Source organism: Dermacoccus sp. PE3 (assembly GCF_001021715.1).
Classification (GTDB): Bacteria; Actinomycetota; Actinomycetes; order Actinomycetales; family Dermatophilaceae; genus Dermacoccus; species Dermacoccus abyssi.
Window position 1 is genome coordinate 966,613 of the sequence record NZ_LDCM01000001.1, and the last position, 55,210, is coordinate 1,021,822.

General features: G+C 68.8%; 59 protein-coding genes and 1 pseudogene (2 of these 60 running past the window's edge). 34 read left to right on the top strand and 26 right to left on the bottom strand.

Annotated features, from left to right (window positions below):
* On the bottom strand, positions 1-372 hold the 5' portion of the coding sequence (locus tag AA983_RS04645; protein ID WP_082128684.1) for a magnesium and cobalt transport protein CorA. Its footprint begins 798 nt before the window's first position; the window shows 372 of its 1,170 coding nt (coding positions 1-372); it begins with the start codon at positions 370-372; its stop codon lies off the left edge, out of view.
* Between the two features lie 114 nt (positions 373-486).
* Here AA983_RS04645 and AA983_RS04650 point away from each other — a divergent pair, with 114 nt between their 5' ends.
* Both AA983_RS04650 and AA983_RS04655 read left to right on the top strand, forming a co-directional pair.
* Entirely contained in the window at positions 487-894 is a 408-nt protein-coding gene (locus tag AA983_RS04650; protein ID WP_047310905.1) for a hypothetical protein, read from the top strand.
* A gap of 178 nt (positions 895-1,072) precedes the next feature.
* Positions 1,073-1,363 (top strand): annotated as a pseudogene (locus AA983_RS04655) (3-hexulose-6-phosphate synthase); the annotation flags it as partial.
* Positions 1,364-1,897: 534 nt separating this feature from the next.
* Here the strand turns inward: AA983_RS04655 and AA983_RS04660 are convergent.
* Positions 1,898-3,091, bottom strand: coding sequence for an alcohol dehydrogenase catalytic domain-containing protein (locus tag AA983_RS04660; protein ID WP_047311246.1), 1,194 nt, complete (start codon positions 3,089-3,091; stop codon positions 1,898-1,900).
* A 226-nt stretch (positions 3,092-3,317) separates the two neighbouring features.
* Between AA983_RS04660 and AA983_RS04665 the strand changes: the two genes are divergently transcribed.
* The 4 genes from AA983_RS04665 to AA983_RS04680 all read left to right on the top strand — a co-directional run bounded on the left by AA983_RS04665 (position 3,318) and on the right by AA983_RS04680 (position 7,863).
* The gene (locus tag AA983_RS04665) at positions 3,318-5,996 is read left to right on the top strand and encodes an excinuclease ABC subunit UvrA (RefSeq protein ID WP_047310906.1); all 2,679 of its coding nucleotides are present in this window, start codon (positions 3,318-3,320) and stop codon (positions 5,994-5,996) included.
* A 475-nt stretch (positions 5,997-6,471) separates the two neighbouring features.
* On the top strand, positions 6,472-7,020 hold the full coding sequence (locus tag AA983_RS04670) for a type 1 glutamine amidotransferase domain-containing protein (RefSeq protein ID WP_047310907.1): 549 nt from the start codon (positions 6,472-6,474) through the stop codon (positions 7,018-7,020).
* 7 nt (positions 7,021-7,027) lie between these two features.
* Positions 7,028-7,339 carry a putative quinol monooxygenase gene (locus AA983_RS04675; protein ID WP_047310908.1) on the top strand — a complete coding sequence of 104 codons (312 nt, stop codon included), beginning with the start codon at positions 7,028-7,030 and terminating at the stop codon, positions 7,337-7,339.
* Positions 7,340-7,512: 173 nt separating this feature from the next.
* Positions 7,513-7,863: an asparagine synthase-related protein gene (locus tag AA983_RS04680; RefSeq protein WP_047310909.1), complete on the top strand. Its 351-nt coding sequence runs from the start codon at positions 7,513-7,515 to the stop codon at positions 7,861-7,863.
* 28 nt (positions 7,864-7,891) lie between these two features.
* Here the strand turns inward: AA983_RS04680 and AA983_RS04685 are convergent, their stop codons facing one another.
* On the bottom strand, positions 7,892-8,113 hold the full coding sequence (locus AA983_RS04685; RefSeq protein ID WP_047310910.1) for a hypothetical protein: 222 nt from the start codon (positions 8,111-8,113) through the stop codon (positions 7,892-7,894).
* Between the two features lie 233 nt (positions 8,114-8,346).
* Between AA983_RS04685 and AA983_RS04690 the strand changes: the two genes are divergently transcribed.
* Positions 8,347-9,618: an FAD-binding oxidoreductase gene (locus AA983_RS04690; RefSeq protein ID WP_231579519.1), complete on the top strand. Its 1,272-nt coding sequence runs from the start codon at positions 8,347-8,349 to the stop codon at positions 9,616-9,618.
* A gap of 68 nt (positions 9,619-9,686) precedes the next feature.
* Here the strand turns inward: AA983_RS04690 and AA983_RS04695 are convergent, their stop codons facing one another.
* The 3 genes from AA983_RS04695 to AA983_RS04705 all read right to left on the bottom strand — a co-directional run bounded on the left by AA983_RS04695 (position 9,687) and on the right by AA983_RS04705 (position 13,620).
* The gene (locus AA983_RS04695; protein WP_047310911.1) at positions 9,687-10,742 is read right to left on the bottom strand and encodes an acyl-CoA dehydrogenase family protein; all 1,056 of its coding nucleotides are present in this window, start codon (positions 10,740-10,742) and stop codon (positions 9,687-9,689) included.
* A 3-nt stretch (positions 10,743-10,745) separates the two neighbouring features.
* Positions 10,746-11,909, bottom strand: a complete 1,164-nt coding sequence (locus AA983_RS04700) for an acyl-CoA dehydrogenase family protein (protein WP_156170169.1) — start codon at positions 11,907-11,909, stop codon at positions 10,746-10,748.
* A 160-nt stretch (positions 11,910-12,069) separates the two neighbouring features.
* Complete coding sequence (locus tag AA983_RS04705; protein WP_082128685.1) at positions 12,070-13,620, bottom strand: MDR family MFS transporter; 1,551 nt, start codon at positions 13,618-13,620, stop codon at positions 12,070-12,072.
* Between the two features lie 231 nt (positions 13,621-13,851).
* On the opposite strand from AA983_RS04705, the gene AA983_RS04710 reads away from it, so the two are divergent.
* Entirely contained in the window at positions 13,852-15,285 is a 1,434-nt protein-coding gene (locus AA983_RS04710; RefSeq protein ID WP_369798748.1) for an LssY C-terminal domain-containing protein, read from the top strand.
* A 33-nt stretch (positions 15,286-15,318) separates the two neighbouring features.
* Here the strand turns inward: AA983_RS04710 and AA983_RS04715 are convergent, their stop codons facing one another.
* Positions 15,319-15,861: a DUF488 family protein gene (locus tag AA983_RS04715; RefSeq protein WP_047310913.1), complete on the bottom strand. Its 543-nt coding sequence runs from the start codon at positions 15,859-15,861 to the stop codon at positions 15,319-15,321.
* The gene (locus tag AA983_RS04720; RefSeq protein ID WP_047310914.1) at positions 15,854-16,072 is read right to left on the bottom strand and encodes a DUF2945 domain-containing protein; all 219 of its coding nucleotides are present in this window, start codon (positions 16,070-16,072) and stop codon (positions 15,854-15,856) included. Before AA983_RS04720 ends, AA983_RS04715 begins: the two co-directional genes overlap by 8 nt.
* Positions 16,073-16,160: 88 nt before the next feature.
* Here AA983_RS04720 and AA983_RS15450 point away from each other — a divergent pair, with 88 nt between their 5' ends.
* Complete coding sequence (locus AA983_RS15450; protein WP_156170170.1) at positions 16,161-16,331, top strand: hypothetical protein; 171 nt, start codon at positions 16,161-16,163, stop codon at positions 16,329-16,331.
* Positions 16,332-16,502: 171 nt separating this feature from the next.
* The gene (locus AA983_RS04725) at positions 16,503-16,934 is read left to right on the top strand and encodes a universal stress protein (protein ID WP_047310915.1); all 432 of its coding nucleotides are present in this window, start codon (positions 16,503-16,505) and stop codon (positions 16,932-16,934) included.
* A gap of 127 nt (positions 16,935-17,061) precedes the next feature.
* On the opposite strand, the gene AA983_RS04730 is transcribed toward AA983_RS04725, so the two are convergent.
* The 4 genes from AA983_RS04730 to AA983_RS04745 form a co-directional block, all read right to left on the bottom strand.
* A complete protein-coding gene (locus AA983_RS04730) occupies positions 17,062-18,492 on the bottom strand; it encodes an MFS transporter (RefSeq protein WP_231579520.1) in 1,431 nt (476 codons plus the stop codon).
* A 167-nt stretch (positions 18,493-18,659) separates the two neighbouring features.
* The gene (locus AA983_RS04735) at positions 18,660-19,514 is read right to left on the bottom strand and encodes an SDR family oxidoreductase (protein ID WP_047310916.1); all 855 of its coding nucleotides are present in this window, start codon (positions 19,512-19,514) and stop codon (positions 18,660-18,662) included.
* A gap of 94 nt (positions 19,515-19,608) precedes the next feature.
* Complete coding sequence (locus AA983_RS04740) at positions 19,609-20,259, bottom strand: bifunctional 2-polyprenyl-6-hydroxyphenol methylase/3-demethylubiquinol 3-O-methyltransferase UbiG (protein WP_047310917.1); 651 nt, start codon at positions 20,257-20,259, stop codon at positions 19,609-19,611.
* A 7-nt stretch (positions 20,260-20,266) separates the two neighbouring features.
* Positions 20,267-21,040 (bottom strand): GTPase domain-containing protein, encoded by a 774-nt coding sequence (locus tag AA983_RS04745; protein WP_047310918.1) that lies wholly within the window; start codon positions 21,038-21,040, stop codon positions 20,267-20,269.
* Positions 21,041-21,194: 154 nt separating this feature from the next.
* Here AA983_RS04745 and AA983_RS04750 point away from each other — a divergent pair, with 154 nt between their 5' ends.
* Both AA983_RS04750 and AA983_RS04755 read left to right on the top strand, forming a co-directional pair.
* Positions 21,195-21,395 (top strand): hypothetical protein, encoded by a 201-nt coding sequence (locus tag AA983_RS04750; RefSeq protein ID WP_047310919.1) that lies wholly within the window; start codon positions 21,195-21,197, stop codon positions 21,393-21,395.
* A 98-nt stretch (positions 21,396-21,493) separates the two neighbouring features.
* Positions 21,494-21,820 (top strand): DUF3072 domain-containing protein, encoded by a 327-nt coding sequence (locus AA983_RS04755; RefSeq protein ID WP_047310920.1) that lies wholly within the window; start codon positions 21,494-21,496, stop codon positions 21,818-21,820.
* Positions 21,821-21,827: 7 nt separating this feature from the next.
* Here the strand turns inward: AA983_RS04755 and AA983_RS04760 are convergent, their stop codons facing one another.
* Complete coding sequence (locus tag AA983_RS04760) at positions 21,828-22,484, bottom strand: FMN-binding negative transcriptional regulator (RefSeq protein WP_047310921.1); 657 nt, start codon at positions 22,482-22,484, stop codon at positions 21,828-21,830.
* Positions 22,485-22,818: 334 nt separating this feature from the next.
* Between AA983_RS04760 and AA983_RS15775 the strand changes: the two genes are divergently transcribed.
* Genes AA983_RS15775 through AA983_RS04775 form a run of 3 tightly spaced genes read left to right on the top strand, consistent with a single transcriptional unit; the run spans position 22,819 to position 24,640 of the window.
* The gene (locus tag AA983_RS15775) at positions 22,819-23,148 is read left to right on the top strand and encodes a hypothetical protein (RefSeq protein WP_231579521.1); all 330 of its coding nucleotides are present in this window, start codon (positions 22,819-22,821) and stop codon (positions 23,146-23,148) included.
* Complete coding sequence (locus AA983_RS04770) at positions 23,145-23,744, top strand: DUF1648 domain-containing protein (RefSeq protein WP_047310923.1); 600 nt, start codon at positions 23,145-23,147, stop codon at positions 23,742-23,744. The genes AA983_RS15775 and AA983_RS04770 overlap by 4 nt, the downstream gene beginning before the upstream one ends.
* A gap of 56 nt (positions 23,745-23,800) precedes the next feature.
* Positions 23,801-24,640: an alpha/beta fold hydrolase gene (locus tag AA983_RS04775; RefSeq protein ID WP_047310924.1), complete on the top strand. Its 840-nt coding sequence runs from the start codon at positions 23,801-23,803 to the stop codon at positions 24,638-24,640.
* Here the strand turns inward: AA983_RS04775 and AA983_RS04780 are convergent, their stop codons facing one another.
* Positions 24,641-25,057: a GNAT family N-acetyltransferase gene (locus AA983_RS04780; protein ID WP_047310925.1), complete on the bottom strand. Its 417-nt coding sequence runs from the start codon at positions 25,055-25,057 to the stop codon at positions 24,641-24,643.
* A 48-nt stretch (positions 25,058-25,105) separates the two neighbouring features.
* Positions 25,106-26,026 carry a DUF2797 domain-containing protein gene (locus AA983_RS04785; protein WP_047311251.1) on the bottom strand — a complete coding sequence of 307 codons (921 nt, stop codon included), beginning with the start codon at positions 26,024-26,026 and terminating at the stop codon, positions 25,106-25,108.
* A 205-nt stretch (positions 26,027-26,231) separates the two neighbouring features.
* On the opposite strand from AA983_RS04785, the gene AA983_RS04790 reads away from it, so the two are divergent.
* The 3 genes from AA983_RS04790 to AA983_RS04800 all read left to right on the top strand — a co-directional run bounded on the left by AA983_RS04790 (position 26,232) and on the right by AA983_RS04800 (position 29,591).
* Positions 26,232-26,915: a type 1 glutamine amidotransferase domain-containing protein gene (locus tag AA983_RS04790; protein ID WP_047311252.1), complete on the top strand. Its 684-nt coding sequence runs from the start codon at positions 26,232-26,234 to the stop codon at positions 26,913-26,915.
* Between the two features lie 158 nt (positions 26,916-27,073).
* Positions 27,074-27,541 (top strand): DUF6157 family protein, encoded by a 468-nt coding sequence (locus AA983_RS04795; RefSeq protein ID WP_197078940.1) that lies wholly within the window; start codon positions 27,074-27,076, stop codon positions 27,539-27,541.
* 142 nt (positions 27,542-27,683) lie between these two features.
* Positions 27,684-29,591 (top strand): BCCT family transporter, encoded by a 1,908-nt coding sequence (locus AA983_RS04800; RefSeq protein ID WP_082128686.1) that lies wholly within the window; start codon positions 27,684-27,686, stop codon positions 29,589-29,591.
* A gap of 79 nt (positions 29,592-29,670) precedes the next feature.
* Here AA983_RS04800 and AA983_RS04805 read toward each other — a convergent pair whose 3' ends face one another.
* Genes AA983_RS04805 through AA983_RS04815 form a run of 3 tightly spaced genes read right to left on the bottom strand, consistent with a single transcriptional unit; the run spans position 29,671 to position 32,400 of the window.
* Positions 29,671-31,074, bottom strand: a complete 1,404-nt coding sequence (locus AA983_RS04805) for an NAD(P)/FAD-dependent oxidoreductase (protein ID WP_047310926.1) — start codon at positions 31,072-31,074, stop codon at positions 29,671-29,673.
* 5 nt (positions 31,075-31,079) lie between these two features.
* On the bottom strand, positions 31,080-31,391 hold the full coding sequence (locus tag AA983_RS04810; protein ID WP_047310927.1) for a GNAT family N-acetyltransferase: 312 nt from the start codon (positions 31,389-31,391) through the stop codon (positions 31,080-31,082).
* A 55-nt stretch (positions 31,392-31,446) separates the two neighbouring features.
* Positions 31,447-32,400: a pirin family protein gene (locus AA983_RS04815; RefSeq protein ID WP_047310928.1), complete on the bottom strand. Its 954-nt coding sequence runs from the start codon at positions 32,398-32,400 to the stop codon at positions 31,447-31,449.
* 266 nt (positions 32,401-32,666) lie between these two features.
* Between AA983_RS04815 and AA983_RS04820 the strand changes: the two genes are divergently transcribed.
* Complete coding sequence (locus AA983_RS04820) at positions 32,667-33,134, top strand: carboxymuconolactone decarboxylase family protein (RefSeq protein WP_047311255.1); 468 nt, start codon at positions 32,667-32,669, stop codon at positions 33,132-33,134.
* Here AA983_RS04820 and AA983_RS04825 read toward each other — a convergent pair.
* The 3 genes from AA983_RS04825 to AA983_RS04835 form a co-directional block, all read right to left on the bottom strand.
* Complete coding sequence (locus AA983_RS04825; RefSeq protein ID WP_197078941.1) at positions 33,085-34,485, bottom strand: cytosine permease; 1,401 nt, start codon at positions 34,483-34,485, stop codon at positions 33,085-33,087. The genes AA983_RS04820 and AA983_RS04825 overlap by 50 nt on opposite strands.
* 232 nt (positions 34,486-34,717) lie before the next feature.
* The gene (locus tag AA983_RS04830; protein WP_047310929.1) at positions 34,718-35,734 is read right to left on the bottom strand and encodes a glutathione S-transferase family protein; all 1,017 of its coding nucleotides are present in this window, start codon (positions 35,732-35,734) and stop codon (positions 34,718-34,720) included.
* 77 nt (positions 35,735-35,811) lie between these two features.
* Entirely contained in the window at positions 35,812-36,075 is a 264-nt protein-coding gene (locus AA983_RS04835) for a metal-sensitive transcriptional regulator (RefSeq protein ID WP_047310930.1), read from the bottom strand.
* Between the two features lie 283 nt (positions 36,076-36,358).
* Between AA983_RS04835 and AA983_RS04840 the strand changes: the two genes are divergently transcribed.
* The 6 genes from AA983_RS04840 (at position 36,359) to AA983_RS04865 (ending at position 42,606) form a co-directional block, all read left to right on the top strand.
* Positions 36,359-37,714 (top strand): MBL fold metallo-hydrolase, encoded by a 1,356-nt coding sequence (locus AA983_RS04840; protein WP_047311257.1) that lies wholly within the window; start codon positions 36,359-36,361, stop codon positions 37,712-37,714.
* A 5-nt stretch (positions 37,715-37,719) separates the two neighbouring features.
* Entirely contained in the window at positions 37,720-38,517 is a 798-nt protein-coding gene (locus AA983_RS04845) for a sulfite exporter TauE/SafE family protein (RefSeq protein ID WP_047310931.1), read from the top strand.
* 24 nt (positions 38,518-38,541) lie between these two features.
* On the top strand, positions 38,542-39,102 hold the full coding sequence (locus AA983_RS04850; protein ID WP_047310932.1) for a rhodanese-like domain-containing protein: 561 nt from the start codon (positions 38,542-38,544) through the stop codon (positions 39,100-39,102).
* A 37-nt stretch (positions 39,103-39,139) separates the two neighbouring features.
* Positions 39,140-40,159 carry an FAD-dependent oxidoreductase gene (locus AA983_RS04855; RefSeq protein WP_047311258.1) on the top strand — a complete coding sequence of 340 codons (1,020 nt, stop codon included), beginning with the start codon at positions 39,140-39,142 and terminating at the stop codon, positions 40,157-40,159.
* Positions 40,160-40,304: 145 nt separating this feature from the next.
* On the top strand, positions 40,305-41,675 hold the full coding sequence (locus AA983_RS04860) for an NAD-dependent succinate-semialdehyde dehydrogenase (protein ID WP_047310933.1): 1,371 nt from the start codon (positions 40,305-40,307) through the stop codon (positions 41,673-41,675).
* A 46-nt stretch (positions 41,676-41,721) separates the two neighbouring features.
* A complete protein-coding gene (locus AA983_RS04865; RefSeq protein ID WP_047310934.1) occupies positions 41,722-42,606 on the top strand; it encodes a hypothetical protein in 885 nt (294 codons plus the stop codon).
* A 180-nt stretch (positions 42,607-42,786) separates the two neighbouring features.
* On the opposite strand, the gene AA983_RS04870 is transcribed toward AA983_RS04865, so the two are convergent.
* Entirely contained in the window at positions 42,787-43,095 is a 309-nt protein-coding gene (locus AA983_RS04870; protein ID WP_047310935.1) for a hypothetical protein, read from the bottom strand.
* A 125-nt stretch (positions 43,096-43,220) separates the two neighbouring features.
* A complete protein-coding gene (locus AA983_RS04875) occupies positions 43,221-43,829 on the bottom strand; it encodes a dihydrofolate reductase family protein (protein WP_231579522.1) in 609 nt (202 codons plus the stop codon).
* A gap of 87 nt (positions 43,830-43,916) precedes the next feature.
* Here AA983_RS04875 and AA983_RS04880 point away from each other — a divergent pair, with 87 nt between their 5' ends.
* From AA983_RS04880 to AA983_RS04920, 9 genes are all read left to right on the top strand, one after another.
* Positions 43,917-44,462, top strand: coding sequence for a hypothetical protein (locus AA983_RS04880; RefSeq protein ID WP_052946864.1), 546 nt, complete (start codon positions 43,917-43,919; stop codon positions 44,460-44,462).
* A 100-nt stretch (positions 44,463-44,562) separates the two neighbouring features.
* Positions 44,563-45,180: a copper chaperone PCu(A)C gene (locus AA983_RS04885; RefSeq protein ID WP_052946865.1), complete on the top strand. Its 618-nt coding sequence runs from the start codon at positions 44,563-44,565 to the stop codon at positions 45,178-45,180.
* A gap of 271 nt (positions 45,181-45,451) precedes the next feature.
* Entirely contained in the window at positions 45,452-46,513 is a 1,062-nt protein-coding gene (locus AA983_RS04890) for a Dyp-type peroxidase (RefSeq protein WP_052946866.1), read from the top strand.
* 212 nt (positions 46,514-46,725) lie between these two features.
* Positions 46,726-48,471 carry a pyruvate dehydrogenase gene (locus tag AA983_RS04895; RefSeq protein WP_047310936.1) on the top strand — a complete coding sequence of 582 codons (1,746 nt, stop codon included), beginning with the start codon at positions 46,726-46,728 and terminating at the stop codon, positions 48,469-48,471.
* Positions 48,472-48,560: 89 nt separating this feature from the next.
* Positions 48,561-49,847 (top strand): ABC transporter permease, encoded by a 1,287-nt coding sequence (locus AA983_RS04900; RefSeq protein ID WP_156170171.1) that lies wholly within the window; start codon positions 48,561-48,563, stop codon positions 49,845-49,847.
* A gap of 77 nt (positions 49,848-49,924) precedes the next feature.
* A complete protein-coding gene (locus AA983_RS04905) occupies positions 49,925-50,590 on the top strand; it encodes a DedA family protein (protein ID WP_047310937.1) in 666 nt (221 codons plus the stop codon).
* A gap of 164 nt (positions 50,591-50,754) precedes the next feature.
* Positions 50,755-50,958, top strand: a complete 204-nt coding sequence (locus AA983_RS04910; RefSeq protein WP_047310938.1) for a hypothetical protein — start codon at positions 50,755-50,757, stop codon at positions 50,956-50,958.
* A gap of 39 nt (positions 50,959-50,997) precedes the next feature.
* A complete protein-coding gene (locus tag AA983_RS04915; protein WP_223059602.1) occupies positions 50,998-52,002 on the top strand; it encodes a methylenetetrahydrofolate reductase in 1,005 nt (334 codons plus the stop codon).
* A 123-nt stretch (positions 52,003-52,125) separates the two neighbouring features.
* A complete protein-coding gene (locus AA983_RS04920; protein WP_047310939.1) occupies positions 52,126-53,418 on the top strand; it encodes a lipase family protein in 1,293 nt (430 codons plus the stop codon).
* Positions 53,419-53,487: 69 nt separating this feature from the next.
* Here the strand turns inward: AA983_RS04920 and AA983_RS04925 are convergent, their stop codons facing one another.
* From AA983_RS04925 to AA983_RS04930, 3 genes are all read right to left on the bottom strand, one after another.
* Positions 53,488-53,871, bottom strand: a complete 384-nt coding sequence (locus tag AA983_RS04925) for a hypothetical protein (RefSeq protein ID WP_047310940.1) — start codon at positions 53,869-53,871, stop codon at positions 53,488-53,490.
* A 118-nt stretch (positions 53,872-53,989) separates the two neighbouring features.
* The gene (locus AA983_RS15455; protein ID WP_156170173.1) at positions 53,990-54,151 is read right to left on the bottom strand and encodes a hypothetical protein; all 162 of its coding nucleotides are present in this window, start codon (positions 54,149-54,151) and stop codon (positions 53,990-53,992) included.
* Positions 54,148-55,210: the 3' portion of a threonine/serine exporter family protein gene (locus AA983_RS04930; RefSeq protein WP_047310941.1), read on the bottom strand. 221 nt of this gene lie beyond the right edge of the window; the window shows 1,063 of its 1,284 coding nt (coding positions 222-1,284); its start codon lies beyond the right edge, outside the window — the gene reads right to left on this strand; it ends in the stop codon at positions 54,148-54,150. Before AA983_RS04930 ends, AA983_RS15455 begins: the two co-directional genes overlap by 4 nt.

The following is a 55,210-nucleotide window of genomic DNA, read 5'->3' on the forward strand; positions in this document are numbered from 1 at the left end:
CGCCTTCGGCCGCTGGTGCGCGACGATCGCGTCCTCGACGGCGAGAGGGTGCAGGTCGAAGATCTCCGCGACGGTCTGGACCTGGCGTGCGGTGGGGTGCGTCATGCCGATCCAGGCGACGGGGTTGCCGCGCCGGTCGGGCTTGCGCAGATGCTCGAAGGTCTCGCGGATCGAGGCCGGCTCCGCGAGCGTGTAGCCGTCGTCGTAGATGGTGCTCTGCACGATCGTCGACTCAGGCGGACGCTCGTCCTCGTCACGTACGGGTTCGAAGGGCGTGTTGTCGCGTTCGGTGCGCAGGGGCGTGCCGGTCTGCTCCGTGCGCAGGACGGCGAGCGGCCCCGCGGTGATCGGCTTTCCTCGCCAAGTGGGCATGAGGTGAATCGTAGTGCGCGCCCAACGTTCGAGTTCTCGGCGCTGCGCGTCGTCGGTGGCGCGGAAGGCGGGGTGGGTACCCTCGGCGCAATCGGAACTACGCGAGGAGTGGGTGTGGGTCAGGTCGTCGATTTCGTCGAGGTGTCGACCGAGGGGCTCGAGTCGTCGCCCGTCGCCGAGGCACTCGCGGGGCTGCGCGCCAACGAGGCGCGCTACTTCAACACGAAGTACAAGACGACGTTCGTCGTCGAGAAGGCCTCTGACGCAACAGAACTGCTGGAATGGGTGACGCGCATCCTCAAGGAGGAGCGCGACATCGTCATCGCGTCGCCCGCGCTCGAGGTGAGTGAGAACGACGTCGACGGCATCACGTGGGTGCACGTGTTCTACGAGTCGGGTCTGTCGATCAACGTGCTCTACACGCGTGAGGACGGCGGAAAGCGCGCCGTCGGGTTCAAGCTCAGCCAGGGCATGGAGGTGCCCGAGGAGCTCTCGAGCTTCAAGTTCGCGCGCCAGAAGTAGAAGCTGGCCGGCGAGATCCGCGGGTCGTACTTCGTCATCAAGGGCGAGTACTGATCCCAGCTGTCTACGTTTGCTGCGGTTGGTGACGTTCCGCCGTCACCAACCGCAGCAAACGTAGACACTCACCGCACGTCAGTGCTTCGTCTTGCCTCCGCTCGAGAGGACGAACTGCTGCTGGGGCGTGTCCGACAAGGCCGCACGGGCCCGAGAGGTCGTCGCCCTCGGCGCCGTCTTCGTGGAGATGCACGCCGGCCACGATGAGCAGGCGGAGGACGGCTACAGCCTCGACGCCCTGCTCGCCGCCGGCGCGGCCGCCGGAGTTTCGTTCTCCGTCGCCGGCGGCGTCAGCGCGGACTCCGTCGAGGCCGTCCAGCGGGCGGGAGCAGACGTGGCCGTCGCGGGCAGCGCCATCTACGGCGCATCGGACGTCGCCGGCGCTGCCGCCGCCATCCGCTCCGCCATCAGGTGACCACCGCCCACCGCATCCCGTGGTGAGGGGCAGGTGACGGCACGCCCGGACCCTTTCCCCTCCCACCGGGTGCGGTGGACGCAGAAGCGCTCGATCCGCGTCATGGCGATCGTGACGTGCCGGGCGGCGCCGCGGCGCATCCCAACGGCCCCGCCGTGGGCGATGTCGCTGCGGTCCCCTCGGACCTTCTCCGCGCCGGACCCGTGGTGGAGCGGCGCTCGTCCGCGTGACACCCCCGCTGGAGCTGCCCGCCAGGACCGGCGCCGGTGACACCGGTCCCTCCGCGACGTGCGCGAGCCGACGGCCCTGGCACCAGTGATCGTCCACCCTCGCCCCGCGATGCGATCCGAATCGGGGGGTGAGGGGCGTCAGGAGCGTTGCAGCGACCTGCCCCCGTCTCCCCCGATCACACCCCCTACGCACTCGTCACCGCCGCTGAAGCTCCGGCATGCTGGCCCCACCGGCGCCAGGCCCGCCCCGGGCATCGTCCAGGACGGGATCGGCGAAGGATCCGTGCACAGAGCCGGCCCGGGATCAGGCGGGGATCATGCCGTGGGGATCGATGATGAACTTCTCCGAGACACCGGTATCGAACTTCGCGTAGGCGTCGGGGGCCTCGTCGAGGCTGATGACCTTGGTGTTGAGCATGTCGCTGAGGTAGGGCATGCGGTCCCACAGGATCGACATCATCAGCTCACGGTTGTAGTGCATGATCGGGGCCTGGCCGCCGGAGATCCGAGGCGACTTGATCCACGCCTTGCCGAAGTCGAGCGGGTAGGTGCCCTCCTGCTCGGCCTTGGACGAGGCCAGCGGGTCGGGGCCGTAGACGCCGACGATGCCGGTGGCACCGCCTGCGCGGGTGGCGTCCATGACCTGGTTGATGGCGTGTGCGGGGCTCATGTCCTTGGCCTCACTGCCGATCCCGTGGGCTTCGTTGCCGACGTAGTCGACGGCGCAGTCCACCATGGGTTCGCCGAGGATGGCCTCGATCTGATCGGTCAGCGGCACGTCCTGGTTGAGGTCGATGGTCTCGCAGCCGTTGTTCTTCATCAGGTCCAGCCGGTCCTGGTGGTAGTCACCGACGATGATGCAGGAAGCGCCCAGGAGGCGGGCTGCTGCGGCGCCACAGCGTCCCACAGGTCCGGCGCCGGCGATGTAGACGGTCGAGCCGGGCTTCGCCCCGGCCTCCATGAGGCCGTGGAACGCGGTGGGCAGGATGTCCGAGAGCAGGGCGAGGTCACGGATCTTCTCCATGGCCTGGTCCTTGTCCGGGAAGCGGAGCAGCTGGAAGTCGGCGTAGGGGACGAACAGGTACTCCGCCTGCCCACCCTGGAAGTCGCCCAGGTTGAACCCGTAGGCGCCGCAGGACACGTCGGGGTTCACGGTCTCGCACACCTCGGTGTGGCGGGCACGACAGTTGCGGCATCGGCCGCAGGCGACGTTGAAGGGAACCGAGACCAGGTCGCCCTCGGAGAGGAATTCGACGTCGGAGCCGATCTCAACGACCTCGCCGGTCATCTCGTGCCCCATCACCATGCCCTGGGGTACGGGGAAGGAACCGCGGTAGATGTGCAGGTCGGAGCCGCAGATGTTGGTGGCGACGATCTTGAGGATGACGCCGTGCGGGGCGCTCCTCCCGTTCGGCATCTCGAGCTTCGGGAAGTCGAGGGTCTCGACGCGCATGTCCTTGACGTTCTGGAACACGACGGCGCGGTTGCTGCTTGCCATGACGATCTCCTCCAGTTGGGGATGGCCCGGTCGCGGAAGTGCCACGGTCATATGGATGCCCGTCGTCCGCGACCTCGGCTCGTTTCGAGCATAGGACAAGGCGGAGCCCCGTGCTCCACCCTGGCGCCTGCCCCCGCTGCGGCGACAGGCGCCACGGGCAGGTGGGCCGTGGAGGACGGGGCCGTGCTCCGACCGATGGGTGGAACGCGTTGCTAGTGTCGCCGGCATGGTCGAAGCACGCAGGTCCTCGTCGTCGGACTCCTCACCCGTTCAGCCCGACGTGCTGGTGCTCGGCGCACGCGAGCACAACCTCCAGGACATCGACCTCACGGTGCCCCGCGACGCTCTGGTGGTGTTCACCGGGGTCTCCGGCTCGGGGAAGTCGTCTCTGGCGTTCGGAACCCTGTTCGCGGAGTCCCAGCGCCGTTATCTCGAGTCCGTCGCCCCCTACGCCCGTCGCCTCATCGACCAGGCAGGCGTCCCGGACGTCGATTCCATCACGGGCATGCCGCCGGCCGTCGCTCTTCAGCAGCAGCGCGGGGGCCGCAGCGCGCGGTCCTCAGTAGGCAGCATCACCACGCTCTCGTCACTGGTGCGCATGCTCTACTCCCGGGCCGGCCACTACCCCGATGACCAGCCGATGCTCTACGCCGAGGACTTCTCCGCCAACACCGTGCAGGGCGCATGCCCGGAGTGCCACGGCATCGGCCGGGTGTACGAGGTCACCGAGGACACGATGGTGCCGGACCCCTCACTGACGATCCGCGAGCGGGCCATCGCCTCCTGGCCGACGGCCTGGCACGGTCATCAGCTGCGCGATGTGCTCGTCGCGCTCGGCTACGACGTCGATGTGCCCTGGAAGGACCTGCCGAAGGAGGATCGGGACTGGATCCTCTACACGGACGAGACGCCGTACGTCCCGGTCCACTCGCGGCTCACGCTCTCCGAGGCGCAGGCCGCGACCGCGGCAGGCGTGGAACCGAGCTACTCGGGCACCTTCGTCGGAGCTCGTCGGTACGTCCTGGACACGTTCGCGAACACCAAGAGCGGATCGATGAAACGGCGCGTGGCGCAGTTCCTCACGGTTGCTCCCTGCCCTGCCTGCCATGGGAAGCGGCTGAAGCCGGAGGCCCTGTCCGTGACGTTCGACGGCCTCGACATCGCCGATCTCTCCGCTCTGCCCCTCGCGGAGCTCTCGACGCTGATCGACCGGGCGGTCGAACGGGCCACCAGCGCTCTCGACAGGGCCGATTCGGCGGGCAGCACCGGTGGCCGGGCTGCCCGACGCGACGCCGGGCAGCGGGCCGACTCCGCGGGATCAGCGCCCGCGGCCGCCGACGGCGTGATCCCGGCGCCTGACCGCTCGGTCGAGAAGCTGGCAGCGACAGCGCGATTGGGCGCGGAACTCGTCAACAGACTGCGGCCGATCATCGATCTCGGTCTGGGGTACCTGTCCTTGGACCGCACCACACCCACGCTCTCCGGCGGGGAGCTGCAGCGACTGCGACTCGCGACCCAGCTGACCTCCGAGCTGTTCGGTGTGGTCTATGTGCTCGATGAGCCGTCCGCTGGGCTTCATCCGCAGGACGTCAGCGCGCTGCTCGGCATCCTCGACGGGCTCAAGCGCCGGGGCAACAGCCTTTTCGTGGTGGAGCATTCGGTGGACGTGATGCGGCACGCCGACTGGCTGGTCGACATCGGGCCCGGCGCGGGTGAGCGCGGCGGCCGCGTCGTCTACAGCGGGCCCTACGAAGGGCTCGCCGAGGTGGAGGAGTCCGTCACCCGCGGATACGTCTTCGGGGGCAGCGGCCTGCCCCACCGGACGCCTCGCGAGCCGCAGGGATGGCTGAAGCTCGAGCACGTCACGCGCAACAACCTGCGCGACGTGTCGATCTCCTTCCCGCTCGGGGTGTTCACCGCCGTCACCGGAGTGTCGGGATCAGGCAAGTCCAGCCTGGTCAGCCAGGCCCTCCCCGCGCTGCTCGACGAACGGCAGGGACGAGCTGACCAGGCGGAGGACGCTGACGCCGCCGAAGGGGACGAGCTCCTGCTGTCGGACGAGCCCGACGAGCTCGAGGGAGAGATCCGCGGCGACGTCGACGGGGTGCGCCGCGTCGTGAGCATCGACCAGAAGCCCATCGGGCGCACCCCGCGCTCGAACGTCGCCACCTACACGGGCCTGTTCGACCACGTGCGGCGGAGGTTCGCGGAGACGCCCGAGGCTCGCGCTCGCGGGTACAAAGCGGGCACGTTCTCCTTCAACGTCACCGGCGGTCGCTGCCCGACCTGCAAGGGCGAGGGATCCGTCATGGTGGAGCTGCTCTTCCTCCCCTCGATCTACACCGAGTGCCCCGACTGCCACGGCACCCGCTACCAGTCCGGCACGTTGGAGATCGCCTGGCGCGGCCGCAACATCGCGGAGATCCTCGCCATGAGCGTCGAGGAGGCCCACGACTTCTTCCACGGCGAGTTCGACATCATGCGGTCGCTCGCGGCGCTGGTCGACGTCGGCCTCGGGTATCTCCGTCTCGGACAGCCGGCCACCGAGTTGTCCGGAGGTGAGGCGCAGCGGGTGAAGCTCGCCTCCGAGCTCCAACGATCCCAGCGCGGGGACACCCTCTACGTCCTCGACGAGCCGACGTCCGGGCTGCACAGCGCCGATTCCGATCGGCTCGTGACGCATCTCCAGGCCCTCGTGGACGCAGGCAACACCGTCGTCGCGGTCGAGCTCGACATGCGCATCGTCGCCGTGGCGGACCACGTCATCGACCTCGGGCCCGGGGCGGGGGACGATGGCGGCACGGTGGTCGCCTCAGGCACGCCTGCGCAGGTCGCCTCGTCCGGAGCAGGTGCGTCGGCACCGTACCTTGAGGCCGCGCTCCGGGAGGCCGCCTCCCGGACGTGAGCGTCGGACGGCTGCGACGGGGTCGATGACCTCGTCGCAGGGAGCGCATCGGACGAACAGGCTGCGTCGCCTGATCGGCGACCCTCGAACGACGCAGAACGGACGTCCTGCGGCGTCGTCGACGTCCTCGTGCCCCGACGTCCCGGCGTCCCGGATGAGATGGCCACGGGCGCCCCGTCGCTGACGTACGAGGTCTAGACTGGCTGACGGGCCAGACGCTCACATTCGGCCAGGCCCCGGTGAAGAAGCCCCACCGTCGATGGCGGAACGCCAGCGACGACCTCCGGGCCGAAGGTTCTTCTCCGTCCCCCACCACCCGGCCCGAGAATCGGCAGCCACCACCTGTCGGTACCTCGATGAGCGCAACGACGACTGCACCCGAGTCGTCCTGCACCCGAACCACGCCGCCCGGTACGGACGGCGTGCGGCTCGCCCCCACGGGCGAGCCGTCATCTCTCGCAGAACGGAGCAGAACATGGCAGACGAATTGCATGGCAAGCGGATCGCGATCCTGGCCGCAGACGGCGTCGAGCGCGTGGAGCTCGAGCAGCCGCGACAGGCGCTTCAGGACGCCGGGGCCACGACCGTGCTGCTCTCGCTGCACGATGGCGAGATCAAGGCCCGCGAGAATGACCTGGACGAGGCCGGAACGTTCTCGGTCGACGCCCTGGTGAAGTCCGCCTCGGCCGACGAGTACGACGCCCTGTTGCTTCCCGGCGGCACGGTCAACCCCGATCAGCTGCGCGTGGACGCCGACGCCGTCGGATTCGTGCGCGACATCATGGTCGCCGACAAGCCGGTCGCCGCGATCTGCCACGGACCGTGGACGCTGGTCGAGGCCGGTGTCGCGAAGGGTCGGACGCTGACCTCGTACCCGAGCATCCGCACCGACCTGCGCAATGCCGGAGCGAACGTCGTCGACGAAGAGGTGGCGCGCGACGGGAACCTGATCACCAGCCGCTCGCCCGAGGATCTCCCGGCCTTCAACGCCGCGATGGTCGAGCTGTTCAGCCAGGAGAAGTGAGGAAAACATGGTCAACGTTGCATTGTCGGTCGTCGTTCACGCCAAGCCGGGGAAGGAGCAGGACGTCGCGGACTTCCTCCGCAGCGCCCGCCCCATCGTCGAGCAGGAGGAGGGGACGCAGGCCTGGTTCGCCCTGCAGTTCGACGCATCGACCTTCGGGATCTTCGACGTGTTCCCCGACGACGAGGCCCGCCAGACCCACCTCTCGGGTGGCGTCGGTCAGGCACTCGCTGCGCAGGGAGCTGATCTGTTCAGCACCGAGCCGAGCATCCAGAACGTCGACGTGATCGCGTACAAGCTGCCCGGCGAGACCGCCTAGAGCATCAGCGTCGATTGACATCGGGGTGCGGCCCCGATCGGCTCCACAGCCGCGGCCACGGCTGTGGAGCCGATTCACCGCACGTGCCAATCCAGGACGGAGCTGCTGATCCCGTCCTGAACGAGGCGCGGCGTCGTCCTCCAGGACATGTCTCTCACGGCCTCTAAGCGCGCGTGCCCTTCCTCGACCGCGACCTCGTCAACCTCGCGGGCCGCATTCCGATCGAGTGGCGCCTGCCCGGAGAGCTCGGCCAGGAGAAGGCGCTCCTGCGCGAGGCGTTCACCGGCTGGCTCCCCGAGGATCTGCTGTGGCGGCCCAAGGAGCAGTTCGGTGACGGCAGTGGCACCGCTGACGTCATGACCGAACGCGCGGCCCACCTCGTGCCCGAGGACGACTGGGCCGACGAACGCGTCGCCGGCCTGCCTGCGCCGCGTACCCGCGAAGAACTCGCTTACCAGCGGATGTTCGCGACGCGCCTCGCCGGAGTGAACTCGCACGTCCTGGGCCGGTTCGCGACGGCGTGACGCGTGGCGCGTGGTGCGAAGCCCCGACTCACCGTGAGTAGCGGACTGCGCCGTCGGTGTAGCGATACCCGATGGGGAACTCGGTGATGATGACCCCGTTCGGGTAGTCCACGAGGACCTCGTCGGAGTACGCGTCCGCCTCGTCCGCGGTGGCGAAAACCCCGAGCACGGTGTTGTGAGGGGACTCGTCGTGCTGGACGATCCAGACGGAATTCGGCTTGCGTCCGGTCGACCCGGTCGGTCTGCGCATGCTCGTCATGGTGGCACGCCGATGGCGGCGTAACACCGGCGAGCGCCCCACCCTGCGGGGTTCGATCCTGCGGTGGAGGCCACCCGATCCCTCCGTACTGAACGGTAGGTGCTCCGTGGGCGGCACCATGGCCTGAAGAGGTCGCTCGAGCACGCGAGTGACCTCCGGACGTCACGCACACACACCCGTGAGGCGTCGACCAACAGCTTCGACAACAAGGGGAGTTGGCTCAGTTGGCAACGGAATCCGCACACCGACCGGTCGAGAGCGCCGTCGTCGTCGGCGCTGGCATGGTGGGCCTGGCCACGGCGTGGCACCTTCAGGAACACGGTGTCGAGGTCACCGTCCTCGATCGCTCCGGGGTGGCCGCCGGCAGTTCGTGGGGCAACGCCGGCTGGATCTCCCCGGGCCTGTGTGTGCCGCTTTCCGACCCGTCGGTGCTCAACTACGGCCTCAAGTCGCTGCTTGATCCAGACTCGCCGCTCTACGTCCCGTTCAAGCCGGATCCGTCGCTCGCTCGCTTTCTCCTCGGCTTCGCGCGCCGATGCACGACGGGTCAGTGGAAGCGGACGATGGCCACCTTCGTGCCACTCAACCAGCGCGCCATCGGCGCCTACGCCACCCTCGAACGCGGTGGTGTGCAGGCGACCTCGCACGAGGCGCCGATCGTCGCCGCCTTCAAGAACCCGGATGACGCCGCGGGCCTCGAGCACGAGTTCGACATGATCCGCGGCGCCGGGCTCGACCTCGAGACGGAAGAAACGAGCCCTGACGTCCTGCGCCGCACCGTGCCGATCATCAGCGAGCACGTCCAGCGCGCGGTGAGCATTCGCGGGCAGCGCTTCATCAACCCCGGCGAGTACGCCCAAGCTGTGGCGGACGCCGTCACCGCCCGTGGCGGGCGTGTCATCACGGGCGCCAACGTGCGCGCTTTCCAGCACGTGCGCGAAGGCGTGCGCGTCGACCTGACCGCGGGTGAGCCGTTCACTGCTGACGTCGTTGTGGTCGCCACGGGCGCGTGGCTCCCGGAGCTGACGGCGGGCTTCGGTGTGAAGGTTCCCGTGCGCGCCGGACGCGGGTACAGCTTCAAGCTGCCCATCACCGACCCGGCAGCTCGCCCGGTCGCTCACCCCATCTACTTCCCGTACGAGCGCATCGCGTGCACGCCGATCGACGACGGCCTGCGTGTCGGCGGCACGATGGAGTTCTGCGACACGGACGACCCGCTCCACGTGGGCCGCGCCGATGCCATAGCCCGCAGTGGCCGCGACCTGCTCACCGGCGTCGACTGGGAGGCGCGCGACGACCTGTGGTGCGGCAACCGGCCCGTGCCGCTCGACGGCCTGCCGCTTGTCGGAGCGACCCGGGTGCCGGGCGTCTACGTCAACGGCGGGCACGGCATGTGGGGTATCACGCTCGGCCCGCTCTCAGGCGAACTTCTCGCCGAACAGATCGTCACCGGACGCGTTGCTGACGAACTGCGTCCGCTCGACCCGCTGCGCTGACCACTCCGGACAGCCGAACGCGAAAAACGGTCCGCACCGAACCGGTGCGGACCGTTTCACGTGAAACGTCAGATGACGTCGACCGACTCGTGGTCGCCCACGCCCTGCGCGAGACGTGCGAGGTGGTAGCGGGTGTCACCGAAGGTGCGCTCGATCGATGCGAGGCGTGACGTGTAGTGACCGACTGCGTACTCGGCCGTCATGCCGATGCCGCCGTGCAACTGGATGGCCTCCTGCCCGACGAGGCGCCCGTAGGTACCCACGAGGTACTTCGCGCGGGAGACCGCGTCGACGTTGACCTCCTCGGCCAGCGCCATGGCGGCGAACAGCACGGCGCTGCGCGTCAGCTCGACGCCGACGTACATGTCGGCCGCGCGCTGCGTCAGCGCCTGGAACGTCATGAGCGGCACCCCGAACTGCTTGCGCGTCTTGAGGTACTCCACCGTCATGCCGAGGGCGGCTTCCATCGCGCCGATCGCCTCGCCCGACTGAGCGACGTTCCCCAGCGCCAGTGCGGCGTCGAGTACCTCGCGACCGCCGAGGCGAACGGCTGAGGCGCCGTCGAACGTCGCGACGGCCCGGTCGACCGAAGGCGCCTCCACGAGGTAGACGCCGAGTTCGCCGTCAGCCAGCGCGGTCGTGACGACCGCATGTGCCTCGCTGAGATCGGTGTTGCCGACGCCGACGCCGCTCAGCGTGACGCCGTCACCCGAGCCCGTCGCCGTGCGCGTCGGCTGATCGGGCGCCCAGACGCCGCCCTTCTCACCGAAGGCGGTGAGTGCGACCTTCTCGCCGCCGATGACGTCGGCCAGCAGGTCGCTCCCCGCGGCGTCGAGCGCGGCAGCCGCAGCCATGGCGTCGGCGTAAGGCAGAGCGACTCGAGCCTTGCCCAGCTCCGAAGCGGCGAGAGCGACCTCGATCGACGAGGCGCCGAAACCGCCTGCGTCCTCGCTGAACGGCAGGCCGAGCAGGCCCATCTCCGCCATGCGCGACCACCCGGTGGGGTCGAACGGCTGCGGGCCCGTGGGGGCGCCGTTGCCGTCGTCCTTCGGCGTGAGGCTCGGGGCCATGTCGCGCACGGCCGAGGCCAGCGCGCGCTGTTCTTCGTTCGGCTTGAAATCCATGAGTCAGCCCCTCAGTCCGAGAATGCCGCCGGAGATGATGTTGCGCTGGACCTCGTTCGATCCCGAGTAGATCGAGGCCTTGCGGAAGTTGAGGTAGCGCGGCAGCGTCTCTCCACTCCAATCACCCGTGTGCCAGGTGAGCGCTTCGACGCCGGCGACGTCGACCATGAGCTCGAAGACCTCCTGCTGCAGTTCGCTTCCGCGCAGCTTGAGGATGGACGACGCCGGGTCGGGCCGGCCGTCACGCGAGTCGCCGGCGACGCGCAGCACCGTCAGCTCCAGGGCCATGACCTCGGCCTCGAGTTCGGCGAAGCGTGCGGCGAGCAGCGGGTCGTCGAGGGCGGTGCCGTTCGGCGAGCGGGTCTCGCGGGCGTGCTGCTTCGCCTGGGCGAGAGCGGCCTTGATCGAGCCGACGGGCGCGGCGGACGTGCGCTCGTTTCCGAGGAGGAACTTCGCGTAGTCCCAGCCCTTGTTCTCCTGGCCGACGAGCTGGTCGGCGGGCACGCGCACGTTGTCGAAGAACACCTCGTTGACCTCGACCCCGCCGTCGATCAGCTTGATCGGACGGACCGTCAGGCCCTCGCTCTTCATGTCGATGAGCAGGAACGAGATGCCCTTCTGCGGCTTGTCGGCCTTCGGGTCGGTGCGCACGAGCGTGAAGATCCAGTCGCCGTACTGCCCGAGCGTCGTCCACGTCTTCTGACCGTTGACGACCCACTCGTCACCCTCTCGCACCGCCGTGGTGCGCAGCGACGCGAGGTCGGAACCCGAGTCCGGCTCGGAGAAGCCCTGGGACCACCAGATCTCGAGGCTCTTCGTCTTCGGGAGGAAACGCTCCTTCAGCTCCTGGGAGCCGAACGCCGCGATGACCGGCCCGACCATGTTGATGTTGAACGGCAGCGGGCTCGGCAGCCCGGCGCGCTGCAGCTCGGAGCGGTAGATGTGCAGTTGCAGCTCGTCCCAGCCGCGGCCACCCCACTCTTCGGGCCACTGTGGGGCGGCGAGGTTGTGCTCGTCGAGGAACTTCTGCGATTCACGCAGGATCTCGGGGACGGCTTCTCCGTCCTTCATGTAGCTGTTCTTGAGGTGGTCCGGCACCTCGTTCTCGAAGAACGCGCGCAATTCGTTCTGCAGCGCGACGTCCTCCTCGCTCAGTTTTCGCTCCACGGTGACTCCCTGGTGTGTTCGAGGCGAAAGGCGAACCTTCCTCATCCATGTCTACACCGTTGTTGAGCAATGCTCAATAAGCCGTCTGCGGCCTGGAACGCGAAAGCGGCCCGGAGCGTCCGTGACGGACGTTCCGGGCCGCTCGTGCGAGCGCTTCGGCTCAGTGCCCCATAACAGGTTCGGCCGGCTTCTTGACGAAGAGGGTGAGCGCGACGGCGAGGCAGCAGATACCCGCGGCCACCCACATCGCGAGCGAAACGCCACCGGAAACTGCGTCGGCCTGGTTCTCGCCCGCTTTCGCGAGCGACTCGGCGCGTGACGTCATCACTGTGACGGCGAGTGCCGTTCCGGCGCCGGCGGCCACCTGCTGCAGGGTGCCGAGGATCGACGAGCCGTGCGAGTACAGGTGACCCGGCAGCGAACCGAGACCCGCGGTGAACAGCGGCGTGAACATGAGCGCGAGGCCCAAGCTGAGCAGCGGGTGGATGAACAGGTAGACCCACCACTCGGCGTGCGGCGCGACGAGCCCGCCGAGCGCGGTGGCGGCGACGACGATCATCGCGCCCGGTGTGACGAGGGGCTTCGGACCGACCTTGTCGTAGAGGCGCCCGATACGGGGGCCGAGCAGACCCATCATGAGCCCACCGGGCATCATGACGAGGCCCGCCTCGAGCACGCTGAGGCCGCGGGTGGCCTGCAGCCACAGGGGCAGCAGGATCATCGTGCCCATCATCGCGAGCATCGCGATGCACATGACGGCGACCGCGATGCCGAAGCCGGGCGAGGCGAGGGCACGCAGGTCCATGAGGGGCGCGCCGCCGTTACGGGCCAGGCGCAGCTGACGCCACACGAGCACGGCGATGCATGCGGCGCCGACGATGACGGCCACCCAGGGGTCGACGACGGGCTCGGCGCCCGGCGTGTGCCCGCCGAACTGGCTCATGCCGTAGATGAGGCCGCCGAAGCCGACCGCTGCGAACGGGATCGAGATGAAGTCGAGCGTTCCGCCCGCCTGCGATCCACTGCGCGGCATGAGGCGGAAACCGATGACGCCGCACACGACGGCGAGCGGCAGCACGAGGAGGAACAGCCAACGCCACGAGGCGAACTGGAGGATGAGCCCCGACGTCGTCGGGCCCAGGGCCGGTGCCACCGAGATGGCGAGCGAGACGTTGCCCATCGTGCGGCCGCGCTCGGCGAGCGGCACGATCGTCATGACCGTCGTCATGAGCAGCGGCATCATGATGGCCGTACCCGTCGCCTGCACGATGCGCCCGACGAGGATGACCCCGAAGTTCGGCGCAATCGCGGCGAGCAACGTGCCCAGCGCGAACGAGATCATGGCCGCGGCGAACACGGCGCGGCGTTCGAAGCGCTGCAGCATCCAGCCGGTCGTCGGGATGACGACGGCCATCGTCAGCATGAACGCCGTCGAGAGCCACTGTGCGGCGTGGGCCGTGACGTGGAGCGACGACATGAGCTGCGGAATCGCGTTGACCATGATTGTCTCGTTGAGGATGACGATGAACGTGGCCACGGTGAGGATGCGCAGCACGAGCTTGTAGTCACCCACCGGCTCGGGGGCGCCGGGCGCGCTCACCGCGTCGCTCTCGGCCGCGTGCTCGGAGAACTCGTCGCTGGTGGCGGCCGGCGGCACGGGGGTGGGGATCTCGTCGGCTGCGGTTGCCGATGACGAGGGGGTTTCGGGCATGCGGGTGCTCCGGCATCGTGGAGGGTGGATTCCGGCGAAGGTGACGAGCGTCGAGGTCCGGAGAAAAGTCGGGCTTCATACTCTACGGTGAAGCGCGCTGACACAGCGAACGATTTTCGCGCCGTGACGTGTGGTCTTCGTCGCGCTCCCCACGAAACGGTTCCCTCACCGGACGGCTCGACGCCGCCCGTCGTCGACCCGGCAGACTGGGCGCAGTCGAAGGGACGAGGTGTGAGCACCGACCGCATGACGTGGGCCAGCCGGGGACGGCGAAAGCCGGTCTACCGCCACCCCGACAAGATCGAGCGCAGCGGACGCCATCTGGGGCGTGCGTGGGTGGAGAACGTCTTCTTCGTCCTCGTCATGCTGCTGTCGTTCGGCTTCGCCGTCCTGCTCCTGCTCGAGGTGCGCTGGTCGTGGTCGCTGCTGCTGTTCCTCGTCCTGTTCTGGGTCGTCATGGCTTACCTCGCGCTGCCGCGACTGCAGCGCGTGCTCACGTCGATCTACGTTCCCGACTACTTCATCGGCCGCAGCCGCACGAGCGACGGCCTGCTCGGCGATCCGCTCAACCTCGCCGTCATGGGCAGCGAGGAGCAGATCCACGAGGCGATGACGCGTGCGGGTTGGACGCGCGCCGACCCCGTCACGCTCGCCTCGAGCGCCCGGATCGTGTACTCCTCGCTCGCCCGACGCAGCTATGCCGCGGCGCCCGTGAGCCCGCTCGTCCTGTTCAACAAGACGCAGGCTTTCGCCTACCAGCAGGAGGTCGAGGGCAACCCGTCGCAGCGCCACCACGTGCGGTTCTGGCCGACGCCGGAGGGATGGCTGCTGCCCGGCGGCACGCGCGTCGACTGGTTGGCTTCGGGTACGTACGACCGCGCGGTCGGCCTGTCGCTGTTCACGCTTCAGGTGACGCACAAGATCGACCGCAACATCGACGTCGAGCGCGACTACGTCATCGGCACGGTGCTCCACGCCGTCGAGGAAGCCGACGTCCACGTCATCGAGAACTTCTCCACGGGGTACCACTCGCGCAACGGCGGCGGCGACGCCGTTCAGACCGACGGCAACCTGCCGACCCTGCACCTCGAGAAGGTGGAGGTGGCGCCCGAAGCCGGGGGATCGGCGGATGCGGTGTCGTCCGGCGCCACGAGGGTGCAGACATCCACTCCAGGCGACCGAACTCTCGAGGCGACCAACAGCGACAGCGCTCGCGACGTGCTGACGGAGGTCGGTCGACGGCCCATCCCGGTCGTCGCGGCCTTCGTCCTGACGGTGGCATCGGCGCTCCTGGCCATGGTCGGGTTGTTGTGGCGCGACCACGAGGCGCTCGGTGACAGCGGCCCGGACGTCATCAACGGGGTGCCCGTTGGTGTTTCCGAGACGCCAGCGCTGTGGATCAGCGTGCTCGCCTACGCGCCCATCCTCTGGCTCGCGTGGCGCACGTTCCGCGGCGGCCTGTGGGCGCGGCTGACGATGATCGCGCTCGTCACCGTCAGCCAGGCCTGGCAGATGTGGCAGTACCTCCAAGGCGGCCGCCCGACGATGACGGCGCTGCTGGCCCTCAGCATCGACCTGCTCATCGTGTTCGCGCTGACGAGCCTGTCGGCCCGTGAGTGGGTCGAACACCGGCGCTCCGAGACCGAGGGCGCGGACGTCGACTGACGGCGCTCGCCGCGTCACGACGTCGTGGCGGCCTCAGTCCGTCGCAGCGGGGTAGGTGGCGCGTCCGTTCTTGACCACGGCACCCGGCGTCAGCGTGGCGGGCTTCGGCTCGCCCGGCCCCATGATGTGGCGGACGGTCTCTCCGGCGGCCAAGAGCTGGTCGGCGATGAGGCGACGGTGGCAGCGCCACCACACCGCCTCGGAGCACAACATCGCGGGAACCTCGGCGTCGAGTGAACGCAGTTGCGCGAGGCCCTCGGCGAACTCGTCGCTGAGTGTGAAGTCTGCGTAGTTGTGGAAGCTGCGGTTCTGCCAGAGGGCGTTGACCTCGTCGGGCACGTCCGGCTGTTTGGGCCTGCGGCCGGTGAGCGCAGTGAGGTGGACGTAGCAGATGGCGCGCTCCTGCAGGCTGGCCGTCAGTGCGTCCTGGTCGAACCACGGATACTTGCGCGAACCGGGTAGGCGGCGCACGTCGACGACGACATCGACGCGGGCTGCCTCGAGCAGTTCGAGGAACTCCGCGATGCTGCGGTCGGAGTGGCCGATCGTCAGGAACTCGACCGGTGAGTCAGTCATCCTTGACGAGACTCAAGGCCGATTCCTTGTGCGCGGCGACGTGATCCGTCTTGTCACTCTTGATCTCGTACTGCGGCTCGTCCTGCGACGCGTGGCGGGTGCGGCCCTTGTACTCGAAGTCGGACGTGTGGACCGTGGTGATCGTGCCGGAGACGTGGCCGGCCTCGGAGTTCCAGGTGACGTGGTCACCCTTGCTGAATCGCGTGCTCATGACGTACCTCCTGCCTCGACGATAGCGCTGCGAGTTCCCACCCCCGGGGAGGCTGGAACGTGAGGGCAAAGGTGTCTACATTCGAGGCATGAGCGACAACGAGAACGAGACCTTCAAGCCCGAAGTCGACCAGCAGGACGGCGGCCCCGGCGCCCAGACCGGCGGCGACGGCGGTGAGTACAACGACACGGCCAGCGGCGGCCAGTCCGACGCCGGCAGCGAGGACGAGGGCCAGCACGGCGACGCCGACAACGCCTGATTCACCGCACGAGGGGCCACCGAGCAACGCGCTCGGTGGCCCCTCGTACCTCGGTGGGATGCGCAGGCAGCGAGAAGGCTGGTTGCGCGACTCACCGGGCCGAAGGTCCCTAAGCCTTCGGGGTGGCTGCGCCTAGCGTGGGAAGTGATCCTTCGAAGAAAGGCAGTCGCCATGTCAGAGCAGGAGCTTCGCCCCATCGTCGTCGGATTCGACGGCTCCGAGCCCTCCCACCGCGCCCTCGCGTGGGCCACGCGGCAGGGGCAGGTCACCGGCGCGCCGGTCGAGGTGTTGACGACGTGGCAGTGGCCGACCAACTACGGCTACGCGATGGCCTTCGAAACCACGTACCGCCCGGACGACGTGGCCCGCGAAATGGTGGAGGAGGTCGTGCGCAAGGCTGCGTCGGAGCACCGTGACGTGACGTTCTTCGCGCACATCGTCGAGGGCGAGCCGCGCAACGTTCTCGTCGACCGTTCCTCCGAGGCCGAGATGCTCGTGCTCGGATGCCGCGGCCACGGTGAACTCACCGGCATGCTGCTGGGCTCCGTGAGCGGCTACTGCGTCACGCACGCCCACTGCCCGGTGCTCGTCGTCCGCGACTGAGACCCTGGCCCCGACGACCGTCGGCCCCTGATCCGGTGGTCCGCCTCTTCCTGGGGGAGAGGCGGGCCACCGATGTTGAGCGCTGAGTGCGGCATCCGTGCCGCGTTCACCGCTCAACATCGCAGGCTCAGGCGGCGGCCTCGGCGCGCTCGCGCTTGCGGTCGTACATGCAGAACGCGGTGGCCACGACGATGAGCACCATGATGAGGCCCATCGAGATGCGGAACGACGTGGGCCACGCCGTGCCACCCTCCGTCAGCGTGAACAGCACGCCGGGGATGAGCGCCGTGCCGACGGCCGTGCCGACGCGCTGACCGAGCGACAGCACACCGCCCGCGACGCCGCCGAACTTGGGGTCGACGGCATTGAGCGTCAGCGTCTGGTTGGGGGCGATCGTCATGCCCTGGCTGACGCCGATGAGCGTCAGCGGCACCGCGAATGCCCAGTACGGCAGGGAACCGGACTCGACGGGCCCCGCCACGAGAACGACGCCGAGCACCGCAATGAACGCGACGACGAAGCCCGCGATGACGAGGCGACGCCCGAGCGTCATGACGTAGCGCCCGGCGATCTGCGAGGAGACAGCGGCGCCCACGGACGAGGGCAGCCCGACGATCGACGACTCGAACGCCGAGTGGTGCAGGTGCATCTGCAGGTAGAGCGGGATGAGGATCCAGATGCTCGTCATGCCCATGAAGAACGCCGTGACGATGAGGATGCCGTTGCGGAACGACTCGGCACGGAAGATGTCGAGGTCGACCATCGGCGGGCGTCCACGGCCCTTGTACCGCTTCTCCCAGACGACGAACGCCGCCACGAGCGCGAGGCCCACCGGCAGGAGCGCCCAGACGGCAGCCCCGGCACCGCGCTCCATGAACGGCAGCATGATGACGAGCACCGCGACGGCGAGCAGCACGGTGCCGACAGGGTCGAGGTCGAGCTTCTGATCGGGTCGACGACGGTCGTTGGGCACCCAGCGCAGGCCGAGGAGGAGCGACGCGAGGCCGAGCGGCACGTTGATGAAGAACATCCAGCGCCAGCCGGCGTCGTTGCCGAGGATCTGGATGAGCAGACCACCGATGACCGGTCCGACGGCGGTGGCGACAGCGACCGTCGTCGCCATGAGAGCGAACGCCTTCGCGCGCTCCTGGCCGCGGAAGTGCTGCTGGATGAGCCCGATGGCCTGCGGGTTGACGAGGCCCGAACCGAGGCCCTGTACGACACGGGCGATGTTGAGGACGACGATGTCCTGCGCCAGGCCGGCCATGAGCGAGCCGAGCGTGAACAGTGCGATGCCGACGAGGAGCATGCGGCGCCGGCCGATGACGTCGCCGGCGCGGCCCGACGGCACGAGGAGGACGCCGAAGGCCAGTGCGTAACCGGAGATGACCCACTGCAGGCCACCCGAACTCGCGCCGGTGGACTCGCCGATCGCCGGGAGCGCGACGTTGATGACCGAGATGGCGACGAGCGCCATGAAGAGGGGGATGAGGAGCACCGTCAGGAGCCGACGGGGCCTGACCTCGGGGGTTTGTTCGGTCGTCCGTTCGGTGCTCACCGAACGACTGTACGCCCGCCCTCGCGCCGGTCTCTAGCAGACGTGGGCACGATCACTTTTCCGCGTGGTTCCGGGGGTTCCGGGCCACTTCAGGGATGAGATTCGCCCCGGCACACGACCGACCGCGAAGGGCGGATCGCGCACCGGGGCGAATCGAAGGGAGGCCGTCAGACGGCCGCGCGCACGACCTCCGTGATCGTCGTCGGTGCGTGACCCATGAGCTCCTCGAGGGCGTTCGAGTCGGTGTGCATCTCACCGGCGGCGATCGAACGGTCCACGCGTGCCTGGATGTTCGGCCACGTGGCGTCTTGGCCGTCGCTCGTCATGGTGGCGACGAGTTCGTCGGCGCTGACGACGCGGTGCACCACCGTCGTACCCGTGGCCTCGGTGATGGCCTCCGCCAGCTCGGTGAGCGTGAAGGCAGGGCCGCCCAGTTCGAACGTGCGCGACTCGGCGCCCGCGGAGCGCAGGGCGCCCACAGCGGCAGCGGCGAAGTCTGCGCGTGCCGCAGCGGAGATCGGGGCGTCGTCCGTGGCGCTGAGGATCTCGCCGGTGGCGAGGTACTGCGGCAGCTGCGTCGTGTAGTTCTCCGAGTACCAGGCGTTGCGTAGGACGGTGTGCGCGACGCCGCTGGCGGTAAGCACCTTCTCCGTCGCGATGTGCTCGTCGACGAGGGGGTTGCTCGAGGCGTCCGCGTTGAGGATCGAGGTGTAGACGATGTGAGCGACGCCGGCGTCCCTGGCCGCTTCGATGACGTTGGTGTGCTGCTCGACGCGCGCGCCGACGGCGTCGCCGGAGATGAGCAGAAGCCGCTCGACACCCTCGAGCGCCGTGCGCAGCGCGGCCGGGTCGGCGTAGTCGGCCTCGCGGACGGTGACGCCCTGCTCGGCGAGGCTCGCAGCCTTGGCGGGGTTACGGACGACGGCGACAACCTCGTCCGGTGCGGTGCCGCTCTCGAGGAGGTCGGCGACGACGAGGCGGCCGAGCGCTCCGGTGGCGCCGGTAATGGCGAGGGTGGTCATGGCAGGTCCTTTCCAGGGGCGGATGCTGTACATGCAACAGCGCCCCCACGCGGATGCTTCCGAGGCGCCGCCCGAGGACCAGCAGGTGGACGCGTCAGGGCTGCCGAACCGCGCGTACGACGGCGTCGACCCCGCCCATCTGGTCGTCGCGGCGGCGGTTCTCCAGGGTGACGATCTCCCACTCGTCGCCTTGTAGCGCGGCGCCCGCCTCGTCGATGCTCACCTGGTGCTGCCCTGCGGCACGGGTGGGTTCGCCCGTGGCCGGATCGACGCTCTGGTGGCCGACCATGAAGAGCGTCCCGCCGGGTGCGACGCCGCTGGCGAGGCGCGTGATCATCTCGGCCATGTCGCCCGCGCAGTGAACGTAGAGGCACAGGACGACGTCGTGCGCGCGAGGCTCCGGCGCCCACACGCCGAGGTCGCCCTCGACCCAGGTGATGCGCTCGGCGACGTCGGCCCCGGCCTGTGCTGCGTTGCGTTGCCCGAAGTCCAGCGCAGCGGGCGAGAAGTCGACGGCGGTGACGTTCCAGCCGTGCGCGGCGAGCCACAGGGCTTCCGCGCCGTGGCCGGCGCTGGCGTCGAGAACGGACGGTTCGCTGTCAGGGCGACGTGTGGTGAACAGCTCCTCGAGCTCACCCGTGACGTACGGGTTCGGCGCTTTCGTGGCAAGCATGTCGGCGTGCGACGCCATGACCTGCTGCCAGCGCTGCTCCCAGCCGTCGCGGTCGAACGAGGGGGTGTTCATCGCGCGATCAGACGTGGCCGCTGAGCTGCGCCATGCGTGCTTCGAGCGTGGCGAGCAGCGAGTCGAGCTCCTTGGAGTTCTCGGCGCTCACGGGCAGCACGTCGATGGAGATCTTCGCGCCGCCTGCGAGGGCGCGCAGTTCGTCGAGCTTCGCGGCGAAGGGCGAACCGCTGCCGGGAGAGTAGTAGCGCACCGCCTCCTCCAGCCGGTCAGGGTAGAGATCGGCCTTCATCACGGCGATGACGACCCACACGGGGCGCTCGCGACGCACCGCCATGGCGGCGATGCGGTGCGCGGTGATCGTCCAGTCCTCGAGCTCGGCCGCGAGCTGCTCCTCGACGCTCCGCTCCGGCGCACTACCGCTGACGCCGCCGCTGCGTCGGGGCGTGGCGTGGCCGTAGGCGACGACGTGGATGACCCCGTCGACGGGTGCCTCGTAGAAGACCTCGTCGAGGGCCGTCAGGCGCGTCGCCGCGTTGTCACCCGGCACCACGCGGAAGCGGAAACCCTTGAGTCGCGCGGATTTGGACGTACGGCGCTCCATCGTCGCCGACCCGTTCTCGGTGACGGCCTCCGGCGTCGTGCGTCGAGCAAGCCGGTCGACGAGACGTGTCTTGCCGACACCCGTCATGCCGGTGACGGCGACGGTCGGATAACGGCGGTGCAGCAGGGTCGACAACTTCTCCGGTGCCGTGGACACCGCGGTGAGAGCGCTTCCGGCGATGCTCGTGCCGATGGCGGCCTTGCCGGAGCCGCTCACGGCCTTTCCGATGGTATTCACGTTCTACCTCGCGTGACGTCGATGTACATCGGGGTCAACCTTACGGACGTCACCTGCGTACTCGTGCACGTCAGCGCGGCCACCGCGACAGCAGGGGACGAAACTCCCTCCAAGGGGTGGGGGTGCGAAGGGTCGTGCCGGTTAACGTGGGGGCATGACACGCGATGACATTCACGAAGCAGCCGAGAACGACGAGCCCAAGGGCGAGAAGCCGGGCTCCGGTGCCGAGCGTTCCGAGGGCGGGAGCGGGCTGAGCGGTTCCGACGCCGGCGCCGACGCCGTGCCCGAGAACACGACGGGTGGCACGAGCCCGCGTACGCCCAACCAGAGCGACTCGCCGAAGACCGCGAACTGAGCGCGCCGACCGGCGGGTAATGGCGTCGCGGCGCGCTTCCAGGGGTGAAATCCGTTGGGGGGTACCGGTTGTCGGAGGGCGTTGCTAGTGTCGCGAACATGACCGACATGAATGCACAGCAGCCGCCCACCGACCCCGACAGTGCCGCGGCGCAGGACGCTGGCGCCGCGCGTGAGCCGTCCGGCGCCCAGGGTGGCGCAGAGACGATCGGCGCCACGCCGAACAGCGACGCGGGCCGCAACGACGCGCTTCAGCGTGACCCGCAGGAGTGGGCCACGGGTGACGAGCCCATGACCGAGGCGCAGAAGTCGTACCTCGACACGCTGGCCAAGGAATCCGGCGAGCAGCTTCCGGCCGACCTCACGAAGGCCGAGGCGAGCGAGCACATCGATCGCCTGCAGGGTAAGAGCAACCGCGTCGACTGAGGTCGGCTCACTCCTCTCGCCGGGGCGGGTTCGTCATCGCCTCGGCGAGCTCGTCGTGCGCGTGCCCCTCTGACTCGCGCACGACGCCGTCCCGCGCGCCGAGCCGATCGGCGTCGGTGCGGTGCGAGCCCACCTTGAAACGGCCCTCGAAGCGTTCGATCGGCAGCGAGATGCCGACGATCTTCCCCAGCATCTCGTCGATGTAGTCGCCCGGCGCCTGGCCCATCCGCCACGGCTCTTCGCGCCCAGCCTCCATGACGCCGGTGAGTCGGGCAACGACGCCGCGCACCCACTTCGGGTCGTCGTGGACGACGAGTGTGCCCCACGCGTGGGCGACGAGATAGTTCCACGTCGGCACGACGCGGTGATGCTCCGCCTTGCTCGGGTACCAGGTCGGTGAGATGTAGTGCTCGCCGCCGCCGAACGTCGCGAGGCTCGTACCGACGTGGTGGCCGTCCTCCCACAGCGGATTCGCGCGAGCAACGTGGCCGATGAGCGTCTTGCCGCTCGGCGCATCGGCGTCGTCGACCACGAGCAGTGGCACGAGGTCAGCCTGCGGCGTCATGCCGTCGTGGGTGACGCGGGTGGCGATGGGATGCTTCGCGACGAAGTCCGCGAGGACGGCGACGTCGTCGACCCGGTCGTGGTCGGGGTTGTAGCCCATGCGTCGACTCCTGTGCTGACGTGCGATGTTGCGAGTTCCGGACGTGACGACGGCCCGCGCGGGCGGCCGATCGGGCCGGTGAGGCCTCAGTGTCGCACTGTGTCGGGCGGATTGGCGGGCGGCCTCGCGGCACCGGTGTCGGTGGCTGCCGCTAGCGTGAGCGCATGTCGAACACCCGTCACCTCAGCGTCGTCATCGCCCGTGAGCCGGAGGCCGTCTACGCCTTCGCCCGCGTGTCGAGAACCTGCCGCGCTGGGCGGCGGGCCTCGCGACCGCCGAGGTGCACCCGGGTGATCGCGACGGCGAACTCGTCGCCGAATCTCCCATGGGCACAGTGACGTTCGCGTCCGCCCCCGACAATCCGTTCGGGGTGCTCGACCACGACGTCACACTGCCGGACGGCGCCGTCGTCCACAATCCGCTGCGCGTCCTCGCTCACCCGGACGGCGCGGAGGTCGGGTTCACGCTGCGGCGCCTCGCGATGAACGACGAGGAATTTACCGCGACACCGCGATGGTCGAGGCAGACCTCGAGCGGCTCAAGGGGTTGCTCGAAGCGCCCTGATCCGCCGCCGCTCGACGGCCCTGAGCCGCGGATTGCCGCGCGAATTTCCGCCGCTGGGCGGAGGCGCACCCTGAGTCTCGGCGCTAGCGTCGAGACATGAGCAAGAAGTCAGCGTTCGACGTCGGCCCGTCGCCGGAGGAGGTTTGTCGCGTCGCGCAGGAAGCACGAGACCTCCCGCGGGAACAGCTCGAACGGGGCGTGCTGGGATGTCTCGGGCTCGTCGTCGCGGTGTGGGCCGTGACGGTGGCGGTGGTCGCGACGAAGCTGCCGGAGCGGGTTCCGACGCACTGGTCGGGTGAGACGCCCGACGGGTGGTCGAGCCGCACGGGCGCCATCGCCCTGTTCGTTCTCACGCCCATTGCCATCTCGGCTCTGCTGGTGCTCGTCAGCGGGCTGGTGATGCGCTGGCCCCAGAGCATCAACGCGCCGCAGAAGGAGGAGTGGCTGCGCACACCGCAACGGTTGCGCACGCTCGAGCGGCTGATGCGGGAGGACATGGTGCTTCTGTCGGCGCTCATCTTCGCGCTCTTCGCCCTCATCACCGCGACGACGGGCTGGGCCGCACATCAACCCGGTGGCGCCATGCCCGGCTGGCTCATCGGCGGGGTGCTCCTCCTGTTCGTGGTGGGCATGCTCACCTTCCTCGTCACCCGGATGCTGGGCAGTCGCTACACGCCGACCGACACCGTCGACTGAGCACATGCTTCGCCCCAATCGCCCCGAGTGTCGGCGCGGCAGGGCACAGTGGGGGCATGGCTGAGATGTGGAGAGACGACGAACTCGTCGTGGGCGAGTTCACCTTCGACGCGCTGCGCTGCGGCCCGAGCGACGGCGAGACGATCCTTCTGCTGCACGGCTGGCCCGAGTCGAACGCCCAGTGGCGCGACGTGGGCCCGATTCTCGCCGAGGCGGGCTACGACGTCGTCGCCCCGAACCTGCGCGGCTACGCGCCCGGTGCGCGCCCCGCGGGCGTCGAGGCGTACGGCGCGGAGCAGCTCAGCGGAGACGTCGTCGGCATGATCGAGGCGCTCGGCACGGAGCGCGTGCACCTGGTCGGCCACGACTGGGGCGGCATCATCGGGTGGTTCGTCGCCGGCGGACACCCGGAGCTCCTCACGACGTACACCGCCGTCAGCACCCCGCACCCGCAGGCCGTCGTGCGCGCCACGATGGCAGACCCCGAGCAGCACGAGAAGCTGCAGTACATCAACCTCCTACGTCAGGAGGGGGTGGCCGAGGAGAAGCTCGCGGCCGACGACTGGGCGTACCTGCGCCGGATGATCGGCAACCTCGGCGGCGCGCGCCTCGACGAGCATCTGCGTCTGCTCGGCCAGCCCGGCGCCCTCACCGCCGTCCTCAACTACTACCGCGCCTACCGCCCCGAGACGGGCCTCGCGCTTGGCCCCGTCACCGTGCCGACGACGTACGTCTGGGGCAACACCGACGTGGCCTTCGGGCGCCGCGCCGCCGAGGGCACGGCCGACTTCGTCAACGCGCCGTACACCTTCGTCGAACTCGACGAGGGGCACTGGATCAGCGATTTGCAGCCGGAGCCGTTGGCCGACGCGATTCTCGCCCGGGTGCGCGGCTGATCAGCGCGGCAGCATCATGCCGAGCGAGTGCGGGGCCGTCTCGACGAAGCCGAGCTTCGCGTAGAGCGGGCGCCCCGGCTCGTCGGCCATGAGCGTGACGTAGGGGCGTGGCGGCGCGTCCTCGCGGATCTTCGCGATCAGCGTCTCGAGCACCGCCTGCCCGAGGCCCTTCTTCTGGTGCTCGGGCAGCGTCGCCATGTCGGCGATGTGGAAGTACCAGCCGCCGTCGCCGATCACGCGTCCCATCGCGACGACCTCGCCGCTCGCGCGATGACGCACGTGCACCCACGCCCACGAGTTCACGAGTGCCGGTTCGCCCTGGGCCTCGGTGACGGGTGACAGGCCCGAATCGGCGCGCAGCCGAAGGTAATCCGCGAGTGGCGGAGGCGAGAGCGTGAGGTCGTAGTCGGGGTGCACGGTGGCTCCTCTCGTGTCAGTGGGTTCGTCGTGGGTGAACAGTGGCCGTCAGAACAGGCTCTGCTGGCTCATCGTCTCCGGGGAGCGCACGTCCGCCGGGGCGATGCGTCGCCCGCGCAGCGCGTCGAGGTCGACGACGAGTGGGGCGTCGTCGTCATTGACGGTGACGAGCGCGACACCGCCGACAACAGCGGTCGGGGTGAGGCAGTGTTCGCCGCGGCTGAGGGGGTGCGGGTACGTGCCGAACACACTGTCACCGGTGAAGAACCCCGCGTGCTGCGCTGGTGGGTCCCACGGGTCGAGCGCGAGTTCGAGGCCACTGGCTTGGAGGAACGCGCGGGCGTGTTCGACCGCGTCGGCGTGGGCGACGTCGAGGCGCTCGCGGGAGAGCGGTTTCGTGAGGGAGCCGGCCTTGCTGCTCTTGTGTTTCGTCTGCGGGATGCCGGTCTCGGCCGTCACCGCGTCCTCGTGCACGCGGACGGCGGTGCCGTCGGCTGCTCGGGCAATGTAGGTGGCACGCACGGCGCCCTGCTCGTCGAGGCGTGTCCTCCCGCGCGACGCCGACGCGGTGCCGACCTTGCTCGCGCCGTCCGCGAATGTCGCGATGTAGAGCCAATGCGGCCGCGCGAGATAGCCCGTCAGCGACTCGGGCACGTAGCCGCCGCGGTGCACGTGATGCATGAAGCGCGAGTCGTCGCGCTGGGCACACTGCTTGCACTGCACTCCGACGGTGACGGTGCGCCGCCCGTCGCAGGGCACGTGACGGGCGTCGCCGGGGCGGGCTGCGTCGAAGCGGCCGGTGCAGAAGCGGACGTCGGGCTGGACGCGGAACGCCATGCGGCGGTTCATGATCGGCGCGCGGAGCCGTTCGCCGTGGTCGGTCAGGACGACGAGGTGCGGCTCACCGCCCGCCCACGAGGTGGTCTGCACGAGAGCAGGGGCGTCGGAGCGCCAGAAGTCGTCGTGCATGGTGCCCAGCAAACCACGGTGGCGGTCGGGTCGAGTTGGCCGGTCGTCGCGGCTGACGCAGTTCGGCGCGCCTGATGCGTTGTGAGCGGGTTCAGAGTGCGTCACGTGCACCGAAGTGCATCAGCTGCCCGCGCGTTCGGCGGAACACGTGCGGCTCGTTCCCTGTTGTCTCCTGCGAACGACGACCCCGAACAAGGAGTTCGACATGTCGAAGATTCTCTTCGTCGTCAGCGCAGCCACGAACTGGACGCTCGCGGACGGCACGCAGCACCCCACCGGATTCTGGGCCGAGGAGCTGCTCGCCCCGTACCGCCTCTTCACCGAGGCCGGTGACACCGTCGAGTTCGCGACGCCCGGCGGCGTCGCACCCGTCGCGGACGAGGCGAGCCTCGCCCCCGAGATGAACGACGGCAACGACGTGCGGCCCGAGCTCGACGCCATCGACGCGCTCAAGCAGCCGCTCAACCTGTCCGACGTCGCACTCGACGACTACGACGCCGTCTTCTACCCCGGCGGTCACGGCCCGATGGAGGACCTCGCGGTCGACGCCACGTCCGGCAAGCTCATCGCCGACACCCTCGCAGCGGGCAAGCCCGTCGCCATCGTCTGCCACGGCCCGGCGGCGCTGCTGCCCGCGCGGGACGAGAACGGCGACCCGGTCGTCAAGGGCCGCAAGCTCACCGCCTTATCCAACGAGGAGGAGCGTGCAGGAGGCAACGCCGACAACGCCAAGTGGCTGCTCGAAGACCGCCTCCGTGAGGATGGCGCCGAACTCTCCGTCGGTGAAGCGTGGCAGCCCAACGTCGTTGTCGACGGCGACCTGCTCACCGGCCAGAACCCGGCCTCCAGCAAGCCCCTCGCCGAGGAGCTCAAGAAGCGCCTGGGCTGACGCGTCGCCGTGCCCGAGCGCCTCAGGGCGTTGGGTCGATCTCGGTGCGGTTGGGCAGGGTGTGCGACTACCCAACCGCACCGAACTCTGCCCAAGGCAGGCTCCGCACCCGAGGCGCGTGGAGTCACGTTGTCGGTGGCCGGTGTCATGCTCGATTCATGAAGACTCCGGAGGGCGGGCACACCACCAACTACGCCGACACTCTCATCACGGTCGCGCCAGGCACCCGCGCCGTGGCGGGCTCGCCGCCGCCCACCGGCAAGGGCAGCGTGGCCGAGCGTCAGTTCGCGCTGCTCCATGGGCATGACGACGAACTGACGAGCGACGACGTTCTGTTCACCGTGAGCGCCGATCGCAGCGGTGTCCCGGACGGCGAGCGTCACGCCGCACGCGAGGCCTTCTTCTCCACGGGCCAACCGTGCCTGCGCACGTCACCGCTTGCGAAGACGTACGGGTGGGGTTTCCGCTTCGACGCCGACAGCCGCGTCGCGCTCGTGGGCCGTCGACTCGCCCCGTTACGCCGAACTCGTCGAGGACGACGCCGTGACCAAGCACCCGGCCATGAAGTCGCGTCGTTGAGCGAATTTCGAGCGCTCTCTGAAGCACCTCAGAGCCTCGAGGGGTGAGGAACCCCACCCCTTCCGTCTTGGGTGAACCGCACATCGGTGACAAGGTGGAAAGGCGAATCCGTTGCGGCAGCGCTTTCTTCGCCTTGCCTACGGGCCCGCTGTGGGGGCTGCCGTGACCTGTTGACGACAAGGAGGTCACATGGCGAACTCATCTGACGCTCCGCCAGAGAGCGAAGCATCACAGGGCGCGTCCGCGTTCGACGAACACGCGTCCACTTACTCGTCCACCCTGCAGAGTTCCTTCCCCGAACTCGACGTCGAGGTGCGCGACTCGGCCAAGCCGATCGCCCCGCACCTGCAGATCGCGGAGGAGGACGACGACGAGACCATCACCGAGAAGCTGAAGCTCCAGGGAGTTCGCCTCGGCAAGGGAATGGTTTCCCCGCGGGTCTTCTGGCCGGCGCTCATCGTCATCCTCGCGGTCGCCGTGGTCGGCATCGCCGCCCCGGAATCGACGAGTGACGTCCTCGTCGACATGCAGTCGTGGATCGTCACCAACTTCGGTTGGTACTACATGCTTGCGATCGGCTTCTTCATCGCCTTCACGGCGTTCGTGGGCTTCAGCAAGTACGGCACCATCCGTCTCGGCCGCGACGGGGAAGACCCTGAGTTCGGGCTCCTGTCGTGGTTTGCGATGCTCTTCGCCGCCGGCATGGGCATCGGCCTCGTCTTCTACGGCGTCGGCGAACCGCTCACCTACGCGACGAGCGACCCGAAGCCGGGCTGGGAGGGCAGCGAGACGGAGAAGGCGCAACTCGCCATGGCGCAGACCTTCCTCCACTGGGGTCTGCACCCGTGGGCGGTCTACGCCGTCATCGGTCTCGCGCTCGCGTACGCCATCCACCGCCGTGGTCGTCCGATCTCGATCCGCTGGGCACTCGAGCCCCTCTTCGGCGATCGGGTCAAGGGCTGGCTCGGCGACCTCGTCGACGTCCTCGCCATCTTCGGCACCGTCTTCGGTGTCGCCACGTCGCTCGGTCTCGGCGTGCAGCAGATCGCGTCGGGCATGAAGTCGATCGGCATCGTCGACAACACCGACAACGTCGTGCTCGTGACGCTCATCGTCGTCATCACGTTCCTGTCGACGCTCTCGTGCGTCTCGGGTCTCGGCAAGGGCATCAAGTACCTGTCGAACATCAACCTGAGCTTCGCGGGCCTGCTGCTCATCTCCATCCTGCTGCTCGGCCCGACGCTGTTCCTCTTCCAGAACTTCGTCGAGTCGCTCGGCGTCTACCTCGCCAACGTGCTGAACATGACGTTCGACGTCGGTGCTTACACGGGTGAGAAGGGCGCCACCTGGAACGCGAGCTGGACGATCTTCTACTGGGGCTGGTGGATCTCGTGGGCACCCTTCGTCGGTGTCTTCATCGCGCGCATCTCGCGCGGTCGCACGATCCGCGAGTTCATCGCGGGCACGCTGTTCGTGCCGACGATCGTCGGGTTCCTGTGGTTCTCCGTGCTCGGTGGCACGGGCCTCGACCGTGAGCTCTTCGGCAAGGGCGGTCTCGTCGACCCGAAGGAGGGCGTGGACGCCTCGACGGTGCTGTTCACCGTGCTCGAGGACCTGCCGCTCGGTTCGGTGCTGTCGATCCTCGCCATCGCACTGGTGGCGGTCTTCTTCATCACCTCCTCCGACTCGGGTTCGCTCGTCGTCGACATGCTGGCCTCCGGCGGTCACCCCAACCCGCCGACCTGGTCGCGTGTGCTGTGGGCTGTGCTCGAGGGTGCGCTCGCCATCGGTCTGCTCCTCGCGGGCGGTCTGAGCGGGCTGCAGTCCGCGGCGATCGCCACGGCGCTGCCGTTCAGCGCGGTGCTCATCCTCATGTGCTTCGCCACGCTGCGAGCGCTGCGTGCGGATTTGGCGCTGCGCCGTCGTGACGAGACGGCCGAACGCATCCGAGCGCTGCAGCAGGAGTTCCAGGAGAGCTTCGACCAGCACTTCGGCCGCCACGTCGAGCCGCGCATCGACTACCGCATCTCGCGGACGACGTCACCGCGCGGCGGCGGACGCGGCGTCCCGACGTCGCCTCCTCCCGAGGCCGACTGACGCTGCGGCACGCGAACGGCGGGCCACCCTCACGAGGGGTGGCCCGCCGTTCGTTGTGGGCGGCCGGATCGAACCCGCGTCAGCGCAGGCCGCGCGGGAGCTGTTCGAGCATGCGCAGCCACAGCTCCGACGCCGTCGGGTAGCTCGGCACGGCGTGACGCAGCACGCTGACAGGCACCTCGCCGACGATGGCGATCGTCGCGGCGTGGAGCAGTTCAGCCGCGTCCGGGCCGACGAACGTGGCGCCCATGACGACGCCGCGACGGCGGTCGACGACGATCTTCGCGCGCCCGTCGGCATCGTCACGCAGCAGCGACGTTCCGGCGGCGGTGCCGAAGCCCACCTCGGAGGTGACGACGGCGTCGTCGCCCAGCGCGGAGCGCGCCTCGGCCTCGCTCTGGCCGACGGAGGCGACCTGTGGGTCGGTGAAGACCACCTGCGGCACCGGCACGTTCGCGGGAGCGGGAGCCTCGTCGGCACCCGCGAGCTTCGAGCCGAGCACGCGCGCCTCGTACTTGCCCATGTGGGTGAGCGGGGCGCCGGGGCCGGCGTCGCCGACGGCGTGCAGCCACTCGGGCAAGGTGCCGCCTCGCACGTCGTCGGCGGACAGACCGAGCGCGTCGAGGCCGACGTCGGCGAGGTTGGGGCGGCGTCCGGTCGCGACGAGAACCTCGTCAGCGGTGAACGTGCCCGACGCGGACGTCGTCACCGTCACCTCGCCGCCGTGGATGCGCCCCAGGCCCGTGTCGTCCGCGTGCTCACGAACGGCGGACGTGACGTCGGCGCCGAGGACGACGGCGATGCCCGCCTTCTCGAGGGCGGAGCGCACGATGTCGCCCGCGAACGGTTCGTTCTTCTCGAGCAGTGCCGGGCCGCGCACGAGCATGCGCACCTGCGAACCGAGGGCCGCCATCCACGTGGCCGCTTCGACGGCGATGACGCCGCCACCGACGACCAGGAGCCGCTCGGGCACCTCGACGACGCCCGTCGCGTCACGCGAACCCCAGGGGCTCACGCCGTCGAAGACGGGCGGAACGACCGGCACCGAGCCGGTCGCGAGCACGACAGCGCGCTCGGCCGTGACGGTGCGCGTGCCGTCGGGGCCGCTGACCTCGACGCGCTTCTCCCCGACGATGCGGCCGTGGCCGCGCACGAGCGTGATGTCGGCGCCGTCGGCCCACTTCACCTGGCCGGAGTCGTCGTAGTGCGACACCCACGTGTCGCGGCGGGCGAGGAGTTCCTTCGGCTGGACGGCAGCGTCTTCGACGCCGGGCAGGTGCGCCGTCGTGTGGGCCACGTCGATGGGGCGCAGGAGCGCCTTGCTCGGCATGCACGCGTAGTACGAGCACTCGCCGCCGAGCAGTTCGCCCTCGACGAGCGCGGCGCTCAGGCCACCCTCGACGGCGTACTGGGCGACATTCTCACCCACCGGCCCGCCGCCGATGACGACGACGTCGGCGTTGAGTTCGTCAGTGTCAGTCATCCGGGTCAGTCCTTCGCGGTGGTGGCGGGGGCGCCGTAGACGAGCTCGACGTACTCGCGGTGACGACCGATCCAGCCCTTGATGAACGGGCACAGCGGCAGCACCTTGCGGGTGCCCTCGTCACGCACGTCGTCGAGCGCGAAACGGGCGATCTGCGAGCCGACGCCCTTGCCCTCATAAGCCGGGTCGACCTCGGTGTGGGTGAACACCGCGAGCTCGTCGGTGAGCTGGTACTCGGCGAAACCGGCCAGCGCGTCACCGTCCCACGCCTCGTAGCGGTTGGCTTCGGTGTTGTGCTTCATGGTCAGGTCGGACATGGCGATCTCCTCGGGGGGATCTGGGTGCGTCGGGACGGTCGGATCGGAGGCGGGGTCAGCCACCGATACGGCCGCGACGGTTGCGCGGGCGCAGGTGGACAGGCGGGATGGGCGGTGCCGGAATGCGGTCGGTCTTGCCGGTGTAGCCCTCGACGTGGCCGAAGCGCGGGTCCCCGGCCTCGTACTGTTCACGGGCTTCGACAATCTCCTCGTGGCTGCGGCCGACGAAGTTCCACCACATGACGATCTCCTCCTCGAACGGCTCGCCGCCGAGCAGAACGAGACGGGCGGGGAACTGGCCGATCGAGAAGTGCAGCTGCGAGCGGCCCGGGTCGAGGCACGCGAGGTCGCCGCGCTTGAGCTGCGTCCCCTCGAACGTCACGTCGCCGGAGTCGACGAGGACGGCGTGCTCGAACGACGAGTCGACGTCGAGGGTGAGTTCGGTGCCCGCCTCGAGGCGCAGCTCTGCGCCGAGCAACGGCGTGTACGTCGTCACGGGCGAGCGATCGACGCCGGGCAGCTCACCGAGGAAGACGAGCGCGACGCCGGCGAAGCCACCGTCGTCACCGGTGAGGTCGACGTCGTCTGGGGCGTGGTGCTCGAACGCGCGTGCCGTCTCGCGGTCGGCGTCCGGCAGCGCAACCCACAGCTGGACGCCGTGCAGTGTGTCGGTCTCCGGCGTCGAGACCTCCGAGTGGGCGATGCCGTGACCGCTCGTCATGAGGTTCATCTCGCCGGGGCGCACCATGCCGTGCACGCCGCCGGTGTCGCGGTGCTCGATCTCGCCGTCGAACAGCCACGAGACCGTCTGCAGGCCGGTGTGCGGGTGCGGCGGCACGTCCATGCCGTCGCGTTCGAGGTCGCGCACGGGCTCGGGGCCGTAGTGGTCGACGAAGCACCACGCGCCGACGAAGGAGCGATCCTTGTGCGGAAGGGTGCGGCGCACCTCGAGCGATCGCATGCCGCCGAGGGGAACCTGACGGGCCTCGAGTACCTGGACGTCGTTCATGTGAACCTTCGTTTCTCCTCGCGGTGCGTCGTCCTGGCGGACGGCGCGGCGGGCACGTTCGGTGCAACGACTCGCGGCGCCTACCCCTTCCCGCACCCCGCTCGGGGCGCGTCGCGGACACGAGCGTGCATCTGAAACGTATGACGCCGTCGGCGCCCCGGCAACGTCGGTCGGCGTCTCGGGGCCGACGGCCGTTAGGTTGGGCCCGTCCCCCGAACGATTCGGCCGGGCCGCCCACGGTGCGGTGCGGTGAGAAGGAGTCCGACATGAGCGGTGGCGACCCGGAGCGCCCCTACATCGACAAGGTTCAGCCCCTCACGCACGCGGCGATGATCGAGGCCGCGAAGAGCTCGCGCGCCGCGTCGAAGGAGGCCGGCCTCGACGTCGGGCTCATCGAGCTCGTCAACACGCGCGTCTCGCAGATCAACGGCTGCGTGACGTGCCTGAGCGTCCACGTGCCCGCCGCCCGCGACGCCGGCGTCGACCCGCTCAAGATCGACCTGCTGCCCGCGTGGCGTGACGCCGACCTCTACACCGACGTCGAGCGCGCGGCGTTGGAGCTGGCCGAGGCCCTCACCAACCCGCGCGAACTCGATCTGCGCGCGGCCATCGCTGACGCGTCGGACGTCATGTCGACGGAGGCGCTCGCGGCCCTCGAGTGGGCCATCGTGCTCATCAACGCGTTCAACCGCGTGTCGATCGCGAGCGCGCACCCGCCGCGCCGCCGCCGCTGATCTCGACGACGATCGTGGCGAGTGCCGCCACGCCGAACGCGACGAGGGAGGCGCTCAGCCACGTCGGTGCGCTGAGGCCGATGGCCTCGCCGATGGAACGCCACATGTCCGACCACGCGCCGAGCGTGCCGGGCGCGACGAGCTCGTAGGCGACGAACCCGGCTGCCCAGGCGACGAGCATGAGCGGACGCGAGGGTGCGTCGACGGTGGTGTTCCAGCGGTGACGCCCGCCGAACAGGTAGTAGTCGACGAGGAAGACGCCGAGCAGCGGCACGAACACCGAGCCGATGAGGGCGAGGAAGTGCGCGAAGCCGTAGATGTCGACGGCGAGGGCGAGCACCGTCGAGGTGACGCCGAGCGCGATCGAGATGAGGCGGCGGTCGAGGCGCGGCGCGATGTTCTGCAGGGACACCGTCGTCGAGTAGACGTCGACGAAGCACTGGTCGATCTCGCGCAGCGTCAGCACGAGGAAGCACAGCGAGCCGCCCGCGACGCCGAGGAAGATCGAGAACACGGCGTCGCCGTTGCCGCCGGCCAGCAGCAGGGTGATGATGCCGATCGAGTAGACCGCGATCTGGGTGACGCAGTAGCCGAGGTAGCTGCCGAGCACCGCGGCGCGGTGGGACGTCGAGTGGCGCGCGTAGTCGCCGGCGACCGGCACCCACGAGACGGACAGCGCGATGATCGCGTCGACGGCCACCATCCAGCCGCCCCAACCGTGCCCGGCGTGGGCCGGCACGTCGCGGGTGAGCAGCTGCGAGGCGAGATAGATGAGCGTGACGATGACCGCCACCGTCACGTACTTGCGCAGCACCTTGACCCAACGCAGCGGGTAGAGCGCGAGCAGCGTCGTCACGGCGCCGATGACGACGACGATCGGCCAGCGCGGCAGCTCGGGCCACAGGGTGCGGGCGGCCATCGTCGTCGTGACGATCTCGAACGTGCCCCAGCCGAGGAGCTGGATCATGTTGAACACCGTCGGCACGTACGACAGGCGGCCGCCGAACAGGCCGCGCAGCATGACCATGGCGGGCTGACCCTGCTGCGACGACGCGAGGGCCATCGCGGAGACGCCGGCCGTGCCGACGAGGGTGCCGACGACGAGCGCGAGCACGGCCTGACCCATCCCCATCCCGGGCTCGCCCAGGGGCTGCAGGACGACGATGGCGCCCGCGAACGCAAGCAGGCTCATGCCGAGGTTGCCCCACATGCCGAGCTGGTCGAGCAGGCCGAGGTTGCGCGGGGCCGGCCCGCCCTCGAGGGTCGTGGGCACGTCGTGGAGGTCGTCCACGTCGGGGGTGCGTCGGGCGGCGGTGCCCTCGTTCTGCGTAGCGGCGCTCGCGGTACTCACTGGCGTGCTTCCCTCCTGCCGGGCTGAGCCGGGGGAGGCGGCTCGCGCGGGTCGTCGATGCGCCGGATGACGCATCGGCAGACTATCGGCGCGAAAGTGCCAGAAATTTCGTTTGGCACGGACGTGCCACGGCGGGTTGGGGACAGGTTTGCCGGGTGGGTGGACCGATTCTGTAGACGTTCGGCGTCACATGCGACGCCGAACGTCTACAGAACCCAGCGTTCGCCGCGCTTCAGCGGCCTTCGACGTGCAGGGGCGTGTTCGCTGGGTCGACGACCTCGGCCTTGAGCGGCGGCGGGGGAGGCGTGCCGCCGTCGCCCCACGTGTTGGCTTCGAGGTGGTCGCGTCCGTGCGGGATGAGCCAGCCGTCCAACGCCGGACCCTTCGGGACGATACCCGTCGGGTTCACGTCGGTGTGGACGATGTAGTAGTGCTCCTTGATCTGCACGAAGTCGTTCGTGTCTCCGAACCCCGGCGTCTGGAACAGCTCTCGGGCGTAACCCCACAGGTTCGGCAGCTCGTCGAGCTTCTGCCGGTTGCACTTGAAGTGGCCGTGGTAGACGGCGTCGAAGCGCACGAGCGTCGGGTAGAGGCGAACGTCGGCCTCGCTGATGCTCGGGCCCATGAGGTAGCGACGCGACTCGAGCCGCTTCTCGAGTTGGTCGAGCGCTGACCAGAGTTCGTCGTAGGCCTTGTCGTACGCCTCCTGCGATGTCGCGAAGCCGCACTTGTAGACGCCGTTGTTGACGGTGTGGAAGACGAACTCCATGAGCTCGTCCATCTCCTCGCGCTGTGCCTCGGGGTAAAGATCGGGTGCGCCCGCGCGGTGGAATTCCTTCCACTCGGTGCCGAAGTCGAGCGTCATCTGGTTGAAGTCGTTCGTCACGACCTCGCCGGTGCGCTCGTCGACGATGGCGGGCACTGTGATGCCGCGCTCGTAGTTCGGGAAGCGCTTGTTGTAGGCGTCGCGCAGGAAGTGGATGCCGAGCACGGGGTCGACGCCGCCCGGGTCGAGATCGAAGGTCCAGCTGCGTTCGTCGTGGGTCGGGCCGGCCATGGCGACGGAGATGACGTCGTCGAGGCCGTAGAGGCGGCGCGCGATGAGCGCACGGTTCGCCCACGGGCACGCACGTGCCGCGGCGAGGCGGTAGCGGTGCGCCTCCACCGGGTAGCCGTCCTCGCCGTCGCGGGTGATGCGGGTCTGGATGTAGTTGGTGTCGCGCTTGTAGGAGCCGCTCTTGTCGGCCATGAGTCCCCACCTCTCATCGGATTGCCCTTCGACCGTAGCGCCCTGTGCGCCGCCGCGAACAGTCGCAGGCGTGTGGATCAGGAGAGCGTGAGGAAGAGTTTCTCGAGCGTCTTGGCGTTCTCCTCGCTGACGGAACCCTCCTCGGCGAGGCATTGCTGCAGCCCCGAGGAGAGGATGGCGAAGCCGGCCCTGTCGAGGGCGCGACTCGTCGCGGCGAGTTGCGTGACGACGTCCTGGCACTCGGCGCCACTCTCGATGAGTCGGATGACACCGCCGAGCTGACCCTGAGCCCGCTTGAGGCGGTTGAGCACGGGCGTCATGTCATCGGGTGAGAGCTGCATGGCAAGCCTTTCGGTTCGGTGGTCGCGGGGCCTCGGTGGTGCCCGAGGGAGACGGTGCCGCCCCGGCGAGGCAGAGTCCCAGCATACGGGGTAGGGTATCGAATGTCGCTCCCGTCAACGTCGGGCGCTCCCCGGATCATCCGTAGCGGAATCCGCGGAAATGCGGGCGAAGGCACCCCGCTTGATACGGGTGGGGGTATCTGTGATCTAATGGAGCCAGATACCCCAGGGGGTATAAATCGAAGCGAGACGCGGCCCGGTGGTCGCGCGGAAGGAGGGCACGATGGTTGCCATCGTCCCGATCGACACGCCGTCACTCGGCGACCGCTCCTACTTGGCCCACGACGGCGAGGTCGCCCTCGTCGTCGACCCGCAACGCGACGTCGACCGCGTCCTCGCGGTGGCGGAGCGCGAAGGGGTGCGCATCACGCATGTCTTCGAGACGCACGTCCACAACGACTACGTCACCGGGGGCCGGGCGCTCGCGAACGAGACAGGCGCTACGTACCACGTCAACGCGGACGACGAGGTCTCGTTCGAGCGCGTCGGTGTGCGTGACGGTGATGTCGTCACCGTCGGCAGCATGAGCGTCACCGTCCTCGCGACACCAGGCCACACCTTCACCCACCTGTCGTACGCCCTCGCCGGCGACGAGGGCACGATCGGCGTCTTCTCCGGCGGATCGCTGACGTTCGGCTCGACCGGGCGCCCCGACCTGCTCGGCGAGGAGAACACCGACGCACTCGTCCACCACCAGTACGACTCCGTCCAGCGCCTCGCCTCCGAACTGCCCGACGAGGCGCAGGTGCTTCCGACACACGGTTTCGGCAGCTTCTGTTCCGCGACGCAGTCCGACGCCGATTCCTCGACCATCGGCACCGAGAAGCGCACCAACCCGGCCCTGACGAAGAGCGAGGACGAGTGGGTCGAGGAGATCCTCGCCGGCCTGTCCGAGTGGCCCGCGTACTACGCGCACATGGGGCCGGCGAACGCCGACGCTCCGCAGGACGCCCCTGATCTCACCCTGCCCGCCACCGTCGACAAGGATGAGATCCGTGCCTCCCTCGAAGCCGGGGAGTGGGTCGTCGACCTGCGCAATCGCGAGGCGTACGCCAAGGGGCACGTCGGCCGCACGGTCAACTTCGGCGTCGACGGCCAGTTCGCCACGTACCTCGGCTGGATCATGCCCTGGGGCGCCTCGCTCACACTGCTCGGGGACAGCCCCGAGCAGGTCGCCGAAGCGCAGCGCGAACTCGTGCGCATCGGCATCGAGCGCCTCCGGGGGCAGGCCACGGGCGCTCCGCAGGAGTGGACCGACGAGGCGCTCCAGTCGTTCGAGCGCGCCACGTTCGCCGACCTCGCTCAGGTGCGTCACCACCGCGAAGTGACCGTCCTCGACGTGCGACGCGCCGACGAGTTCGGCCCGTCCCACATCGACGGCGCCGTCAACGTGCCGCTTCACGACGTGCTCGAGCGCCTCGATGAGATTCCTTCCGGCGAACTGTGGGTGCACTGCGCAGGTGGCTACCGCGCCTCGATCGCGGCCTCCCTCCTCGCAGCTGCGGGCCACCACGTGGTCGCCGTCGATGACAGCTTCGCGAATGCAGCCGAGACGGGCCTGAGCCTGGTGGCAGGCTGATCCTCGTGCTCATCGCTCTTGTCGCTGGGGTGGTCGTCGGGCTTCTCATCGGTGGCCTCGGCGGAGGTGGCGCCGTCCTCACCCTCCCGGTGCTCGTGTACGCGGTGGGCAAGGATCCGCACGAGGCGACGACGGCGTCGCTCGTCATCGTCGGTGTGAGCTCCCTCGTCGGTCTCGTGCCGCACCATCGTCGCGGCGCCGTGCAGTGGGGCCAGGGCCTGACGTTCGGTGTGCTGGGCGTCGGCGGCGCCTACCTCGGCACCCGCGCAGCGGCCGGGGTGGACGGCAACCTCCTGCTCGCGATGTTCGCCGGCTTGCTCGTCGTCGTCGCGGCACTCATGATCCGCAAGGCGCTCGTGGGTTCCGCAGACGTCGAGGGTCGGCCACGCGACGTGCTTCACTCCGACGACGAGGGCAGGCGTGACGTCGGCGGAATCGTGAAGCTCGTCGTGACGGCGACCGGGGTAGGGTTGCTCACCGGCTTCTTCGGCGTCGGTGGTGGATTCGCCATCGTCCCGGCTCTGACTCTGGTTCTCGGCTACGGCATGCCGTTTGCCGTCGGTACGTCGCTGCTCGTCGTCACGATCAACAGCGTCAGTTCGTTTCTCTTCCACTCCTCCGGTGGGAGCGTCATCGATTGGTCGATCGTGACGCCCTTCCTCGCCATGGCCGTCGCGGGTGCGCTCGTCGGTGGCCGACTCATGACGAAGATCCCGAAACGTACCCTGCAACTCGGGTTCGCGTCCTTACTTCTGCTCGTCTCGTTCTACACGGCGTGGCGCAGCATTCCTCACCTGTTCTGATCAACCTCTCGAAGGAGAACCCCCATGACCATCACGCCCCGTATCGACGCCGCCGGCCTCGCCTCGGCGAACTCGGACGACCTGCTCCTGCTCGACGTGCGAACGCCTGCCGAGTACGGAACCGCCCACATCCCCGGCTCGATCAACGTGCCGGTCGATCTGCTCGACGCGAACGCCGCCGTCATCGGTGGTCGTATCGACAGGGACGCCGTGCTCATTTGCCGCGCCGGGCCACGCGCCGAGCGCGCTCAGCGAGCACTCGCCGGTGTCGGTGTCACCCGCACGTCGGTGCTCGAGGGTGGCTTCGAGGCGTGGCGTGACGCGGGCCAGGACGTCGAGTACGGCGAGGCACGCTGGGATCTCGAGCGGCAGGTGCGCCTCGTGGCGGGTTCCCTCGTCGCCACGGGTGTGCTGGCGAGCACGCTCGTGCCGAAGGCGAAATGGCTCTCGGGCGCGGTCGGCGGGGGTCTCGTCTTCGCGGCCCTGTCGAACACCTGCGCCATGGGCAACCTGTTGTCGAAGCTGCCCTACAACCAGGGTGCCGGCGCGCCGTCGGTGCGCCAGGTGACGGCTCAGCTGCGTTGAGGGCGGGCCCCTCGCTCGTCCCGCTACCGTGTGGCGCATGAGTGACGCGCCCTCCGGACTGACCCGTGTTGCCGTCGTCGGTGGCGGAATCGCGGGCCTGACGGTGGCCGCGGCGCTCGACCCGGCGCGCTTCGACGTCACCCTCGTCGAGGCCCAACCCGAGCGGACGACGGGTGCCGCGCTCGGCCTGTGGCCCGGCGCTCGCCGCACGCTCGCGCGCCTCGGTGTCGCACTTCCCGCGCCGACGAAGGCCGACCACGGCGGCCTCTACCGCCTCGACGGCGCCCGCGTCGCGACGGTCCGCGGCCCGGATCTCGCCATGGTGATGCGCCCGGCCCTCATGGAGGCGCTCGCTGCGGCTGTGCCCGGAAGCGTTCGTCGCGTGATGGCCGAGGTCACCGATCCGAGCACCCTCGACGCCGACCTCGTCGTCGGCGCTGACGGCGTGCGCTCGCGGGTGCGTGGCCTCGTCCAGCCCGGCGCGGCCGAGCGTCGTGAGACGCCCTACGTCACGTTGCGTGGCATCGTGCCCGCCGGCGCTGCGGCCGACAGGTTGCGGCCACTGGTCGGTGAGTACTGGGGCGCCGGAACGCTGTTCGGGCTCGCGCCGGTCGGGGATGCGCTCTACTGGTTCACCGGACACGTGAGCGACCTCGGCCCGGAGTCGCTCGACGTGACGACCGTGGTCGCCGAGGCGCGCGAGCGCTTCGCGTCGCCTGCCCCGCATCTGCGGGAGGTGCTCGACGCCGCGGGCGATGACACACTCGCGACCCGCCTGTGGGTCACGCCGCCGATGCATCGCTACGTCTCGGGGCGGTACGTCGTCATCGGCGACGCCGCCCACGCCGCTCTGCCTAACCTCGGACGCGGTGCGAGTGACGCCGTCCTCGATGCGGCCTCCCTCGCGCGCATCCTCAACACCAATCGGTCGCTCGCGGCGTGGCAAGCGCGCCGACTGCCCGTCACCCAGGTCGCCCGCACGGCGGCCGGGTGGGGAATGCGGGTTGCCCTGTCGCCCACCCGCGATCTCCTGTGGCGGCGGCTCGGCACGAAGTAGGCACCTGATCCCGTCGTGTGCACCCGGGATGTTTCACGTGGAACCACACACCCCTGCGGGTTGAATCTCATTGGAACTGAATGATTCTCGACCGACCCGCTGTTCCCCCTCGTGAGAAGTGAGATCACTTCACGAAGGGAGATCCATGACCTACCGCATCGAGAACCCCGCCACCGGCGTCGTCGATAAGGAGTTTGACTCCACCTCCGACGCCGACGTGCGCGCAGCCGTCGAACGTGCCCACGCAGCTTTCGACACCTGGCGTCGTGAATCGGCTCAGACGCGCGCCGACGCCATGAAGCGCGTCGCCGATGCCTACGACGAGCGAGCTGACGAACTGGCGCGCACCATCGCGACGGAGATGGGCAAGCCCCTCACAGAAGCCAAGGGCGAGGTCGAGCTGGCCGGCTCGATCTTCCGTTGGTACGGCGAGCACGGCCCCGCCCTGCTCGAGGAGGAGAAGCTCGACATCGGTGACGAGGCGTCGTCCGTCGTCGTGACCGACCCGATCGGTGTGCTCATGGGCGTCATGCCCTGGAACTTCCCGCACTACCAGGTGGCCCGCTTCGCGGCGCCGAACCTCATGCTGGGCAACACGATTCTGCTCAAGCACGCGTCGATCTGCGGCTCGTCCGCTGTGCTCATCGAGGAGATCCTCCACGCTGCCGGGGTACCCGAGGACGCGTACATCAACCTCTTCGTCAGCAACGACCAGGTGACGAGCATCATCGAGGACTCGCGGGTGCGCGGCGTCTCCCTCACCGGGAGCGAGGGCGCCGGAATCGCCGTCGCGGAAACGGCGGCGAAGAACCTCAAGAAGAGCGTGCTCGAACTCGGCGGGTCAGACCCGCTCATCGTCCTCGACGACGTGGATGTCGCAGCGACGGCCGAGGCGGTCGCCAAGGCGCGGATGAGCAACGCCGGGCAGGCGTGCAACTCGCCGAAGCGAATCTTCGTGCCGCAGGCCATGTTCGCCGAGTTCACCGACGTCGTCGTCACGACGGTCGGGGAGCTCAAGGTCGGCGACCCGCTCGACGAAGCCACCGAGATGGGTCCGCTGTCGTCGATCGAGGCGCGTGACGGCGTCGTCGAGCAGGTGCGCAAGGCCGTCTCCGAGGGCGCGACGCTGCGTGCTGGCGGTGATGCGCTCGACAAGGACGGCGCATGGATGGCGCCGACCGTGATCACCGGCGTCACGAGCGAGATGGACGCGTACGCCGAGGAGATCTTCGGCCCGGTCGCGATGATCTTCCCGTACAGCTCAGTCGACGAAGCCGTGCGCGTGGCCACCGACTCGTCGTTCGGCCTGTCCGGCTCCGTCTGGGCCAAGGATGTCGAGAAGGCTGAAGAGATCGCTCGGCGCCTCGAGGTCGGCATGACCTACGTCAACGAACACGGCACGACAAAGGCCGGTCTGCCCTTCGGTGGCGTGCGCCGCTCCGGGTACGGGCGCGAGCTCGGACGGTGGGGATTCACGGAATTCGCCAACACGAAGCTCGTCCGAGTCGCCTTCTGATCGAGGGTTCTTCGACGCGCCGGTCGCCGGCGGGGAGACTGGTGGCATGACTGCTGACACGCTCCTCATCGGCGCCGGCGATCTCGGCACCGAGATCGGCCTTCGTCTCGCTGCGGCCGGGCGCTGCGTCGTCGCCGTCCGACGACGGGCGGCACTCGTGCCCGCTCCGCTCGTCGGTGTGGCGGGCGATGTTTCGGACGGACTGCCTGATCTGCCCGCCTTCGACGGTGCTGGTGACGGTCCACGCCTCCTCGTCATCTGCCTCACCGCGGGCGGCCGAAGTGAAGAGCGGTACCGTGCCACCTTCCTCGACGGTGTCGACGCCGTTCTGCGTGACGTCGCAGCACGCGGCTGGGCGCCGGAGCGGGCCCTGTTCGTCTCGTCGACCGGCGCGATGGGGCATGCGCAGAACGACGACGCGTGGGTCGACGAAACCTCGTCCGACGCGGCGGACACCCCCACGGGCCGCGTGCTCGCCGAGGCCGAGCAGAACTTCCTCGCGGGCCTGCCGGTGGGAACGCGGGGCATCGTCGTGCGCCCCAGCGGTCTCTACGGACCGGGACGCGAGTGGTTCATCGACCAGGTGCGTGCCGGCAACCTCGCCGACCCCGACCGCATGACGAACCGCATCCACCGCGACGACGCCGCGGCGGCCGTCGTCCACCTGCTCACGGTGAGCAGCGAAGCCGACGAGCTGTACCTGCTCACCGACGACGCACCTGCTCCGGCGCGCGAGGTCGCGACGTTTCTCGCGCGCGAACTCGGCGTCGACACCGAGCCGTTCACGGGACACGAGGGCGCGGCGCGCCCCTCGGCCACCCGGCGGCTGAGCAACGCGCGCCTGCGTGGAACGGGCTTCACCCTCACCTACCCGACGTTCCGCGAGGGCTACGCGAGCATCCTCGCCGGTGAGGGCGAGCGTCATCCCTGACTGATCGCCAAACGTGCAGGTTGTGCGTGAAATATCGCGCACAACCTGACCTTTCCCGAATCACCGGGGCGCTCCGCGAGATGAGCCCGAGGGTTATCATGGCTGAAACCCTTCTGAGAAACGGATATCAGCGTGACGTTACGCGGTTGACGTAATAGTCACCTACACCCATAAGGGTGCTTATTTGCGTGGGCGCTTCTTGCGTAACAGAGCGGCACTGAACAGCATTGTGGCGCCAAGGGTCGCTCCGAGAAGAACCCCCATGAGGACGACGCGGTTGAACATGCCGATGGGGGTGGGAGCGCCCAGGAAGTACCACGTGCCCGTGGTGAAGTAGATGTACGTCTGGTACGCGATGGCGAAGAGGATCCACGGGGAGGCCAGGATTCCGGTGGCGGCCAGCACCGAGGCGCCTGCGTTGCGCAGGGCCTCCTCTACGCGCACGACCGGGGTGGTCGATGCGCGTCGCTGGGCCAGCTGGGTCTTCATGAACTGAGAATAATAAGAAACCGTCTGGTTTCCTACTTTCACGTCCCAAAGTTCGAGTTATGCGAGTTCCACTCGGCGGAGAAATCGCGAGTCGGACGACCGTCTCTTAATTTGTCGGGCCTACGTCAGACAACGGAAATTCGTCGGCCTAAGCTGCGCGCGCCCTCACTGCACGACGTCGAACTCCGCGAGCCGGATGCCGTTGGAGTACGTCTCGGTGTTGCGAAGGCGTAGATCCGTTCGACCGATCCCTTCGGCCCACAGCCGTTTACCCGAACCGAGGACGACGGGGAACTCGAGCAGCGTGAACCCGTCGACGAGCCGGCAGCCAACAGGCTCTGAACGAGGGCCGCCGAACCGTGGACGAGGATCGGGCCGCCGTCGGCCTCCTTGAGCTTTGCGACCTCGTCAAGCGAACGCAGCACGTGGCAGTCGGCCCAGTCGATGTCGGTGACGGCCGCATCGTCCAACGTCCGCGAGACGACGTACTTCGGCATGGCGTTGTACGTGGCGAAGTCGTCCATCGTCGGCCAGACGGGGGCGAACTCCTCGAACGTCACGCGGCCCAGGAGCAGCGCAGAGGCCTCCTCCTGTTCGCGACCCTTGACGGCGTAGGCCTCCGGGACGAACTCGATGTCCTTGAACGTCCAGCCCGCGTGCTCGTACTCACCGCCGCCGGGGGAGTCGACGACGCCGTCGAGGCTGATGAATTCGGTGACGACGATGGGGCGCATGGGGTTCCTCTCGGGCGGGGCGCTCGGCTCCGCCCAAGGCTGCCACGCGCCCGCAACCGCGAAAGGGCAGTGCCATAGGCTGAACGTATGAGCCTCGGGCCGACGACGACGGTGCGCCTTCTGCGCAGCCTGCTCGTTGCCGCCCTCACGGCCTGTAGCGCCGGCATCGCCCACGTCGTCGGGGGCGCCCACGAAGCGCCCGTCGGGCTGCTCGTCCTTCTCGCCGCCGTCGGCACGCCGATCATGTTCACGCTGAGCAGGCGCCGCTGGAGCTTCGCCCAGATCGTCGTCGTCATGGGCCCCGCGCAGGTTCTGCTGCACGCCGTCATGACGATGTCGATGCCGGCCGGGCACCATGTGCAACCGCAACTTGTCGAGGCCGACGAGGGCTGGACGCAGATGGCGGCCGCTCACATCGTCGCCACCGTGCTCTTCTCGCTGTGTCTCGCGTACGGCGAACGCGCACTCGCGTGGACACTGCGCCGCGTCCTGCCGCACCTCGTCGTCCCCGGCTGGGGCCAGTTCGTCGTCCGCCACACGGCGTTCGACGCCGTCCGAGTGCCTCGTCCGACGTTTGTGCGCAGCCCTCGCGCCTCCCGCGCGCCGCCTGCGGTTTTCGTTCTCTCGCACTGATTCCCACCCCACGCGCCCTCACCGGGACGCGCTACCTGCGCACCCCGAGTGATCGCGGCGCCGCCGCCTGCGCCCGGCACGAGAAACGAAAGACCTCACCATGATTCGCTCCACCCTGCCCACCGTTCGCCGAGTGGCCGCCACCGCGCTCATTGCCCCGCTCGCCTTCACGGCCGCAGCCTGTTCGAAGGACGACACTGCGTCGTCGAAGAGCCCCCAGAGCACGTCGTCCACTTCGTCGAAGGTGACGATGGCGACCTCCCTCAAGGCCTCAGACGGTTGGGCCAAGGCAGCCGAAAGCGGCATGAGCGCCGCTTTCGGCACCTGGAAGAACACGGGTAACGAGCCCGTCGTCATCACCGGCGCGAGCGGCGACGCCGGGCCCGTCCAACTCCACGTCACGACGAAGACCGCGAACGGCATGGAGATGAAGCAGACGTCGAACTTCACGCTGGCGCCCGGTGGCACCTTGAAGCTCGCCCCTGGTGGCAACCACCTCATGTTCATGAAGCTGAGCAAGGCGCTCGCGGCCGGCGACGAGCAGCAGCTCACCGTCACCTTCAAGGACGGTTCGAGCACGAAGCTGACGTTCCCCGTGCGGGCCTACGACGGCGCCAAGGAGAAGTACTCCGACGCCGGGTCGGGTGACGCGTCGCCGTCGTCCGGTGCATCGGGCACGTCAGAAATGCCCGGCATGACGCACTCGTCGTCGCACTGATCCCACTCGTCCCGACACGGCCGGGCGCGAGGCTTCACGCCCCGCGCCCGGTCCGGAGGAACCCATGGAGAACTTCTTCGCCGGCCCCTGCCCGGTGACGAGCGACGACGGAACGCCGGCAGTTCGTCCCACGCGACGAGGCGTTGTCGCCGGCGCGCTCTAGGGCCTCGGCGCCCTGGCGCTCACCGGTTGCGAGGCGCAGTCTCGCGGCTCGTCGTCGGCGTCGAACTCGTCGTCGGCGGCGACATCGGCCCAACACGCCACCTGGACGGTGGCCTCCGGGCCGCCGCGTCAGAGCGGCGTCACGACGAAGCCCGGCACGCACGCGCACTGGGTCGGGCTCGACCTACCGGACGACGCGACGAAGGACGAACTGCGTCGCGCCCTCGTCGTCCTCGACGACGCGGCGGCGCGCTTCGTCAAGGGCGCGTCACCCCTGCCCGACGTTGCTCACGAACTGGCTCCACGAGCCGGGGACGTGGCGATAGCCGTCGGCCTCGGCCCCCGCGTCTTCGACCTCGACGGCATGCGGGCCGAGGCTCCCGCGTGGCTGAAGCCCATTCCGTCCATGACGATCGACGACTTCGAGAAGCCGTGGAAGCAAACGGATCTCGTCGTCCAGGTCGACACCGACAACCCGGTCACGGTGAGTCACGTCGTCGGTCAGCTCGTCAGCGCACTCAAGGGCACGGCAACCCCGCGTTGGCAGCAACGGGGGTTCGCCGCTGGAGCTCGCCCGAGCGACGGCGGGGTGACGCGAAACCTCTTCGGTCAGCTCGACGGCATGGAGCAGCCGAACGTCGCGGGCACCGAGGCGGGCCGCGTGTGGAACGCGGCCCAGCCCGGCGCGTCCTGGATGGAGGGGACGACCGGCATGGTCATCCGCCGCATCCGCATGGACGTCGACGTGTGGCAGTCGCTCGACCGCACGGCTCAGGAGAACGCGATCGACAGGCGCCTGACGAACGGCGCTCCGCTCACGGGGACGAAGGCCACCGATCCGATCGACCTCGAGAAGACCGACGAGCTCGGCCTCACCGTCATCAACCCTGCGGCGCACGTGCCGCGGGCGATGCCGAAGAAGACGGGTGAGCGGATCCTGCGGCGTCCGTACAGCTACGAGGTCGCGCGTGACGACGGCACGAGTGATCGCGGGCTCGTGTTCGTCGCGTTCTGCGCCGACGTGGTCAGACAGTTCGTCCCCATCCAGCAACGGTTGGCCGAAGCCGACCTGCTCAACACCTGGACGACACCGATCGGCTCGGGGGTCTACCTCCTGCCTGCGGCGCCACGTCCGGGCCGCTACCTCGGCCAGGACATCGTCGAGGCCTGACGGCGCGCTTCCCGCCCACCCGCGTGGGCGGGAAGTTCCCCGTATGCCGGGAGCACGGGACGCGCTGGGGCCGCTTTCGCGCGCTGGCGGCGAGCGTCACACGTGCGAGCGGTTGACGCTATCGGTGGCTGGTACTTGACTGATTAGAGCTTTTAGGGTTTTTCCACGCCCCGCCAAGCGCGGGTGCGGCCCGTCGATGCCGAGGAGTACGGATGAAGCTGGCAGAGCAGATCGTCGAGCAGTTGCAGGCCGCAGGGGTGCGCCGAATCTACGGAATCGTGGGCGACAGTCTCAACCCGATCGTCGATGCGGTGCGTCGCACGGGCGGTGCGGCTCGCGGCGGCATCGACTGGATCCACGTTCGTCACGAGGAGGCCGCAGCCTTCGCCGCCAGCGCGGACGCGCAGGTGACAGGTGAACTCGCCGTGTGCGCGGGCTCGTGCGGCCCGGGGAACCTCCACCTCATCAACGGCCTCTACGACGCCAACCGCTCGGGTGCGCCGGTTCTGGCGATCGCCAGCCACATTCCCAGCGCCCAGATCGGCCAGGGCTTCTTCCAGGAGACCCACCCGGACCGCCTCTTCATCGAGTGCAGCGTCTACTCCGAACTCGTCAGCACACCGACGCAGAGCCCGCGGGTCGTGCAGGCCGCCATTCAGCACGCTGTGTCGATCGGAGGCGTCTCGGTCGTCACGCTGCCCGGTGACATCGCCGACGAGGAGGCCACGGCCGAGGTCACCCCCGTCGCCATCCCGACGAAGGGCGTCGTCATGCCCACCGACGACGTCGTGCGTCGGCTCGCGAGCGAGATCAACCGCGCTGAGACCGTGGCGATCTTCGGTGGGGCCGGGTGCGAGGGCGCGCACGCCGAGCTCATGGCGCTCGCGGAGAAGATCAAGGCCCCGATCGGGCACTCGCTGCGCGGCAAGGACTTCATCCAGTACGACAACCCGTTCGACGTGGGTATGACGGGTCTGCTCGGCTACGGAGCCGTCGCCGAGGGCATCGAGGACGCGGACCTCATGATCATGCTCGGCACCGACTTCCCGTACGACCAGTTCCTGCCCGACACACGTACCGTGCAGGTCGACACTCGCCCCGAACACCTCGGACGTCGTACGGCCGTCGATCTGCCGGTGCACGGTGATGTGAGGGCGACGCTCGCCGCCGTCCTGCCGCTCGTCGAGGAGAAGAAGAACTCGAGGTTCCTCGACCGCATGCTCAAGAAGCACGAGAAGCTCATGGACAAGGCCGTCGGCGCCTACACGCGCAAGGTGGAGAAGCACACGCCGATCCACCCGGAGTACGCCGCGTCGGTGCTCGACCGGATGCTCGCCGACGACGCGATCGTCACGGCCGACACCGGCATGTGCAACGTGTGGTCGGCGCGCTACATCCACCCGTCGGGTCGCGGACGGCTCATCTCGTCCGCGCTGCACGGTTCGATGGCCAACGCGCTGCCCCACGCGATCGGCGCTCAGTTCGCCTACCCCGAGCGGCAGGTCGTCTCCATGTCCGGTGACGGGGGGCTGTCGATGCTCATGGGCGACATGCTGACGGCGCACGCGTACGACCTTCCACTCACGGTCGTACTGTTCAACAACTCGACGCTGGGCATGGTCAAGCTCGAGATGCTCGTCGACAAGCTGCCTGACTTCGGTGTCGACGTGCCCGGCACGAACTACGCCGCCATCGCCGAGGCCATGGGCTGGCACGCGGTGCGCGTGGAGGATCCGAAGGACCTCGAGGCGGCCTACGCCGAAGCGTTCGCCCACAAGGGTCCGAGCCTCGTCGACGTGGTCACCGACCCGAGGGCTTTGTCGATCCCGCCGAAGATCACCAGCGACCAGGTCTTCGGTTTCGCCACGGCGATGAGCAAGATCGTCCTCAACGGCGGTGCGGGCGAGGCCGTCGCCATGGGACGCTCGAACCTGCGCAACATTCCCCGAACCTGGTGACGTTCGCGTGAGTCGGCCGCCGACGCTGAGATTTCGGAGCGTCCGGAACAGGCATAGTGTGAGGTGTCCCGTTCTTGAGGAGTTCTCTCATGTCTCAACCCGCGTCGGTGTCCGCTCACAACGACCAAAGGCAGTTCGTCCGCTCGATGGTGCCGCGCATGATCATCCTGGCGTTCATGTGCATCCTCGTGCAGGGGCTCATGGGTCTTTCCTACATGGGCGCCTTCGGCAAGCCTGACGCGAAGAACGCGCCGTTCCTCGTCGTCAGCCACCACGAGGGCAACGCGGGGTACATCGCGAACAAGCTCAACGCCGTCGAGGGTCAGCCGGTGCGCGCCACGATCAGCACCGATGAGAAGGCGGCGCTTCAGCAGGTGCGCGAGGACAAGGTCGTCGGCGTCTACGTGTTCAACCCGTCGAAGACAGAGAAGAAGGGCAGCGACGATCTGTACTACGCCTCCGCTCAGGGCGCCTCGCGCGCCCAGGTCGCGCAGACGGTCGGCCGAAACGTCGCGGACAAGGCCGAACGCGGGTTGAAGACGCACGATCTCGTCAAGGCAGCGCCGGACGACGCTCGCGGTACGGCCTCGTTCTACCTCGTGCTCTCCTGGCTCGTGGGCGCCTACCTCCTGCCCTCGGCGATGACGACGGCCGTCGGCACTCGTGCGCGTTCCGCTCTCGGCGCGCGCATGCGCCTCCTCCTCTTCGCGGGTTACGCCCTCCTGTCGGGCGTCGTCGGCACGGCTATCGCGCAGTACGGCCTCGACGCGTTGCGCGGTGACTTCTGGCCCATTGCGCTCATGGGGGCGGCACTCGTCTTCGCCGTGAGCACGTTCACCTACGGGCTCACCTCGTTGTTCGGCACGATCGGTATCGGCCTGTCGATTCTCATCTTCGTCATTCTCGGAAACCCCTCGGCCGGAGGCGCCTTCGCCTACGACGTGCTGCCGGAGCCCTGGCGCACGGTCGGCCCGTACCTGCCCAACGGCGCGGGAGTCGACGCGGTGCGCTCCCTGTCCTACTTCGGGGGCGTCGACCTCGCACGCCCGCTGTGGGTCGTGCTGGCCTGGGCCGTCGCCGGTCTGTGGATGATCTGGATGGTCGGCAACAACACCTACCGCTTCTCGCCGCAGGGCGTCAGCGAGATCGAGGACGACTCGGTGGGCGTCGTCGGCGAGTTCGTCGAGCACCACCTGCCGTCGCACAGTGAGGCCGACGCGAGCGAGGCGCGCGAGCCGGCTGAGAAGGACGCTGGCGATGCCGACACCGCTGACGACACGGACGTTGACGCCGACTCCGACGCGGGTGACCACCCGGCACCACGAGGGCGCCACGCGGCGCCGGAGCCGGACGAATCGCCGCGCCACGACGGCTGACACGCCTGGTGTGAGCAACGCGGCCGCAGCCCCGATGAATTTCGCTTCACCGTGGGGGAATTGAGAAACTGGCGGGTATGACGACCATCCTCGCCGTCCAGCCCGCCGAGCGTGTCGAAGGTGGACCCACCTCCGGCATCGCCGGCTTCGCCGTCGACCTCATGGAGAGCATCGGCGGCGTGGGGGCAGGGCTGCTCGTTGCCGCAGAGAACCTCTTCCCGCCGATTCCCAGCGAGGCGATCCTGCCGATCGCGGGTTTCGCCGCGGCCCAGGGCGTCATCACCCTGTGGGGAGCCATCCTCTGGACGACGGCGGGCTCCGTCATCGGTGCACTTGCCCTGTTCTGGCTGGGCCGAGCCATCGGCCGCGAGAAGCTCGTGCGCATCCTGGATCGCATGCCGCTCATGAAGGTCGAGGATCTCGAACGTACTGAACGCTGGTTTGCCCGCCACGGCGACAAGGCCGTGTTCCTCGGGCGCATGGTGCCCGTGTTCCGTTCGCTCATCAGCGTTCCCGCAGGATTCACCGGCATGGCCGTGTGGAAGTTCACCGTCCTGACGACGTTGGGCAGCCTCCTGTGGAACACCGCTTTCGTCCTCGCCGGTTATGTCCTCGGAGCGAACTGGCCGGTGATCGAGCCGTACGTCGGCGTGGCAGAGAAGATCGTCATCGGGCTGGTCGTCGTGGCACTCGTGTACTTCGTTCAGCACCGTCTGAGGCAGCGTCCGAGCGCGTCCTCCTGACGATAGTTTCTTAATTCCATACCGTCTGTGGGCGATTATCCCAACAAGTGCATAAAGAGACTTTTCAACGAAAATCATTGCCGGGCAACGCTATTCGCGCATTTGCGTGCGGTTACTTCTCTTAAATAAATGCCATGCACACCCATCATGCAGACGATCGATTTATGAACGACATCATGATCGAGTTGGGGCTCGTGTGGTTGCCGCACGTCACCGTCGCGCACCAGGTGCCGCGTCGCAAGGTGCCCGAGGCGATGGCCGAGCTGGGCGGAATCCCCGGTTCGTTCTTCGCCACGCAGCTGCGCTACGTCGACACGCGCGCACATGAGGCGCAGTCGCTGGTGGGCGTCTCATCCTCCGTCCTGTGAATCGGTGACGCGGCGGGGTCGCCTCTAGGGTCGACACCCATGAGTGACCCTGCCGCGCCCTTCTCCGACCTCGTCTCCGGTGACCGCGAACTCCTGCTGTTCGCCATGACGCCACCGCGGCGCACGACGAGCGACGAGCGGGTTCAGGAGATCGCCGACGCAGCTCTCTCGCGCCTCGACAAACTGGATGTCGACGCGCTTATCCTTTACGACCTCGACGACGAATCCGACCGTGCAGGTGACGACCGCCCGTTCCCCTACCTCGAGACGATGGACCCTGCGGCCTTTCTCGCCGGGCCTCTGTCCGCGTGGCAGGGCAACGCCATCGTCTACCGCTGCGTCGGTAAGTACGACGAGCAGGAACTGGCCTCGTTCCTCCACGGGTGCGCCGACGGTGACGCGACCGTCTTCGTCGGATCGAGTTCGACGGACAAACCCGTACGCACGAGTCTGCCGCGCGCCATTGAGGTGCACGCCGAGGTCGAGCGTGACGTGCTGCTGGGTGGCGTCGTCATTCCCGAACGGCACGCGCGGAGCAAGGACGAGCACGAGCGTCTGCTGCGCAAGCAGGACGGTGGGGTGGGCTTCTTCGTCAGCCAGGTCGTCTATGACACGGGCGAGGCGAAGGACGTGATCTCCGACTACGTCTATGCGTGTGAGGAGCGTGGCGTCGCGCCCGCGCGCGTCGTGTTCACCCTGTCGCTGTGCGGTTCGGAGAAGACGCTCGACTTCCTCCAGTGGCTCGGAGTCGACGTGCCGCGCTGGGTGCAGAACGAACTGCGCCGCAGTCACGACACGCTCGAGGCGTCGTACGAACACTGCATCGCGGCCGCGCACGAACTGGCGCGCTTCTGCCGGTATCTCGGGTTGCCGTTCGGCTTCAACGTCGAGAGCGTCTCGACTCGCAGGGTGGAGATCGAGGCCACGGTGCAGCTTGCGCAGGATGTCGCGCGCATTCTCGATCGGGGTCCGCAGGCCGGACCGGAGTCCAGTGTGTCCGGGGCTTCGCCGCGCTCGGCGTTCGCGCGGACCGGAACGCGCTGACGCCGCGCGGTCGACGCCACGAGACGGACGAGCGACCTTTTTCGAGTTTCGGGAAGGGGCCCAATCGGACGATCGGGCTGGCTACTGTGACGTAAACCACACCCCACGAACGAAGGACCCGTCGTGCGACCCTCCCGTTTCACCGCCGCCCTCGGTCTAGCCTGTGCCGCCTCCCTCGGCCTCGGCGTCACCACGACCGCCACCGCCTCTTCCGCCTCCGCGGCGACGGGCGACTTCTACACGCCCCCGGCTGCTGTTCCGGCTCAGCCGGGCACCCTCATGAAGTCGGAGAAGTTCTTCACCGGCCTCAACATGTGGGGCAACACGACCCGCATCATGTACTCCTCCAAGGACGACAACGGGCAGCCCACGGCCGTCACGGGCGCCTACATCGAGCCGTGGGCCGCGTGGAAGGGCCCGGGTCCGCGCCCGGTCGTCGTCTACGGCGTCGGCACGATCGGCCAGGGCGACCAGTGCGCGCCGTCGCGGATGATGGCGAGCTCCATCAACCTCTCGACGCCCGGGTCGCTCGGGGTGAACTACGAGACGCAGGGTATGAACAACCTGCTCGCCAAGGGCGTCGCCGTCGTCGTCACCGACTACATCGGGCTCGGTACGCCGGGCCGCCCGCACACGTACATGAACCGTGACGACCAGGCGCACGCCATGCTCGACGCCGCGCGCGTCGCGAGCAAGGTGCCCGGCGCCACCGTGAAGGGGAACTCCAAGGTCGCGACGTACGGCTACTCCCAGGGCGGCGGCGCCTCGGCCGCTGCCGTCGAGGCCGCGCCGACGTACGCCCCGGATCTCGACGTCGCCGCCGCCTACGTGGGAGCCCCGCCGGCCGACCTCGAGAAGGTGCTCGCCGGTGTCGACGGCAGCCCGATCGCGGGCGTCATCGGCTACTTCATCAACGGGGCGGCCAGCTCGAGCGCGGCCGTCAAGGCGTTCGCCGACGAGAGCGTCAACGCCACGGGCAAGACGATGCTCTCGCGCACGTCGGGTCAGTGCACGGTCGACACCGTCGTGTCCTACGGCTACCGCAAGACGAGCGACTTCACGGCCACCGGTGAGCCCATCGCGGCCGTCATGGCGCGCAACGAGGAAGTCACCGGGTTCGTGCGCGCGCAGCGCACCGGCACGATGAAGCCGACGGCGGCCGTGCGCGTCGCCACGGGCGTCGCGGACGACGTCGTCCCGCACGCTCAGTCGAAGCAGCTCGCACTCGACTGGTGTGGCAAGGGCGCGAACGTGACGTACGCGCCGATTCCGGGCCTCTCGCTCGGGCCGAAGTCGCTTCTCAACCACGCCAACCCGATGCTGGCCGACCAGCTCACCGCGCGTGACTGGGTCGTGCAGCGACTCTCCGGAGCGCCCGCGACGGGCAACTGCTCCACCGCGGCGGGCCTCAAGTAGCTCGGCCGGTACGCATGAAGGCGCCCACCCGTGAAGTCGACGGGTGGGCGCCTTCGTGCGCGCGGAGCGTCAGGCCTGTTCGACCCGGGCGCGGTGGATGAGCGCACCCGACCCGAGCCCGATGACGAGGCCCGCGAAGAACGCACCCATCGCTGGGTACTTGACGAAAACGATAGGCGACAGCGCGACGAGCACGAGGCAGGCAGCGGCCACAGCTGCCGGCGGGATGCGCAGCAGCGCGCGGAAGGCGACGAAGCCGACCACGTTGCCGATGAGCCAGCCGACGACCGGGTCGATGAGCCAGCTCGGCTCGGGCAGGAGGCCCTTTTCCGGCTGGAAAATCCACAGGAGGAGGACGAGGACGCCGAGAGCGACGAGGTCGATGGCGATCCAGGCGGCGGCAGAGAAGGTGATGTCACCGTCGACGCGGCGACGGTCGGTGTGGTTGGTCATGGCGGTTCCTCTCAGGAAGGGGTCTCCATCACTGTGCCCACGCGCCGTGATCATGCGTGCGTCACTGCGGCGAATGGAGACGAAACAGTTACCTGACAGTAATTTCCCGAGGTTGTGATCAGCGACCGGTCCGCATACGGAGCAGGACGAAGCAGATGAGCGCCAGGACGATGGCGACGACCGCGGCGAGTGAACCTCCGGACAGCTTGGCCAGCGCGATACCCAGGGTCACCCCGGCGAGGCCGAGCAGGAAGACGCGCAGACGCGGAGAGTTGCTCATTCCACCAGGGTAGACGCCGCGCGGGCGTCTCCGCGGCGGCGAAGGCCGCGGCGGATCGTGAAGCGCAGGGCTCGGGCGGCGCTCGTGCCGAAGACGAGGCCGAGGGCGATGGCGAGCACGACGCTCGTCGCGTTCATCGCCGTCGGCCACGACTCGCGCGGATCGATGCCGAGCTGGGTCACCGTCACGAGGCCCAACGAGCCGGGAACGAGGAGCCAGAAGCTGGGCAGGAAGAGCACCATGCGCGACATCGTCGGGCGGGCCAGGGCAATGACCCAGGCGCTGAAGCTCGCGACGAAGGCCCCTGCGAGCGCGCCGCCCCAGGCCGGGGCGTCGACCCAGTTCTGCACCGACCACTGCGTCACGTACGTCGAGGCGGTGACGAACAGGACCCCGGGCGCGAGGCGGCGCGGCACCGACTCCATGAAGCAGATGCCGAGGGTGAGCAGGAAGAGGCCGACGAAGCCCGCGAGCGGGCCGATCTCGTCGACGCGCGCGTTGGCGAAGGCCTCCGGGGGCACGTCGAGAAGGATGCTCGCGCCGGCGACACCGGCCGCGAACATGACGAGCTGGGTCGTGCCGTAGGCGAGGCGTGAGGCGCCGGAGACCATGGCCCCGGCGACGAGTTCCGACAAGCCCGTGACCAGCAGGGCACCCGGCAACAGGACGGCCACGGGCGGCAACATCGTCCGCAGCGGGCTCGTGATGAAGCCCGCTTGGAACGCGGCGAAGGCCGCCGCGGCGACGAGGAATCCGGCGAAGAGCGGCAGGAGGGCGCTCGGTACGAGGCGTCGCCCGGTGAGGCGGATGAGGGCGATCGTGATGGGGCTCGCCACAGCTGCGAACAGCACGCTCGGCCAAGTCGGTTGGAGGATGCCGGCAATGCCCGCCGCCACGGTGAACCCACCGAGGTACATGCCGGTGACGGGGAAACGGGCACGCTGCGCGCGCAGGCCCTTGAGAGCGTCGAGCGCGGCGGTCGGCGTCAGGGCGCCCGTCTCGAGGCCGTGCTGGATGCCGGCGACGCGGGCCGTCTGGTCGAGGCGCAGGGAGCCCTCG

Coding starts and splice junctions, on each gene's coding strand:
- AA983_RS04660 (WP_047311246.1), bottom strand. CDS start 3,091: ATGGCAAGCAGCAACCGCGCCGTCGTGTTCCAGAACGTCAAGGACATG.
- AA983_RS04665 (WP_047310906.1), top strand. CDS start 3,318: ATGGTCGAAGCACGCAGGTCCTCGTCGTCGGACTCCTCACCCGTTCAG.
- AA983_RS04670 (WP_047310907.1), top strand. CDS start 6,472: ATGGCAGACGAATTGCATGGCAAGCGGATCGCGATCCTGGCCGCAGAC.
- AA983_RS04675 (WP_047310908.1), top strand. CDS start 7,028: ATGGTCAACGTTGCATTGTCGGTCGTCGTTCACGCCAAGCCGGGGAAG.
- AA983_RS04685 (WP_047310910.1), bottom strand. CDS start 8,113: ATGCGCAGACCGACCGGGTCGACCGGACGCAAGCCGAATTCCGTCTGG.
- AA983_RS04695 (WP_047310911.1), bottom strand. CDS start 10,742: ATGGATTTCAAGCCGAACGAAGAACAGCGCGCGCTGGCCTCGGCCGTG.
- AA983_RS04705 (WP_082128685.1), bottom strand. CDS start 13,620: ATGCCCGAAACCCCCTCGTCATCGGCAACCGCAGCCGACGAGATCCCC.
- AA983_RS04715 (WP_047310913.1), bottom strand. CDS start 15,861: ATGACTGACTCACCGGTCGAGTTCCTGACGATCGGCCACTCCGACCGC.
- AA983_RS04720 (WP_047310914.1), bottom strand. CDS start 16,072: ATGAGCACGCGATTCAGCAAGGGTGACCACGTCACCTGGAACTCCGAG.
- AA983_RS15450 (WP_156170170.1), top strand. CDS start 16,161: ATGAGCGACAACGAGAACGAGACCTTCAAGCCCGAAGTCGACCAGCAG.
- AA983_RS04725 (WP_047310915.1), top strand. CDS start 16,503: ATGTCAGAGCAGGAGCTTCGCCCCATCGTCGTCGGATTCGACGGCTCC.
- AA983_RS04735 (WP_047310916.1), bottom strand. CDS start 19,514: ATGACCACCCTCGCCATTACCGGCGCCACCGGAGCGCTCGGCCGCCTC.
- AA983_RS04740 (WP_047310917.1), bottom strand. CDS start 20,259: ATGAACACCCCCTCGTTCGACCGCGACGGCTGGGAGCAGCGCTGGCAG.
- AA983_RS04750 (WP_047310919.1), top strand. CDS start 21,195: ATGACACGCGATGACATTCACGAAGCAGCCGAGAACGACGAGCCCAAG.
- AA983_RS04755 (WP_047310920.1), top strand. CDS start 21,494: ATGACCGACATGAATGCACAGCAGCCGCCCACCGACCCCGACAGTGCC.
- AA983_RS04760 (WP_047310921.1), bottom strand. CDS start 22,484: ATGGGCTACAACCCCGACCACGACCGGGTCGACGACGTCGCCGTCCTC.
- AA983_RS04770 (WP_047310923.1), top strand. CDS start 23,145: ATGAGCAAGAAGTCAGCGTTCGACGTCGGCCCGTCGCCGGAGGAGGTT.
- AA983_RS04775 (WP_047310924.1), top strand. CDS start 23,801: ATGGCTGAGATGTGGAGAGACGACGAACTCGTCGTGGGCGAGTTCACC.
- AA983_RS04785 (WP_047311251.1), bottom strand. CDS start 26,026: ATGCACGACGACTTCTGGCGCTCCGACGCCCCTGCTCTCGTGCAGACC.
- AA983_RS04790 (WP_047311252.1), top strand. CDS start 26,232: ATGTCGAAGATTCTCTTCGTCGTCAGCGCAGCCACGAACTGGACGCTC.
- AA983_RS04795 (WP_197078940.1), top strand. CDS start 27,074: ATGAAGACTCCGGAGGGCGGGCACACCACCAACTACGCCGACACTCTC.
- AA983_RS04800 (WP_082128686.1), top strand. CDS start 27,684: ATGGCGAACTCATCTGACGCTCCGCCAGAGAGCGAAGCATCACAGGGC.
- AA983_RS04805 (WP_047310926.1), bottom strand. CDS start 31,074: ATGACTGACACTGACGAACTCAACGCCGACGTCGTCGTCATCGGCGGC.
- AA983_RS04810 (WP_047310927.1), bottom strand. CDS start 31,391: ATGTCCGACCTGACCATGAAGCACAACACCGAAGCCAACCGCTACGAG.
- AA983_RS04815 (WP_047310928.1), bottom strand. CDS start 32,400: ATGAACGACGTCCAGGTACTCGAGGCCCGTCAGGTTCCCCTCGGCGGC.
- AA983_RS04820 (WP_047311255.1), top strand. CDS start 32,667: ATGAGCGGTGGCGACCCGGAGCGCCCCTACATCGACAAGGTTCAGCCC.
- AA983_RS04830 (WP_047310929.1), bottom strand. CDS start 35,734: ATGGCCGACAAGAGCGGCTCCTACAAGCGCGACACCAACTACATCCAG.
- AA983_RS04835 (WP_047310930.1), bottom strand. CDS start 36,075: ATGCAGCTCTCACCCGATGACATGACGCCCGTGCTCAACCGCCTCAAG.
- AA983_RS04840 (WP_047311257.1), top strand. CDS start 36,359: ATGGTTGCCATCGTCCCGATCGACACGCCGTCACTCGGCGACCGCTCC.
- AA983_RS04850 (WP_047310932.1), top strand. CDS start 38,542: ATGACCATCACGCCCCGTATCGACGCCGCCGGCCTCGCCTCGGCGAAC.
- AA983_RS04855 (WP_047311258.1), top strand. CDS start 39,140: ATGAGTGACGCGCCCTCCGGACTGACCCGTGTTGCCGTCGTCGGTGGC.
- AA983_RS04860 (WP_047310933.1), top strand. CDS start 40,305: ATGACCTACCGCATCGAGAACCCCGCCACCGGCGTCGTCGATAAGGAG.
- AA983_RS04865 (WP_047310934.1), top strand. CDS start 41,722: ATGACTGCTGACACGCTCCTCATCGGCGCCGGCGATCTCGGCACCGAG.
- AA983_RS04870 (WP_047310935.1), bottom strand. CDS start 43,095: ATGAAGACCCAGCTGGCCCAGCGACGCGCATCGACCACCCCGGTCGTG.
- AA983_RS04875 (WP_231579522.1), bottom strand. CDS start 43,829: ATGCGCCCCATCGTCGTCACCGAATTCATCAGCCTCGACGGCGTCGTC.
- AA983_RS04880 (WP_052946864.1), top strand. CDS start 43,917: ATGAGCCTCGGGCCGACGACGACGGTGCGCCTTCTGCGCAGCCTGCTC.
- AA983_RS04885 (WP_052946865.1), top strand. CDS start 44,563: ATGATTCGCTCCACCCTGCCCACCGTTCGCCGAGTGGCCGCCACCGCG.
- AA983_RS04895 (WP_047310936.1), top strand. CDS start 46,726: ATGAAGCTGGCAGAGCAGATCGTCGAGCAGTTGCAGGCCGCAGGGGTG.
- AA983_RS04900 (WP_156170171.1), top strand. CDS start 48,561: ATGTCTCAACCCGCGTCGGTGTCCGCTCACAACGACCAAAGGCAGTTC.
- AA983_RS04905 (WP_047310937.1), top strand. CDS start 49,925: ATGACGACCATCCTCGCCGTCCAGCCCGCCGAGCGTGTCGAAGGTGGA.
- AA983_RS04910 (WP_047310938.1), top strand. CDS start 50,755: ATGAACGACATCATGATCGAGTTGGGGCTCGTGTGGTTGCCGCACGTC.
- AA983_RS04915 (WP_223059602.1), top strand. CDS start 50,998: ATGAGTGACCCTGCCGCGCCCTTCTCCGACCTCGTCTCCGGTGACCGC.
- AA983_RS04925 (WP_047310940.1), bottom strand. CDS start 53,871: ATGACCAACCACACCGACCGTCGCCGCGTCGACGGTGACATCACCTTC.
- AA983_RS15455 (WP_156170173.1), bottom strand. CDS start 54,151: ATGAGCAACTCTCCGCGTCTGCGCGTCTTCCTGCTCGGCCTCGCCGGG.